The following is a 51,872-nucleotide window of genomic DNA, read 5'->3' on the forward strand; positions in this document are numbered from 1 at the left end:
ATGGAGGAAGGCATGGTGTGAGCGGCCCTGGGAGTCACGGCGGCGCGGCGGGCTTCCGGCCCGCCGCGCCGCCGTGATCAGCGTCGTCAGGCCGGATCACACGTCAGTTCACTTTCAGGCAGGGCGAGTTCGATGCCGAAGTCCTTCAGGCGGCCGAGGTTGTCACGGACGGCCGCTGCTCCCTGGTCCAGGTCGGTGTAGTCGAGCGGCGCCATGGCCATCCGCTCCAGGCACTTCTCCACGGCGATGTTGGTGGAGTGGTCGTGTCGGGGCATCAGCCAGTGCTGGTAGTCGTGCTGCCAGAGGCTGAGTACCGCCTTGTCGTTGGTGAGCCGTACCTTGTCGAGGGTCTCCTTTTGCAACTGGGCCGCCTGTGCGCTGTTCATGCCGATGTGGGACCAGGGCGAGGCCGGATCGGTGGGATCGTCCGCCTTGATCTCCAGCACCTCCCGGTCTTGCCAGAGCGGCATGGTCTCGTCGGTGATGGAGAACTTGGAGAGGGCGTAGTGCCCGGAGTACTGCTGCAGGAGGTAGTCCTGCGTGTCCTGGAACATCCCGGGGTCCTCGCCCGGGTACCCGACGATGAAGAGGCCGTAGTACGACAGCCCACTCGCGCTGAGCAGCTCGACGGCCCTTCGGTTCTGCTTCACGGAGACCCGCTTGCTCATCCGTTTCAGCGTGTCGTCGTTCATCGACTCGAAGCCGATGTGGAGCTGGAAGCAGTGGGCGGCCTTGAGTCCCGCCACCAGCTCCGCCGAATTGATCGTGTTGGCACGGCTGAACCCCTCCCACCTCGGGATACCCGAATCCGGGAGGATCTCCAGGAGCCGGCGCAGCCGGGTCGGCGGAATGGTGAAGGTCGAATCCATTGCCGAGATGACGTCCGCGCCGTTCTGCTCGGAATAAGCGATCCAGTCATCGCGTATCTTCTCGGCGGATTTGTATCGCCATTTGGGTGAAGCGGCCGGGAACGAACAGAATTTGCAGTCGAACGGACAGCCCCGCATGGACTCGTAGGGGACGACCGTCTGGTCGCCGAGGACGAGCGGCGAGGGGAAGTCGTCGATGTCGACGTACTCGGTCGGATTGATGCGGATGTTGTCCTCGTCGCGCCACACGAGATTCGGCACGGCGCTCAGCTCACCCCGTCCCGCCAGTGCGTCGAGGGTCTTGGGCAGGGCGATCTCCCCGTCGCCGCGGACCACCGCGACGATCTCCGGGAAATCGCGCATGGCGGACATGAACTTGAGGTTGGTGAACTGGCCGCCCGCCACGATCCGCGTGCCGGGGAGGTTCTCCCTCACCCACCGCACGGCCGAGGCGAGAATCGGACCGTTCCAGATGTACGTGGTCGACAGGAGCACCACGTCCACGTCACCGGCGGGCGCCTTTGCGCGACCCACCCAGACGTCTTCCAGGTCGAGGCGCTCGAAACTGTGACCGCTGTTCTCCAGGATCGACAGGAGGGTGACCGTCGTCAGGTGGGGAGTGGTGTCCGAGCGTGGCCTGAGCAGGGCGTACTGCCGCCCTTGCTGGGTGAAGGCGAGCCGCTCCAGGTCCAGGTCCGTGCTTCCGGCCCGCCGGAGCATCTCGCCGGCCGCGGCGGACGGATTTGCGGTGAAGAGGGAGCCTTCCAGATAGGGTGAATTCATGTTTGCGGGCCCGAGCCCGCTCAGTAGTAGAAAGCGCACGAGTCCGGCTCTCCTGTGGTGAGGTCATGGCCACCCGAATAGGGACTCAAGCGATCGTTTCAGGTCACTGCTGGGCATCGTCTGGACGGATTCTCCGCGTCGCGAATCCCTGGCCCGTGGGCGTGCCGCCGGGCACCCGGACGGCCCGGTGGGGTTTCTCGTGGGCGCTTGCGAGACGGGTTCTTATACGTGTAAAGTTATTGGCGTCTTCATGGAACTTGCCGTCCGGTCGCGGCAGTGCTGCGCGCTCCCGGGCCGGACGGTCGTGCCCGAAAGGTGGGGAATCCCATGGCCACGGCAGAGGGTCTGCACAGCCGTGCCGACGGCGGGGAGGTGGTCGACGGCGACGGCGGCCCCGAGCATGACCCGGGCGGTCCGGCCGAAACCTCCAGGCAGGTGCTCCTGCGTCTGCTCCGCCCCTACCGCATCAGCCTCGTCGCGGTCTTCGTCCTCCAGATCGTCAGCTCCCTCGCGGGCCTCGCACCGCTGATCGCGGTGGTTGAGCTCGGCCGCGTGCTGCTCGACCCGGGTCCGATGGACCGCGACGCCGCCTGGGCCGCCGTCTGGATCGCCGTCGCCGGTCTGATCTTCCGTGTCGTACTCGCCGCGGCATCAGGCGGGATCGCCCATCTCGTCGACGGCAAACTGCAGTTGTCGCTGCGGCGGCTGCTGGCCCAACGCCTCGGCAAGGTGCCGCTCGGCTGGTACTCCCGGCACAGCTCCGGCGAGATCAACGGCGTGGTGCAGGGTGACGTGGACCAACTGCACCATCTGATCGCCCACGCGCCGGTCGAGGCCACGTCAGCCGTCGTCGTCCCGCTCGCCTCGCTGGCGTATCTCGCCTGGGTGGACTGGCGGTTGACGCTCGTCGCACTCGTGCCGGTCCTCCTCGGCCTGCTGCTGCAGCGCGTGTTGCAGAGCGAGGAGCGGCAGCAGGAGGGGCGCAGGATGGGTGAGGCCATGGGGCGCATCGGTGCCGCCTCCGTCGAGTTCGTCGAGGGCATTTCGGTCGTCAAGACCTTCGGCGGCGGCGGGCGGGCCCATCAGCGCTACCGCAAAGCCGCTGACGAGTTCGCCGACTTCTTCCTCAGCTACGTGGCGGGGGCCGCAGGGCTCGCTTCGCTGGCAGCGCTGGTGCTCTCCCCTCCGTTCGTCCTGCTGCTGGTCCTGGCTGGCGGTGCGGCCCTGATCTCCGCCGACGCCATGCCGCCCGCCGACCTGCTGCCGTTCCCCCTGCTGGCCGTCGCGCTGACCGCGCCCATCGCCGCGCTGGGGCACGGCCTGGACAACGTGCACGCTGCCGAGCGGTCCGCGGAGCGGATCCGGGCGATGCTGAACGTGCCGCCGCTGCCCGAGCCGGTCAGGCCGGCCGAACCTCACGGCGACCGCGTGGAGTTCCGCGACGTCAGCTTCGCCTACGACTCCGGCCGTCCCGTGCTGCACGGGATCGACCTGGTCCTCGAACCGGGCACCACGACCGCGCTCGTCGGCCCCTCGGGTGCGGGCAAATCCACCCTGGCCCAGCTGGTCCCGCGGTTCTCCGATCCGACCAGCGGCTCGGTGTTCCTCGGCGGTGCCGACATGCGCGACATCCGGAGCGAGCAGCTGTACCGCCATGTCTCCTTCGTGCTCCAGGACGTCCGGCTGCTGCGCGCCGGTATCGCCGAGAACATCGCTCTCGCGGTGCCGGAGGCCGCCCGCGAGGCCGTCGAGCGCGCGGCAAGGGCAGCGGGTATCCACGAGCGGATCCAGTCGATGCCTCGCGGATACGACTCCGTGATCGGCGAGGACGTGGGTCTCTCCGGCGGCGAGGCGCAGCGCCTCTCCATCGCACGGGCCCTGCTCGTCGACGCGCCTGTACTGGTCCTCGACGAGGCGATGTCCTTCGCCGACGCGAAGACCGAGGCCGAGATCCGCGCCGCTCTCGAGACCCTCACCCGGGGCCGTACACAACTGGTGATCGCACACCGGCTTGAGACCGTCGCCAGGGCCGACCGGATCGTGGTCATGGAGGACGGCCGGATCGTGGAGAGCGGAACCTTCCGAGAGCTGCAGGCCATCAACGGGAAATTCGCCGCCATGTGGCGTGCCCAGCGCGCGCGTACCGACCGGAAGAGGGAGAACCACCGATGATCAGGCTGTTGCTGCGGGTCCTGGGTGAACGGCACTCGGGCCCCCTCCGCCGGACCGTCGCGCTGATGTCCGTCGGCGCCGTCGTGGAGGGACTGTCCTACGCGCTCCTCATCCCGCTGCTGCGGGCCCTGCTCAAGGACGACGCGCAGGATGCCTGGCCGTGGCTGGCCGCCTTCACCGCGGCCGTCCTGGTGACCTCCGTGCTCGGCTACTTCAGCGACAAGTCCGGGTTCCGCATCGGAGGTGAGCTCTCCAGAGGCCTGCACCAGAGGCTCGGTGATCACCTCTCCGGGCTGCCGCTGGGCTGGTTCACGCCAGGCCGGGTCGGGGACGTCTCCGGGCTCACCAGCCGGAGCGTGATGGAGGTCATGTCGGTACCGGCCCACCGGCTGCGGCCCCTGATCAACGCCACCCTGATCCCGCTCTCCGTGGTCGTGGTGCTCTTCTTCTTCGACTGGCGCCTCGCCCTCGCCGGCGTCGTCGCCGTCCCGCTGATCACCGGTGTGCAGCGCTGGACGTCGAAGGCGACCGCCCGCGAGGACGCCGACCGGGCCCGCAGCAGTGACGAAGCCTCGGGCCGCGTCGTCGAGTTCGTCCGTGCCCAGCCGGTGTTGCGCGCCGGAGGCCGCACGGGCGAGCGGTTCGGCCTGCTGGACGATGCGCTGCACCGGCAGTGGCGCAGCAGCCGGCGTGCGGCCCTCAGCGGCGTGCCCGGCATGCTCGGGCTCACGTTCTCCGCACAGGCCGTCTTCACCGCCGTGCTCGCCCTCGGTGTGTACTGGACGCTGGACGGCAGCCTCGGGGCCCCTGAGCTGCTGGCGATCCTGGTCTTGGCGGCCCGCTGCATCGAACCCCTGCTGTCCCTCGCCGACCTGGGCGGCATCATGCGGGTCTCCCGCGGTGAGCTGGAACGCATCGACGCGGTCCTGGCCGAGCCCCCGCTGCCGCATGCCGAGCAGCCGGCGGTCCCGGCCCACGACGGCGTCGAACTGGAGCGGGTCGGCTTCCGGCGCGGTGAGCGCCGCGTGCTCGACGGGCTGTCCCTGGAGGTCGGGCGGGGACGACGCGTGGCCGTCGTCGGGTCCTCGGGTGCGGGCAAGAGCACGCTGCTCCAGCTCGTCGCCAGGTTCCACGACGTCGACTCGGGTGTGGTGCGCCTCGGCGGGGTGGACGTACGCGATATCGACAGTGAGGAGCTGATGTCCCGGCTGTCCGTGGTCTTCCAGGACGTCTACCTCTTCGAGGGCTCCATCGAGGACAACATCCGGATCGGCCGGCCCGGCGCCACACCCGAGGACGTGCGGGCCGCAGGCGCCGCCGCCTTCCTGGACGAGGTGGTGGACCGGCTGCCCGACGGCTGGGACACCCAGGTCGGCGAGGGCGGTGCCGCGCTGTCGGGAGGCGAGCGGCAGCGGGTCTCGATCGCCCGCGCCCTGCTGAAGGACGCCCCCGTGCTGCTGCTCGACGAGGCCACCTCGGCCCTCGACCCGGAGAGCGAGGCAGCCGTCCAGGACGGCCTCGACCGCCTCATGGCGGGCCGTACGGTCATCATGGTCGCGCACCGCCTCAGCACGGTCGAGCACGCCGATCTGATCGCCTTCATAGAGGACGGCCGGATCGTCGAACAGGGCACGCACGAGGAACTCGTCCGCAGCGGCGGCCGGTACGCCGACTTCTGGAGCATCGCCGCACACGGCGTGGGGTGAGGGCGCGGCGGCGACCGCTCGCCCGGCGCACACCGTCCGAAACACAGGGGGTAGGGATGTCACGCAGCACGCCAAGGCCGCCGGTCGATCTCCGTAGGGAGGTCTCCGCGCTGCTGGAGGGCGAACCGGAACTCGACGACGACGCGAACCTCATCGAACTGGGCATGCAGTCAATCCAGTTGATGACGCTAGTCAACCGGCTGAACCGGTCGGGAGCCGGCGTCGACTTCACCGAGATGGCCAAGGACCCACGCCTGCGAGCCTGGGACGCGCTGCTGGCCTCGCGCCGGGCGACGCCCGCGGCGGAGACGGAGGCCGCCGCAGGCACGGCCGCCGTCGACGAGCATGCGCCCTTTTCGCTGACAGCGGTCCAGCAGGCCTACTGGATCGGCCGGAGCACCGACCGCCCTCTCGGCGGTGTCGGATGCCACGCCTATCTGGAGATCGACACCCGAGGCGTGGCGGCGGAGCGCCTTGAGCGGGCCGTGACAGCGCTCGTGCGCCGACACCCCATGCTCCGCGCCTCGTTCGCGGATGACGGGACACAGCGGGCCGGCGAGAGCGTCACCTGGCCCGGGCTGACGGTCCACGACCTCACGGAACTCCCGGCTGACGCCACCGAGGGCGCCCTCCTGGATCTGCGGGAACGTCTCTCGCACCGTGTGCTCGACGTCGCCCGCGGCCAGGTGATCGACGTCCGGCTCAGCCTCCACCCCGGCGGTGCGCAGCGCATCCACATCAACGCCGACCTGCTGGTCGCCGATGTGCACAGCATCCGGCTGCTCCTCTCCGACCTGGCGGCTCTCTACACCGATCCGGCGAGCGTCGCCGAGCTGCGGTACACCTTCCCTCAGTACCTCGCGGACACCGCCGTTCCGAGGGCAGCCGGGCGCGAGCGGGCACGGGCGTACTGGCAGCGCCGGCTGCCGGAACTCCCCGGCGGTCCCGGCCTCCCCCTGGCGGTGGACCCCGGCGAGATCGGGGTACCGCGTTTCGTTCGGCGCGGGCACACTCTGACTCCCGAGGAGTGGACGGAGCTCCAGCGCCGGGCAGCCGATCACGGTCTCACCCCGGCCGTGCTGCTGGTCACCGCCTTCGCCGAGATCCTTGCGCGTTGGAGCGGACGGGACCGGTTCCTGCTCAACATCCCGCTGTTCGACCGCGATCGGGGCCTCCACCCCGACATCGAGCGCATCGTCGCCGACTTCACCAGCCTGTTGCTCCTTGAGGTCGACCTGTCAGGCGACGGCGGCTTCGCCGACCGGGCCCGCGCAATCCAGCGGCGACTGCACGAGGACGTCGGCCACGCCGCGTACTCCGGGGTCGACGTGTTGCGCGACTTCGTCCGCTCGGACGCCGGAACCCCGCGTACGGCGCCCGTGGTCTTCGCCTGCAACCTCGACGCCCCCCTGGTGCCGGACGACTTCGCCGCCCACTTCGGCGAGCTGTCCTGGATGGTCTCCCAGACGCCCCAGGTCTGGCTCGACCATCAGGTGTACGGCACCCGGGAGGGCGGTCTGTTGCTGGCCTGGGACGCCGTCGAGGCGCTCTTCCCGGAGGGCGTGATCGACACCATGTTCGCGGCGTACACCGGTCTGGTGCGGCGTCTGGCAGCTGCGGACTGGGCCCTCCCGCAGGACATACCCCTGCCCGCATATCAGTTCCGATGTCGGGCCGAAGCGAACTCGGCGACCCGGCGGGAGAGCGGTCGCCTCCTGCACCAGGCGTTCTTCGAGCGGGCCGACGGCAGGGCCGGGGCGCCCGCGCTGCTCTGGGGGGACGAGGGCCGGCTCAGCCACGGTGAACTGGCTGACCGGGCGCTGCGTGTGGCCGGCGCACTGGTCGATCGGGGAGTCGGGCCGGGCAGCCCGGTAGTCGTCACCGCCCCCAAGGGCCCGGACCAGATCGCCGCGGTGCTCGGCATCCTCGCGGCGGGCGGCACATACATACCCGTCGGTGTCGATCAGCCCGCCGAGCGCAGGGCGCGCATCCATGCACTCAGCCGCTGCGTACTCGTCCTGGACGGCACCGGCGCGACGCCACCACCGGGCTCCGGGACGCCCCGTCTGTCCCTCACCGAGGCCCTCCGGGCGGTCCCGCTGGCCGCCCCGGTGCCGATATCCGTCGACGAGACCGCGTACGTGATCTTCACCTCCGGTTCCACCGGCACGCCCAAGGGCGTCGAGGTCAGCCACCGTGCCGCGGTCAACACCGTGGAGGACATCGACGAGCGGTACGGGCTGGGGCCCCGGGACCGCGTGCTGGCCGTCTCCGCCCTGGACTTCGACCTCTCGGTGTGGGACGTGTTCGGTCCCCTCGCCGAGGGCGGCGCCCTGGTACTGGTCGACGAGATCGATCGACGCGATGCCCACCAATGGCTCGCGCTGTGTGCGCGCCACGCCGTCACCGTGTGGAACTCCGTGCCCGCGCTGATGGACATGCTTCTCACCGCGACCGGAGAAGCGCCTCTTCCCGGGACCCTGCGCCTGGCGCTGCTCTCGGGTGACTGGATCGGTCTCGACCTCCCCGGGCGGCTGAGCCGCGCGACGGCCGGCCGGTGCGGGCTGGTCAGCCTCGGGGGTGCCACCGAGGCGGCGATCTGGTCCAACGCCCACGAGGTCACCACCGTGCCTGCGCACTGGCGGTCCATTCCGTACGGCAGGCCACTGGCCAACCAGCGGTTCCGTGTCGTCGACCCGCGCGGCCGGGACTGCCCGGACTGGGTGCCCGGAGAGCTGTGGATCGGCGGCACGGGCGTGGCACAGGGCTACCGAGGTGACCTCGAACTGACAAGGGAACGCTTTCCCCATACCGCGGGCGAACGATGGTACCGCACCGGTGACCAGGGTCGCTACTGGCCGGACGGCACGCTCGAGTTCCTGGGCCGCATCGACCACCAGGTCAAGATCAACGGATTCCGGGTCGAGCTGGGTGAGATCGAGTCCGTGTTCCAGGCGCACCCCGCGGTCTCGCAGGTCCTCGCCGTCGTCGTCGGTGACCGGACGCGGGAGATCACGGCGGCCTTCCTTCCTGCCCCGGCCTCCGCTCCCGGCCAGGCTGCGGCGTCAAGGCCGCGAGACGCCGCCGGCCTGGGACGGGAAGCCTGCGAGCAGGAAGCGGAGTTGACGGAGATCCTGCTCGCCGCCCTGCTGGACCCCCTGCTCGCCGCCGACGGTGCGAAGGCCGCCAGGGGCACCCTGCCCGTGGCGGTGACGAGCTGCCAGCCAGTGGCCTCCTGGCTGGAGTTCCTTCAGAAGCGGGAGGTCCTGCGCTGCTCGGCCGGGAACGTGGTCCGCGGCCCCCGCTGGCCCGCGGCCCGCGACCGGGAGCGGGCCGCCGCGCTGCGCGACCGGATCTCCGGAACCTACCTCCAGCCGGTCGTGGACAGCTGGGCCGGTGCGATGCCCCTGCTCGCGGCAGTGCTCGCCGGGACGGCCGACATCGACGCCCTGGCCGACGATCCCGTCCTGTCTCCCGACGGGCTCACGCTCCAACTGCCCGGCGTCGCGGCCTGCCTGGACAGCATCGCCCAGGAGGTGGAGGCACTGCATGCGGACGGTGCCCGGACGCTCGACGTCGCCGAGTGGTCGGGCGGGGCCGGCCGGGGCGCCACCGCACTGCTGGAACGGATCAAGCCGAGTACGGTCGACTACGTGCTGCTCGATCCGCGGGAGACCCGGATCGAAGCTGCCGAGGCCAGGATCGCCGGCTCCGGGCGGCAGGCCCGGGCGGTCCGGCAGGACGCCCGCGCCGTACCCGAGTCACGACTCGCCGCCTTCGACGTGCTCGTGGTGAACGACGCCTTGGGCCGGGAGCCGGAGCCGGACGCCGCAGCGCGGGCGCTGGCCCTGCTGGGCAGGCCCGGCAGCCGGCTGTTCGTCGTCGCCAGGGAGGAGGAGTCCCCTCTCGCGGTCCCGACGGTGTCCACCCGGTCTCCGGCCGCCGGCACGGCGCAGTGGCTGCGGGCCCTGGAACAGGCAGGGTTCTGCCGTGTCGAGGTGTCCGGGCGCGAGCTCGACGGCGTCGTTCTGATCACCGCCCGGCGCCCCGAACGGGACCGGGCCGGCCGCGTCACCGACCCTGCGGCGCTCCGGTCCTGGCTCGCCGACCGGCTCCCCGCCCATATGATCCCCGGCTTCCTCGTCGGCCTCGCCGAGATGCCGCTGAGCGCCAACGGCAAGGTGGACCGGCGGTGGGTCCAGCAGGCCGTCATGGGGGCCGCCGCCCCGGCCGGGGGCGCCGAGGATCCCCCGCAGGGCCCCGTGGAGGACGCCGTGGCGGAGCTCTGGGCGGGTGTCCTGGGTGCGCCCGTGACCGCCCGGGGCGCGAGCTTCTTCGCCCTGGGCGGGGACAGCCTGGCGGCGACCCGTCTGGTGGCCGCCATCCGCGGTCGACTGGGCGTGGAGCTACCGATGCGCGAGGTCCTGCGCGTTCCTACGGTGGCGGGAATGGGGGCGCTGGTGGGCGAGTTGCGGGACGTACGCGACCTGGACCCGGGTCAGGACGGTGACGGTCCGCCGGGAGCGGTCGGCGAACCGCCCGTGGAGTTCGAGGAGGGCGAGCTGTGATCCCGGCGGACACCGGTGCGTCCTGTGCGCTGCGTATCTTCTCCCGGCGTCCGCACGCGCGGTCACGGTTGATCTGCTTCCCCCACGCGGGCGGGGCCGCCGGCGGCTCTCGCAGCTGGTCCCTGGACGCACCCTGGGACGTCGAGGTGTGCGCGGTGCAGTACCCCGGCCGTGGAGACCGCTTCCAGGAGCCCGCCGCCACGGACATGGAGAGCCTCCTGGACGACCTTGTCCCGGCACTGACCGAGGGGCGGACCGACGGCGAGCTCGCCTCCGCCGTGTTCTTCGGGCACAGCATGGGCGCGGCCGTGGCCTACGAGGCCGCTCGAAGGCTCGCCGTGACCGGACATGCGCCGGCGGCACTCGTCGTCTCCGGCCAGCCGGCACCCGCGCGGACCCGGGGCGGTGCGCTCAGCCTCGCCACCGACGCCGAACTTCTCGCGGACCTGAGGAGGCTCGGCGGCACAGCCGGGGACGTCTTGGACAACAAGGCCCTCCTGGAAGCCCTGTTGCCCGCCATCCGGAGCGACTACCGGCTCATCGAGACCTACCGGCCGCTGCCGGGCGGGCCGTTGGGTATCCCGGTGACCGTGCTGTACGCGGAGGACGACCCGGAGGTCACCGCGGACGAGGCCGCCGCCTGGGCCGGGGTCACCACCGGTCCGCACGCGCTGGAGGCCTTCACGGGAGGCCACTTCTATCTGGAGACCGGGCGTGCCACCGTACTCCCGCGCGTGTTCGCGGCGGTACGCGCGGCACTCCCCGAGACCGCCTTCGCCTGGCCGTCCACACCGTGACGCGCCGTCGGGCGACGTCGGCCGCACCACTGCCTACCGAATCTGCAGGAAGGATCCCCATGCTGGAGGGCTGTGTGCCTTGGCCTGAACCGCTGGCTCAGACGTACAGGGAGGAGGGGTACTGGAACGCGGAGGTCCTCGGGGCCCGGCTCGCACGCACACCCGAACAGCGTGCCCGGACCGCCCTGGTGACGGCAGCCGACGAGGTCACCCACGAGGAGCTCGACCGCGCGGCCGACCGCAGGGCCGCCGGCCTGCTGCGCGCGGGCCTCCTGGCCGGCGACCGGGTGGTCGTCCAACTCGTCAACGACGTGGACCTCGTGGTGCTGAGCCTGGCGCTCTTCAGGGCCGCTGTCCTGCCGGTGTACGCCCTGCCCGCGCACCGCACCACGGAGATCGCCCACCTCGTCGCCACGTCCGGGGCCGTCGCCTACGTCTGCCAGGAACGGGCGCCAGACTGCGACTTCCGGCTCGTCGCCCGGGAGGTGTCCGACCGGACGGAGAGCCTGCGGCACGTCTTCGTGGCGGGTGACCCGGGCCCGTACACCGCCCTGTCCCACGTCGACGCCGACCCTGTCGCCCTGCCCGAGCCGGATCCCGAGGACGTCGCGCTGTTCCTCCTGTCCGGTGGAACCTCGGGACCGCCGAAGCTGATCCCGCGTACGCACGCGGACTATGCGTACCAACTGCGGGAGACGGCGCGCCTGTGCGAGGTCGGGCCGGGCAGCGTCTATCTCGCGGCGCTGCCCGTGGAGCACAACTTCGCCCTCGGCTGCCCCGGCGTCCTGGGTACGCTGCGCGCCGGAGGAACGGCTGTGCTCGCCCCGGCGCCCACCGCGGACGTGTGCTTCCCGCTCATCGAACGGGCCGGAGTGACGCTCACCTCGCTGGTGCCCCCGCTGGTGCCGCTGTGGCTCGACGCGGCCGAATGGACGGACCACGACCTGTCGTCCCTGCGGGTCGTCCAGGTGGGCGGCTCCCGCCTGGCCCCGGAGACGGCCCGTGAGGTGCCGAAGGCTCTCGGCTGCACGCTTCAGCAGGTGTACGGGATGGCCGAGGGACTGCTCAACTACACCCGGCTCGACGATCCGGAGGACGTGATCGTCCACACGCAGGGGCGACCGCTGTCACCGGCGGACGAGGTGCGGGTGATCAGGGAGGACGGGGCCGAGGCAGGACCGGGGGAGACAGGGGAGCTGTTCACCCGCGGGCCGTACACCCTGCGCGGCTACTACCGCGCGGGGGAGCGCAACCGGACCCGGTTCACCGAGGACGGCTTCTACCGCACGGGTGACCTGGTGCGCCGGACCCCGGAGGGCAACTTCGAGGTGGTCGGCAGGACCAACGACGTGGTCAACCGAGGTGGGGAGAAGGTCCCGACGCTGGAGGTGGAGGAGCATCTGCTCGCCGCCTTCGCGCTCCGCGGAGCAGCTGTGATCGCTCTGCCCGACCCCATGATGGGCGAGCGGACCTGCGCCTGCGTGGTGCCCAAGGACAGCGCGCACCCGCCGACCCTGAGGGACGTACAGGCGGCGTTCCGGGGCCAGGGGGTGGCCGGCTACAAGGTGCCCGACCGGTTGGTGATCCTGGAGCGGCTGCCGATGACCGGCGTCGGAAAGGTCGACAAGCGAGCCCTGCTCGCGAGTCTGAAGAGCTGAACGGAGACGGGCCGTGGGGCCCGGATCACCGCCGGCCACAGCGGGCGGTGATCCGGGCCCCACGGTCATGTCGCCTTCCGCGCCGGACCGGTCCGCGAGAGCAGCCCGTCGATGATGGCCACCAGACCGTCGCGGTGGGTGTCCCGTGAGGTGATCTCGTCCCACTGGCCGGCGAGCGAGGCGAGCCGCGGGAACATTTCGGGCGTCAGAGCGGCGAAGGCCTTGTCGCGGTGCGGAGGCCGTTCGAGCCCGGCGTGGCGTCGGTCGCGGTTCACCCGGATGGTGAGCTCGCCCGCGGTGTAGTACCAGATGACGCGGTAGGTGTAGACGGCCTCCTCCGGGCTGAGTCCGCACGCGATCCCCGCGTCGATCATGTTCTCCACGATCCACAGTGCGGACACGGCCATGAGGTCGTCGGAGGCGAGGACCTCCACGATCCACGGACACTCGGCAAGGATGTCGTGCAGCGCCTGGCTCGACGTGATCAGGCGTTCACGCGGCTCGTCCGGCAGTTCGGGGCGCGGAAACTGCTGGGCGTGACGTTCGAGCAGCAGGAGCAGCAGGTCGTCCTTGTCGCGCACGTGGTGGTAGAGCGCCATCGCGGTGCTCGACAGCTCCTGCGCCAGCCGGCGCATCGACAGGTGCTCCGGTCCTTCCTCGTCCAGGAGGTGCTGGGCTGCCGTGAGGATGGCCTCCTGGGATAGGCGAGGCGGACGGCCGGTTCTGCCTGTGCGTCTGGTCTGAGGCGTCATTCCTTCGTCTTCCTGTTGCTCGTGCCGGGTGTGAGGTGCGGCTTCGGTCGCGTGGCGGTGACCGCCCGGCGGGAGTACGGGGTCGCCGCCCCGCTGTGGACCGGCGGCCTCATGCCGGGGGCTGGCCGGGCGGCCGGTTACGTCATCATGCCCGGTTCGCCGGCCGGGACCTCCGTCAGCCGTGCCGTCGTCAGCGGAAGGTGACGCACGATCCATTCGGCGGTGTCCTGCGGCGGCAGCGTAGCGGCCATGACGTGGACACCGGACGGGACACGGCCCCTCGTCACCTCGTGGGCGGTGATCGAGGCGATCACCGCCACCAGACCGGTCACGTCCGTACAGTGCAGGAGCGCGTTCCGCCGCACCGGGTTGCCGTCGGGCGTCAGCCCGTCAAGCGTGCCATACATCACCTGGTACGGGGAACTTCCGACCGCGTCCAGCAGGCTGGCTCTGGCCAGTTCCCGGGCCGCGGCCATGAGCGCTCCGCCGTCGCCCGCGGCGGGATGGTGGAGGGCGAATCTGTCGAGGAAGGCGGGGACGCCTGGCCCCTTGAGCACCTCGTGCCAGTGGGTCTCCTGCAGCCCCAGGAGGTAGGCCTGTTGCCGCAGTTCCTCAGGGAGGACGTGGCGGACGGCGACGGCATGGGGAGACAGCGGCGGGGGCGCCGCCGGCTCCTGGGGAACGGGACAGGCTTCCGCGGCCGGCCGGTCGTCGACGTGCTCACGTCCGGCACGAGGGCGTTCGTCGCCCGGGAGCTCGACCGCATGACGCCTTCCGAGCAGACAGGAGACCGCCGTATGCGGCGGGATGGCGCCGAGACCGCCCCACCAGCCGCTGAAGCGGGTCGCGGAATCGAGCCCTCCGGCCAGCCAGCGCGGCGCCCAGCCGGCCAGGGTGCCCGCAAGGCCCGTGAAGAGCACGGCCGAACACGCGCCCGCCGGGGAACGGGAGCTGCCGTCGTCCGTCATGCCCACGTAGTGGACGCCGCCCGCGAGGACCGCCGCGCGGACCCGGCCGCTGAGCGAGAACGCCGTCCCGGAGCAGTCGAGCACGGTGGCGCAGCCACGGGTGAAGTGCGTCAAGCTCTGGCTGCTGGCGGCGTCGACCACCATGGCCTCCGCGCAGTCGCCCAGTTGCCGGGCGAACTGCCAGGCCTTTTCGGCGGAGCGTCCGCCGATCCGCAGACGGTAGCCGTGCTCGGCGGCGAGGAAGCGGGCCGCGGCCGCGCCCACGTCCCCGTACCCACCGAGGATTCCGATCATGGGTGCGGTGGCGATGCTCATGCGTGCTCTCCCGGGTGTGCCGCGTGCCCGCCGAGCAGGCCCTCGACGATGTCCGAGAGCGCCTCCCTGTGGGTGTCGCGCGCGATGAGCGTGGACCAGCGGTCGGCCAGCGAGGTCACACGGGGGAAGTCTTCGGGCGACAGGGTCGCGAACACCTGCTCGCGCTCGGTGGGCCGGGTCAGTTCGGCATGGTGCCGGCGGCTGGTCGTGCGGATCAGCAGGCGGCCGACCGTGAAGTGCCAGATGGCCTGATGCGCCTGGGCCGCCTCTTCGGGGGTGAGACCGCACTCGACCGCCGCGTCGAGCAGAGCCTCCATGACCCACAGCGAGGACACGGCCAGAAGATCGGGGGAGGCGAGGATCTCGTTGAGGAAGGGGTACTGGGCGAGGACGTCGTGGAGCAGCTGGGCGGCCGCCACCAGCCTCTCGCGTGGTTCCTCCGGCAGATCCGGCCAGGTGCGGTCCCGGGATCGCGCGGCGACCAGCAGGAGCAGCAACTCGTGCCGGTCGCGCACGTGGTGGTAGAGGGCCATCGGTGTGATGGCGAGCTCTCTGGCGAGCCGGCGCATGGACAGGTGCCGCGGTCCCTCACTGTCGAGGATGTGCAGCGCGGCCGTGACGATGGTGTCCTGCGAGAGGGGTGCGGACCGACGTCCACCGTCCCCGCGCCCGTTCCGGGGCTTCATCCCTGCGTCTCCCATCAGTGGTGGAGCTGTCTGGTCCGTACTCCGGCCGCGGTCCGGATCACTTCTCCGCGCCGGGTTCTTCGGGACGGGGGTGACATCGCCAGGAGCTCGGGCTACAGTTATTGTACGCGTACGTCTTACAAGTATAAAAACCCGGGGGTCAACGTGGAAGTCGGCTTCGGGGCCAGGGCCGGAGCGGTCTGTGGCCGCCGCTCTTGGGTGAGGGGGGCGACTCCCCGATAGGCGGGTCCTGTCGCGCATCGCCGTGCGGTGCGACGAACAGGGCCGGGCGGCCCGGCACTCCCCCGTGCAAAAGCGCCGGGCCGCCTCAATATTCTCCGTCGCTGCCGCCTTGGTTTCGGCCGGGACCCAGCGGCGGGCAATTGCGGTCGGCTTGAATTCAGTCATGACTTCGTCAAGTCCGGCTGTGGGGAGAATAGTTGTTGAATTGAGTCGAGTGGTTGGGTAGAGTCCCTCTCGTTTCGGCCGCTCCTGGAGATTCCGGGAGAGTTTTGCGGGGGGGTGCGCCCATCCAGGGTGTCGGCTTTTTCTGGTGTCAGTGACGCCCTGCTGCGTATTGCGATGAAGTGCTTCGAGTGTCCCTGCTTGCCAAAACGTTCCTCTGATTTTTTTTACTGGCAAGCAGTTGATGTCTGTGGCATCATGCTGCGGCGACTTCCTTGTTGCGCATCGTTAATATTCCCTAAATTCTCTCCTGCGAGGATCGTGTCGAATATTTTCCGCCCTTGTAGTGGTCAATTTCGGTCGTCAGCTGCAGGAGGAAGAACCGTGGATTTCTCGTATCAATCGGCTACCGTGCGCACAACTGTCGAGCCGCTGGTCGCGGCAACGGGTCTCGCCGCGTCGGGCTTGTTCGCCACCTATGTCGTGTACGAAGCGCCGGACGCCTGGTCGGTGGCCGGCGGAGTCGCGGCCGAGGTCATACTGAAACCGGACACCGTGCGATGCACGAAGGGCGGTGAAACCGTCGAACGCCCATGGCACGGGGACCCGTTGGCACCGGTGCGTGAGTTCCTGGACAGCCTTGAACTGGCCGACTGGCGAGCGTACGGGTGGAGTGCCTTCGAGCTCGCCTACGCCGTCGCTGGCCGGCCGGTCCGCCACGACGTCCTGCTCCATCTCGTTGTTCCCCGGACAGAGGTACGCCTCTCAGGGCACCAGGCCCTCCTGCGCGGTCTTGACCCGCAGGAGATCGCTCTCGTCGCAAAGGTCCTGGCCGGCCTGGAGCGGGTACCGGACACCAGGGGCCGACCGGTCGACGTAAACATCGAGGACGGCGCGGACACCTACCGTGCCTCCGTCGGCTCCGTCGTGGACCGCATACGCGCCGGACATCTGCAGAAGGCCGTGGTGTCCCGGATCGTCCCCGTCACCGCTGACATCGACCTTCCGGCGAGCTATCTCGCCGGACGCCGTGCCAACACCCCCGCCCGCTCCTATCTGTTGAACATGGGAGGTCTCCAGGCCCTGGGGTTCAGCCCGGAGACCGTCGTGGAGGTCGGGGCCGACGGCACCGTCGCCAGCCAGCCGCTGGCCGGCACCCGGGCCCTGACCGGCGATGCCGACGAGGACAGGCGGCTGCGCGAGCATCTCCTCGCGGATCCCAAGGAACTCCACGAGCACGCCATCTCGGTCAAGGTCGCCGTCGACGAACTCGCCGGGCCCTGCGAGCCGGAGACGGTGGTCGTGCAGGAGTACATGGTGATCAAGGAGCGGGGCTCTGTGCAGCACCTCGCCTCCAAGGTCGTGGGCCGGATGGCGGGGGACGTCGGCCCCTGGGACGCCTTCGCCGCCGTCTTCCCCGCCGTCACCGCCTCGGGCGTGCCCAAGCACGCCGCGTACGACGTCATCTCGGCCTTCGAGCCACGGGAGAGAGGCCCCTACGCGGGCACGGTGATGACGGTGGGGCAGGACGGCTCCATGGATGCCGCGCTCGCCCTGCGCAGCGTCTTCCGCCGGGACGGCGAGTGCTGGCTCCAGGCCGGTGCCGGCATCGTCGGACAGTCCGTACCCGAGCGGGAGCTGGAGGAGACCAGGGAGAAGCTGAGGTGTGTGGCCGACTCCCTGGTGGCGTGTGCGACCGAGTACGGAGCCGTGACGCAGGTCGCTGCGTCCGAGAAGCGTCGGTGACTCCGACCGCTGTCAGAAGCGGTCCGGTGACCGCGACCACGACCTTAGGAGGCGACAGGGCCATGCCGACAGCGGGGGAGCCCTTAGAGGTGCAGCTGTTGGGTCCGGTACGTGCTTGGCGCAGTGGCAGAGAAATCATCCTCGGACCGCCCAAACAGCGAGCCGTCTTCGCACTGCTGGCCGGCCGTGCGAACGACGTCGTGAGCGTGGACCACATCATCGACGCGGTGTGGGGCGGAGACATCCCGCAGACCGCGGCGAACGGTGTCCACACCTATGTGGCCGGTCTGCGCCGGGTCCTCGAACCGGAGCGCAGCAGGCGGGAGAGCGGTGAACTGCTGATCTCGACCGCCGGCGGATACGCGCTGCAGACCGATCCCGGGACGGTTGATGCCACGGTCTTCGCCCGCTGCCACGCTCAGGCGAGGCGCGCACGGGCGGAGGGGAGACTCCAGGAGGCGCTGGACACCGCGGAGTCCGCGCTGTCCCTGTGGCGCGGGGAGGCGCACTCCGGCGTTCCCGGCCCTTTCGCGGCGATGGAGCGGACGAGGCTCCAGGATCTCCGGCTCACGGCGGTCGAGGAGTGGGCCGCCGACATGCTGGAGGCGGACCGGCCCGTCGAGGCGGTCACCGTGCTGCTCGGGGCCGTGGCCGAGGAGCCGCTGCGCGAGAAGCTGCGCTGGCTGCTGATGACGGCGCTGTACCGCTGCGGGCGCCAGGCGCACGCGCTGGAGGTCTACGCCGAGACCCGGCGGATGCTGCGGCATGAGCTCGGCATAGATCCCAGTACCGAACTGCGCACGCTGCACCAGCAGATCCTGACCGGGAGCCCGCTCACGCCGACCGGGTCCGCCGGTGCACCGGCCGTCACCGGGGCGGGCGCCCCTGTGTCCGCCCCGGAGCCCCCCGCGACCCGCCTGATGCTCGCGGAGACACCCAGGCCCGCCCAACTTCCGCCCTTGGCACGGGGTTTCGTGGGGCGTTCCCGGGAACTGGAACACCTGGCACGGCTGCTCACCCAGAACGACCCGCCGGGACCCTCCACCCCCGTCGTCGTCGTCGACGGACCGGCCGGAGTGGGCAAGAGCGCCTTCACACTCGAACTGGCCCACAGGCTGTCCGAGCGCTTTCCGGACGGGCAGCTCTACATCGACCTGTACGGCACGAGTATGGAGGGGCGTTCGCTCAGCGCCTCGGAAGCCCTGCTCCAGGTACTGCGGAGCCTCGGGGTCGCCGACGCCCGTATCCCAGCGGATCCAGCGGGCCGGGCCACGCTCTACCGGAGTCTCCTGCACGGCAAGCGCGTCCTCGTGATGCTCGACGACGTGCTCAGCGCCGACCAGCTGCGGCCGCTGATACCGGGCAGTTCGTCCTGCGTGATCAGCACCGGCCGGCAGCGCCTGGGCGGCCTCGCCGTCCGGGACGGGGCGCATCTGCTCCGGCTCGACCCGCTCGGCACCCAGGACGCCCTAGCGCTGCTCCGGTGTCTCAGCGGAGACCGGTTGCGGCATCAGGAGGCCGTGGCAAGGCGCCTTGTGGGGCTGTCCGCAGGACTGCCGCTGGCGCTGCGCATCATGGCCGAGACGCTGGCCGCCAACCCGGATGTGCCCCTGGCGGCCCTGGTCGAGCATGTCGCCGAGGAACACGGCCGACTCGACCGGCTGGCGGCGGGAGGTGATTCGACGAGCCTGCATGCCCTGTTCGAGACGTGCTACCAGGCACTGCCCGCCGAGGCGGCGAGGATGTTCCGGCTCCTCGGGCTCCTCAGTAACGGGCCGGTCACCCTGTCGGCCGCCGCCGACCTGACCGGCACCCCGGAGCCGGAGGCGGCGGTCACGCTGGAGACACTCACCCGCCGCCATCTGCTCGTCGAGACCGGAAACGGCCTGTACCGGTTCAACGAGCTAGTGCGGCTCTACGCCGCCGAGTGCGCCGAACGCGAGCCGCTGACCCATCGAAGCGCCGCCGTCGCGCGTCTGCAGGCAACCCCTTCGGTCGCGTAAGCGGCCGGCTCCCTGTGCCCCGTGGTGCCTTCTGGTGCCGCGGGGCACCCGCATGCCCGTGCTGCCCATCGCGACACCGGGGCGGCCCGGCGAGGGGCGGGCGACGGAGCGCCGCCGCCCATCAGAGACCGTTCAGACCATCTGTAGGCGGCTGAAGGAGAGTGGTGGGCATGAGCAGTGATCAGGTGTCCCTACTCCTCTTCGACATCGCGTTCATCCTTGTCCTCGCCCACGGACTGGGGCACCTCGCCACGCGGATCGGCCAGCCGCCCGTGGTGGGCGAGATCCTCGCCGGCGTGCTCCTCGGGCCGACCGTTCTCGACGGAGCCGTCTCAGAGGCCCTGTTCCCTCCCGTCATACGGCCGCTGCTGAGCGCCATGGCGGATGTCGGCGTCACGCTCTTCATGTTCGGGGTGGGACTGGAGATCGAGCGCCGGGCACTGCGCGGCCGCATGCGGATGGCCGCGGCCGTGAGCCTCGGATCGACGGCGGTGCCGTTCGTCGTCGGCATCGGCCTCGGCTACTTCCTGCTGCGGAACCACGAGACCGACCAGAAAGCCGCCTTCATCGTCTTCATCGGCCTGGCCGTGTCGGTGACGGCGTTCCCCGTACTGGCCAGAATCCTTTCCGACCGAGGGCTCGCGGCCACCACGCTCGGCGGCATCGCCCTGGCGGCGGCGGCCCTGGTGGACCTCGTCGCCTGGACCGCCCTGGCCGGGGTGCAGGGCGCGATCGGCAGCGTGGGCGCGCACTGGCGGGTGGCCCTCATGATCCCGTTCGTGCTGGTGCTGGTGCTGGTCGTACGCCGGTGGCTGCGCCGCCTGGTGAACCGGGGCGACGGCGGCCGGCCGGCGACGTCCTGGTGGTATGCGCAGGTGCTGATCGGTGCCCTGCTCTGCGGTGCGGCGACCGAGGCCATGGGCATGCACTACATCTTCGGTGCCTTCCTCTTCGGCCTGATCATGCCGAGCGAAGGCGCCGAGCGGCTGCGTGCGGACCTCATGCAGCGCACCCGCTCCGTGACCTCCGTGCTGCTTCCCGTCTACTTCGTCGTGGCCGGACTCAAGGTGGACCTCAGGGGGTTCGGCTGGGCGGAGTCCGTCGAGCTGGCCGCCGTCCTGCTCGTCGCCGTGGTCGGAAAGCTGGGCGGGACGTATGCGGGAGCCCGGAGCACGGGGCTGCCGCCCAGGCCCGCCGCCGCGCTCGCCGCTCTCATGAACACCCGTGGCCTGACCGAGCTGGTCATCCTCGGTGTCGGACTTCAGGCCGGGCTGCTCGACGGAGGGCTGTACTCGCTCCTGGTCGTCGTGGCGCTGGTGACCACGGCGATGACCGGCCCCCTGCTGACATGGACGTACGCGAAGCCGGTGATCGTCCCGGAGATCACGTCCGGGCAGTCCGACCGCGAGCCCGAGCGCTCCGCATCCGTCGGGCCCGCCGCGTAGCCGCCCGCGGGGCGGCGGCAAGGCCTGAACCGGGCCGCAAGCCGCAGGATCAGGACAAGGACCAGAAGGAGACGCAGACATGCTCTCGGCTGAACTCCGGGATCCCGTCCGCCCCGGCACCCGCAGGCGGGACACCTCCGCCGAGCCGGCCCGGACGCTGGACGGGCTTTTCACCCGCGCCGCCCGGCGCCACCCGCGGGCCGTCGTGGTGCGGGAGGGGCCGTACACCCTCGCGTACGGCAAGGCCGGCGCCCTCTCCGCCCAGCTCGCCACCGCGCTGCTGAGCGCCGACGTACAGCTGGGGGACCCGGTCGTCGTGCACTGTGCGGACCACCGGCAGGCGCTCGTGGCCCAGCTGGCGGTGATGAAGGCGGGTGGTGTGTGCGTCCCGGTGCCCCGCGACCTGCCTGTCGGCGGGGTCCGCCGCATCGCCGCTGCCAGCGGCGCCGACACGGTGCTGTGCAGCCGCGCGACCTCGGAGGCGTGGGACCACGACGGCTGCCGGCGGCGGCTCCTGCTGGACGACCCCGAGTTGTGGAAGCGGATCGGAGCGCGCTCCGTCGACGGTGCTCTGCCGCGTTCCGCGCCCGAGGAGCCCGCCTACCTGCTGACGGCGGGGGAAGGCGGGGGACGGAACTTCGGCCACCTCGTGGACCACAGGGCCTGGCACATGGCCATGGCCGCCAGGTCCGATCAGACCGGACCCCCCGGGCCGACGGTCTCGGTCAACGAACACCCCACGGGGCCCGCCACCCTGTCTGCGATGTGGTGGGCCTTCGGGTCGGGCAGCACGCTGCACGTGCAGCCGGGAGGAATCGCCGGTCTCGGCGGTGTCGTCGCTGTGTGCGAGCCGGGGCAGTTTGCGCAGGCGCTCGAAGCCCTGGCGCGGGAGCCCCGCCGCCCGCGGCCCCGGATGGTCGTCCTCGTGGGCGCCCCGTGCACCCCCGAACTGGTGTCCCGGCACGTCGAGCTCCTGCCCGGCACGGTCCTGCGCGCCGAGTTCGCGCCGGACGGGAGCGTGCTGCCGTGGGCGGTGAGCGTGTATCCCGCCGGTGAGGACACGTCCTCGACCGGGAACCCGGTGATCGCGGATGCCCCCGGCGTGCGGCTGAGCGTACGCGGTGCGCTGGGGGAGTCCCTCCGTGCCGGGCAGACGGGCGAGGTGTGCGCGCGGGGGAGGGCCCTGCCCTTCGACGTCATCGGCGACCGCTCCGCGTCCGGCCCCGGAGCGGTCCTCCTCCGCTCAGGCTTCGTGGGTCGGCGGAACCCGGGCGGGGGTGTCGAACTGACGGGCCCCCGCCCGCGACAGGCCACGTGAACCATCGGGCGTCATTGCCGGGGCCGGGGCCCTGGTCGCGCACCGCGCCAGGATGTGGGGCGAAGTCGGTGCGCGTGGTAACCGGAGGGCCCCGACCCGGTACACGAGGCCGTCAGGCGGCCCCGTCGCCCCTGATCGTGATCCACTGCCACTGGGTGTAGGAGTCCCAGGCGAACTGCGCCCCGTGCCGGGAGCCGTTGCCCGAGGCACCGAAGCCGCCGAAGGGCACCACCGCCTGGTGGTTGACGGTCTGGTCGTTCACGTGGATCATGCCCGTCCGCAGCCGGTCGGCGAGGCGCAGCCCCCGTTCCACGGAGCCCGTCCGCACCGCCGACACGAGGCCGTACCCGGTGTCGTTGGCGACGGCCACCGCCTCGTCGTCGTCCTGGACGACGACGACAGGCGCTACCGGGCCGAAGATCTCCTCGGTGAACGCCGGCATCTCCCGGCCGATCCCGGTGAGGACCGTGGGCGGGTAGAACGGCCCGTCCGGCACGCCGCCGCACCGCAGTTCGGCGCCGGCCGCGACACTGTCGCGAACGATCTTGTGGGTGCGCCGCAGCTGTCGGCCGTCGATCACCGGCCCCAGGTCGACCTGGTCCGTCCACGGATCGCCGACGGTGAGCTGCCCTGCCTCCTCGACGAGCCGGTGAACGTAGGCCTCGGCGACCGACGCGTGCACGATGTGCCGCCCCGCCGCCATGCAGATCTGGCCCTGGTGGAAGAAGGACGCGAAGGCCCCTGCCGCCGCGGACGCCTCCAGGCCGGCGTCGTCAAGCACGATCAGCGCGTTGTTGCCGCCGAGCTCGAGCGAGGCCCGTTTGAGGGTGCGCCCCGCCACGGCTCCCACCTCCCGGCCGACCGCGGTCGAGCCGGTGAACGACACCATGGCCACGGTCGGGTCGGCCGTCAGAGCGGCACCGGCGACCGCGTCGCCCGGCAGTACGTGCAGGACGCCCTCCGGGAGCCCCGCCTCCTCGAAGAGACGCGCCACGACGAGCCCGCCCGAGACCGGTGTACGGATGTCGGGCTTGAGGATTACGGCGTTGCCCAGGGCGAGCGCGGGGGCCACCGAGCGCAGGGCAAGCAGCAGCGGTACGTTCCACGGGCTGATCACCCCGACCACGCCCAGCGGCACCCGGCGGGCCTGGCTCGACCGGCCGGGGGCGGCGGGCAGGACCTGCCCGTGCGGCTGGGTGGGCAGCGCCGCCGCCTGGAGGAGTTCCTCCACCGAGTCGGCGATCTCGGTCTCCGCCTTCGCCCGTACGGCACCGCCCTCGCGGATCAGCCACTGGGCGACCTCCGCGCGGTTTTCCTCCAGCACGGCCGCCGCACGCCGCAACACCGCCGCACGCGAGCCGGGGGGCAGCGTGCCCCAGGCCCGCTGGGCCCGCTCGGCCCCGGCTGCGGCGCGCGCGACGTCCGTCGCGTCGGCGACATCGACCTGGGCGAGCGTCTTGCCGGTCGCCGGTTCGACCACATCGACGACCGAGCCGTCGGACGTGGCCGGCCGGCCACCGCTGAACACCGTTGCGGCCGGACCGCTCACATCGACCAGGGTTGTCATGGCTTCCTCCTGACGCTCTGATGTTGTCCTCGGGCCCACAGCTCGCAGGTCAGGCGCTGTCGGCGTAACTCGTGAGCGGAACGTCGATGAGGACGGGCTCAGCCCCGGCGGCGGCCCACGCCACGGTCTCCGCGAGATGGTCCGTCGAGCGGGCCCGTATTGCGGTGATGCCGAAGAACTCGGCGACGCGGGTGAAGTCGAGTTCCGGTGGTGTGAGGTCCAGGCCGTCGGGACCGCCCGGCGGTCCGTCCGTGAGACCCAGGAAATCCTTGGCGGGCGCCAGATCGAGCCGCGGCGGGGTCAGCGCCGGTCCGTCAGTGCGGGCGGCCGGGCCTCGTTTCCGCCGGGCAGCCGTCTCCTTGAGGGTGCGGTACTCGCCGTTGTTCATCACCACGAAGGTGACTGGGACGCGGTAGTGCGAGGCACTCCACAGCCCCTGGAGCCCGAACAGGGTGCAGCCGTCACCGAGGACGGCGACCACCGGGCGGGTGGGGTCCCCCATCCTGGAGCCGATGGCGGCTCCTATGCCGGAGCCGAGACCACCGCCCACCGTGTGGACATACGAACCGGGGCGCTCCAACGGCAGGACTCCGCGCAGCAGCAGCCCGCTGGTGATCGCCTCCTCCACCACGACGGAGTCCGCCGGGAGCCCCGAGACAACGGCGTGCACGGCGGCCAGCGGGTCCATCGGCGCGTCGCCGTACCCCGCCAGCGCGCGCTTCCGCACCCGGGCGCGGGTGGCCTCGTGCGCCGGGGCGATCGCCCGGACGCGTGACGGCGCCCGGGGCACCTTTCCGGCGAGTTGCGCGGCGAGTGCCCCCAGCGTGGCCCGCACACCGCCTACCAGACCGAGCGCCACGGGGAAGGTCCGCCCCGGTTCGCCCGGGTCGTCGTCGAGCTGGATGACGGTGGTGCCGGCGGGGATCGGCGAACCGGGCTCGTAGTGGTGCGCCATGAACGCGCGCGTGCCGGCGATGAGCACCACGTCGTGTCCGTCGAGAGCGGAGCGGATGGCGGAGTAGCGGGCGTCGAGCATGCCCGCATAGAGGGGGTGCACGGTGGGGAAGTCCACGCCGTCGTGCATCGGCTGGTGGAAGACCGTCGCGCCGGTCGCCTCGGCGAGCGCCACCAGCTCGGCCACTGCGCCGTCGCGCCCCACCCCGTCGCCGGCGACGATGGCCGGCCTGGCGGCGGTTGCGAGCCGCTCCGCCGCCTCCGGCCATCCGCCGGCGGGGCCGAGCCCGCCCCGCCTCGACTTCGGCGCGGGCGGGGCGACGGATGTCTCCTCCTCCAGGAGATCCATCGGGATCGAGAGGAAGACCGGGCCCGCGGGGGGCTGGACGGCCAGGGCGAAGGCACGGCGCAGCATGTCCGGGAGGTCGTGGGCGTGCTGGACGTCGAAGGTGTGCTTGACCACGGCCCGGGTGATGCCCACCAGGTCGCCGGAGAGCATGGGGTCCTGTGCCAGATGACGGCGGTCCTGCTGTCCGGCTGTCACCACCAGCGGCGTGCGCGACCGGCTTGCGTTGAGAAGTCCGACCATGCCGTTGGCCAGCCCGGCGGCGATGTGCAGACTGACGAAGGCGGGGCGGCCTGTGGCACGTGCGTACCCGTCGGCCATCGCGACCACGGACGCCTCCTGGACCCCCAGGACGTACTGGAGGTCAGGGGCCTCCGTGACCGCCTCGACGAAGGGCAGTTCCGTCGTGCCCGGGTTGCCGAAGACGCGCGTCACGCCTTCGTCGCGCAGGACCTCCAGCATTGCGTCGACGGGCCTCACGAGCCGGTCCCCGTCTGCCGCTGCGCAGACGTGCCGGCGCTGAACCGGTCGACCTTGTCGATGACGTCGCCGCTGTACAGCCGCAGCGACTGCTCGAGCGCGAACGCGGCGGCGTAGGCACGGAAGTGGTCCATCGGCTCCTCGGCGAGATTGATCATGTGCCGGTTCGGGACCACGGCCGGGCTGGCCAGCCGCGCGACCGCCGCATCGACGCCGGCGTCCATCAGCTTGGGGTCGACCACTTCGTCGCAGACCACCCGTGCGTCGGGCTCGCTGGCCCAGAGCTTGCGGCCGGACAGGATGACCTGCCGCGACAGCCGCCCGCCCGCGAGCGCGGTCAGCCGGAGGTTGGCCATGCCCGGCACGATGCCCTCCTGGGCCGCCGGGAGACTGAAGTAGGAGTCGGCGGCGGCGATGACGTGATCGACGGCGAACAGCATCTGCATGCCGCCGCCGATCGCGAAGGTGTCGACGGCTGCCACCCACGGCTTCTCCACCTGGGGCCGGGGCCAGGCATCGTCGACGCGGATTCCACGGATCAGCTTGTGGAGGTAGCCGAGTTCGCGGCGGAGCAGGAAGTCCACGAACGAGATCCTGCCCTGGTGCAGGTCGACGAGGTTGATTCCGGCGCAGAAGACCCGGCGGCCCTGGTAGCGCGGGTGGCTCATCTTCCCGCCGCGCAGCACTCCCACTTTCACGCGGTCGTCGAGCAGGGCGAGGTCGACGGCCGTCTCCAGGTCGTCGACGAGCCGGTTGTCCTCGGCGTTGAGGAACCGGCCGTTGCCCAGGGTGATGTGGGCGGCCCGGTCGACCCGCTCCAGCCGGACGGTCCCCAGGTCGAGGCTGCCCGTACGGTCGAACTCGCCCTTCAGCGACCGGGCGCGAGGGGTGGGCCGCAGCATGGCGTGCAGCAGGTGGGGACCGGCCTGCGGTGACCGCAGCACCCAGTGGAAGAAGAGGCCCTGGTCGATCTCCCGCCCGTCCTTGTCGGCCTGGCCGCAGGTGTGCTCCGCCGCCATCTGCGCCTCGGTCGGGGTGAGGCCGGGGAAGGCCTCGGAAGCGGCGAGCACCAGTTCGGACAGCGAGCGCTGCTCGTGCAGGCCCCCGGTCAGCTCGTGGTAGACCCGCTCGGCGTGCAATTCCAGGAACGCGCTCCGTACGCGCCTCTGATCGTTGATCATCTCGCTGGCGAGCTGCTGCTGGTCGGGATTGCGCCCCGGCTTGGGCGGGAGTTCCGCGAGCAGCTTCTCGGCCTCGGCCGTGTACGCCATCAAGGCGTTGGCGTCGGCCAGCAGAGAGCCGCTGAGTACCGGTGCCTGCGCGGGTCGGTGCTCTGTACCGGCCACGAGACGTACCGTCATGTTCGCCGCTCCTTCGGTGGTGGTGGTCATCATGCGTTGCCGTGTGCGCCCGCGAAATCGCCCCTGGTCCGGCGCAGCGTCCGGTCGCAGGCGGCGAGATGCTTGCCCAGGGCCTCCTCGAAGGCGGTCACACCGGCCTCGATGACGAGCTGCCGCCGTATCGCGAGCTCGGCGGCATTCAGCCGGGCGAAGCGCGCGGCCAGCCGCGCGGCTACGGCGGCCGGGTCCTTGGCCGTCTGGTCGATGAGCCCGATGGCCAGAGCCCGCTGCTCCGAGAGCTCGGCGCCGAACAGCACGAGCCGGCGGGCGTGGAGGCCGCCCAACTGGTTGGTGAGCCGGTGCACGGCCATGCCCGCCCAGACGCCGTCGTTGTTCACCGGCATGGCGATACGCAGTCCGGGCGCGCCGATCCGGTGGTCGGCGGTGAGGAGCACGTCCAGGGCGGGACCGCTGCAGACGCCCTCGACGGTCACGATCTTGGCGAACCGGCCCTGCTCCAGCCGCCGCAGGGCTTTCTCCCAGCGGCTCACCACGTCGATGGCGACGTCGCCGGGCCAGTTTTCCGCCGGGCCCATGCCGTGCAACCGGATCACGGCGCCCGTCGGGCCTTGCGCGCTCTCCAGGCGGTCGCAGAGTCCGTTGACGTCCGCGACCAGCAGGGGGCACAGCGGACGCGTGCTGTCGATGTCGAGGGTGGTGTCAGGGGACGGGGCAGGTGCGAGGTCCGAGGAAGACATGTCTGAGTCCTGATCGTCTGGGGCGGCAGGGGAGTTCGGTGCATTCGGTACAGAGGGTGCTCAGTAGCGGACGAGCGCCGCTTCCAGGGTCGAACCGGGGCCCATCGTCATCAGGACGCCGTAGTCGCCGGCGCGGGTCACGCCTTCCCGCAGCAGCCGTTCGTACGAGAACAGGAACGACCCGCTGGAGAGGTTGCCGTAGTCGCGCAGCACCTCGGTGGTGTGCCGCACGTCGTGCCCGGTGAGGCCGAGGTTGACCGACACGGAGTCGATGACCTTCTTGCCGCCGGAGTGCACCAGCCAGTGCGCGATCTGACTGCGTCGCAGGCCGGTTCCGCTCAGGAGGTCCGCGATGACGCCCTCGGCGTGCGCGCCCACCACGTAGGGCACGTCCCGGTCGAGGTAGAAGCTGAACTTGCCCTGCTCGTCGTCCCAGTCGTACCGCATGGCGTCGGCGGCGTCGGGGACGATGCAGCTGGCGTACTTCAGTACCCGCGGACCGGGCTTCTCCGGCGCGTACGAGACGGCGATCGCCGCGGACCCGTCGCCGAACAGGCTGTTGACGACGGAGGTACGCATCGTGCCGTCAAAGACGTACGCTGCCGAGCACACCTCGATGCAAACCATCATGGCGATCTTTCCCGGGTTGGCCGACGCCCAGCCGGTGGTCGCGTTGAGGGCGTTGAGGCCCGCGTTGCAGCCCATGCCGACGATGTCGAGGCGGCTGCAGTCGGTGGGAATGCCCAGTTCCCGGATGAGGAGTGCGCTGAAACCGGGGGTCAGCAGACCGGTCGAGGTCACGCAGACCAGATAGCCGATGTCGCTGACCGCCGCGCCGATCCGCTTGAGGCAGGACTGCAGGGCGAGGGCGCCCATCTCGGTGCCCCGGGCCTTGTGCTTGGCGAGCAGTTCGCCCTGCGTCTCCATCCGGGGCCGGCCGTCGTCGCCGTCCGGCGGAACGTTCAGAAAACGTCGCTCTATGGCACTGTTGAGGAAGACGGAACGGATGCGGCTGTCCTGGATATCGTACATGTCCAGGAGGTCCTGCTGGGAATATGAGGAATCCGGTGTCGCCGTTCCCACACCCAGTATGGCGGGTCCGTTTCGCGTATCGGCCCAAGTGGACCTGGTTTCACTGAGAATCACTATGACTGTCCCTCGCTGAAGTCGATGGAAAGGCTCTCGATGCTCTGTGAAAGAGTCGCGGATTCAGGCTAGTCGAGGGAATCGGGGTCGCGAATACCCCTTCCTCTGTGAACGCAGTCACCGGGCTCTCTAGGGGGGATAGGGGGCGGAATTCGAAAAGGCGTCGGCGAGTAAGGGGGTGACCCCGGATTCGTTCTCCTCCGTCTCCAGGAACACCGGAAGGTCGGTCCGGTTTCTCACGTTGAGCTTTCGGTAGACCTGCGTCAGATGCTGTTCGACGGTGCTCACGGTGATGCACAGCCGCTGCGCTATCTGCCGGTTGCTGTGGCCCCGCGCGGCCAGGCTTCCGACCCGGCGCTCCGCTGCGCTGAGCTCGACCGCGCGGTCACCGCCGATATGCGGTCCTCCGGCGGCCCCGGCCGCCGGCGTACCCGTGGGACCGGGCTGCAGGGACCGGGCGAGGCGCTCGGCGTGACAGTCCCTGGCCACCCGCCAGGCCCGGCGAAGGGTCGGCCTGGCCCGCCGCGAGTCACCGAGCACGGCATGGGCGTTGCCGAGGTCGGCGAGGGTGTGGGCGAGCTCCACCCGGTCACCGGCCGCCTGCAACGCCTCCACGGCGTCGTTGAGCAGGGGTGGCCGCTCGCGCGGCTCCAGTGTCGCGGCCAGATGCCGCAACGCCCGGCCGAGGACGTGCCCGTCGTGGTCGGGGAGGCCGTCGAGCTGCTCCTCCAGGAGCGTGCGCGCCTCGTCCCGGCGGTCGAGTTGCACCAGGGCCTGGGCGGCGTCGATCCGCCACGGCAATTGCCGGGCACCGTCGGCCTCCCAGTCCCTCAGGAGCCGGCCGCAGGTCCTGAAATCGTTCAGCGCCGCATAGGGCCTGCCGACCGCCATGTGGTACTGCCCGCGCGCCCGCAGGTACCGGAGTCCGAACGGCGTCTCGAGCAGCGCGCCCGGCGTGGGCATGCTCAGATACGCGGCGGCGTCCTGGTCACGTCCGGTCTCCACGGCGGTGGTGAGCAGGCAGGCGAGCGGCGCGCCGACCAGCACGCCCCAACCGGTACCGGATGTCTCGTCCAGGGCCGTCGACGACAACTCGCCCGCGGCCTGCAGGTCGCCCCGGAGCAGCGCCGCGTCGGCGCGCGCCGCTGTGAGGAGGCCTTGCCAGCCCGGGCGGTCGTGACCCGCGGCGTCCGAGAGCATCGGCAGGCACCACGGGGCCAGGGCCGCCAGCCGCTCGGGCCTGGCCAGCGCCAGCAGGCCCAGGGAGATCCGGGAGAGCGGCTCGTCGGTGGGCAGGCCCTGCCAGAGGTGGTCGCCCGACACCGGCACGTCGCCCAGCACGGCCGTGAGTACGGTGGTGACCAGCGAGGGGGCGCCGGCACTCGGATCCACCGGCGCGGGGGCAGGTATGCCGTTGCCCGCGCGGCGTCGCTGGGCCGGGTAGCAGAGCTCCAGGCAGGCGCGGACGGCGGCGAGCTCCGCCGCCTCCGGTCCGGTCGCAGCGGCGGTGAGGCGGTCGAGCGTCGCGGCCGCCTCGTCCACCCGGCCGTGCCACAGGAGGTACTCGAACACGGCCAGGGACTGAGGTCCCGTCAGCATGCCCCGGTTCACCGCGACTGAGAGCTGACCGAGATGACGCACGGCGCGTGCGGGCTCGATGTGCCACTCGGCCTCGGCGAGAGCCGCACGGCTCGCGGCGCGCTGCTGCTCGTCGGCGGCGAGGGAGTGGGCCAGTTCGAGGCAGTCGAAGGCGAAATCGAGCTCGCCGCTGGCGGTCGCGCTGGTCGCGGACTCCCGGAGCACGGCAGCCGCCCAGGGTTCGTCGGACTCCCCGGCAGCGATGAGCTGGTGGGCGATCGAGATGGAACGGCCGCCATCGGCATGGAGCATCGCGGCGGCGCGCCGGTGCCACGCGATGCGTCCGGGGGCCCCGAAGTCCCTGAGAACGGCGTCCTGAGCGGCTCGGTGCCGGTAGCGGCCCTGGTGCAACAGGCCCGATTCGTCGAGCAGTTCGACGAGCGCGCGGGCCTCGATCGCGTCGACTCCGCTGAGCTGGGCGACGAGTTCCGTGCGGGGTGCGTCACCGGCCACGGCCACGGCCCGGGCCACGGCGAGCGCGTCCGGTTCGAGCCGGTGGAGACAGCTCACGACCCGTTCGGCGAAGAGGTCCCCCACCACCAGATCGGTGGGTGGCTCCGTCCGGGCCGACCGGGCCGATGCCTCCCAGTCCTCGGCCAGCGCCCGTACGAGGAGCGGATTGCCGCCCGTGATGGCGAACGCGCCCGCGGCGAGACTGTGCGCCACATGCGCGTCGAGGTCGTGGGCGAGCAGCGCAGCGACGCCGTCGCTGGTGAGCGGGGCGAGGCGGATCTGTGTGCAGTACGGATGGCGCGACAGCTCGGCGCGGAGATCCGCGTGCCGGGAACCGGAGCGGTCCTGGTCGCCCAGGACGAGCAGGATGCGCGACCGGCGCAGCCGGCGGGCGAGGAAGAACAGGCACTGCAGCGAATCGGGGTCCGCGTGGTAGACGTCGTCGACCCCGATGAGCAGTGGTTCCTCGGCGCTCATGTCCAGGAAGATCCGTGAGACTCCCTCCAGGACCTGGGGGCCGACCGAACCGTCCTCACCGGCTCCGTCACCGATGAGGGCGTCGGCCCGCTGCGCGTACGAGGGATCGGCTCCGTGCAGGAGCTGGCTGAGCAGGCCGAAGGGCAGGTGCTGCTCAGCCGGCGACGCGGCGGCGGCGAGGACGCGAACCCGGGCACTCGCCACCCGGTCCGCGAAGGTGTGCAGCAGTTCTGTCTTGCCGACCGCCACCGGGCCCCGCAGGACGACGACGCTGCCGGCTCCGTGCAGACAGCCCTCCAGCAGGCCGGACAGCTGTGCGAGTTGGCGTTCCCGTTCGACCAGCACCATCAGTGTGCACCTCCTCGCGCCGTGACGGCTTCAGTCTGCGCGGAGTCGTCTGAAGGAGTGCTGGACGTTCTCTCCCCGAGGCCGGTGCGGTGCCCGGGGGGTGCGCACATGAAGGACCGGCCGCGCGGGGGATCCCGTTCACGGCCGGTCGGTTGGTGGGTGCGGGTGGTTGCGTCAGCCCCTTTCCGCCGGACTGGCTTGCTCCGCACCGAGGTGGGGGCCGGGTGCCTGTCCGGTGTGCTGGCGGGGACCCGGGCCCGGCGCGGGGCTGTGGCGGGGGAGGAGGAACACGGCGGCGAGCACGGCGAAGAGCAGCAGCCCGCTGTTGGCCGCGAACACCATGCCGTACCCGGAGGTGAGCCGCTCGCCCGCCGAGTCCGACGCGGCGGCGTTGGACGTGGCGGTGGCCGCGACCGTGCTCATCGCGGCGAGTCCGATGCTGCCGCCGAGCTGGCGCGCGCTGTTGAGAAGGCCCGAGGCCATGCCGGCCTCCGTCGGGGCGACCCCCGCAGTCGCCGCGTTGGCGATCGGGACGAGGAGCGGCCCGATACCGAAGCTGGTCACCAGCGACGGCCCCAAGACGTCGACCGCGAAGGTGCCGGTCGGCCGGATCTGGCTAAACCAGAACATTCCGGCGGCGCCGATGATCCCGCCCACGATGAGCAGTTGCCGGGCGTCGAACCGGGCGAGCAGTTTCACCGCGTACAGCGACCCCACGACGAGGCCCAGGCAGAACGGCAGGAACGCGAGGCCGGCGCTCAGCGCACCCATCCCGAGGACCTGCTGGAGATAGAGGGAGACGAAATAGAAGGAGGTGAAGATCGTGATGGAGACCATCATCATGTAGAGGTTCGAGCCGGACACCGCCCGGTTGGTGAGCAGGCGCAGCCGCAGGAGCGGCTCCTTGGCAAAGGTCCCCTCGTAGACGAAGAATCCGGCCAACAGGACCGCCGCGACGACCAGTCCGCCGATCGTGCTCGCGGAACCCCACGACTCGGACTCGGTCCTGACCAGGGCGAAGACCAGCAGTGACGTACCCAGGGTGGCCAGGATCGCACCGATCACGTCGAGTCGTCGTGCCGTGTCGCCCGCGGTGGCTGCCGCTACGTGGCGACGCGTGAGCCATACGCCGATGAGCGCCATGGGGACGTTAACCAGCATGACCCAGCGCCAGTTGATGTATTCCGTGAGCAGACCACCCACCACGACGCCGACGGCGGCGCCACCTGCGGTGACGGCGCTGTACACGCCCAGGGCCCTGCCGCGCTGGGGCCCTGCCGGGAAGGACGTCGACAGGACGGCGAGCGCGGCGGGGGCGATCAGTGCCGCGCCCACGCCCTGCAACGCGCGCGCGGCGATCAGCTGCCCGGGATCCTGTGCGAGACCGCCCAGGAGCGAGGTGATGCCGAAGAGCGCGAGGCCGATCAGGAGCAGCGGCCTGCGCCCGAACCGGTCGGCCGCCCGGCCGCCCAGGAGCAGGAGTCCGCCGAAGGTGAGTGTGTACGCATTGACCACCCAGGAGAGCCCGGATTCGTCGAAGCCGAGCGCCGTCCGCATCGACGGCAGAGCGACGTTCACCACCGAGACGTCGAGCGAGACCATCAGCTGGGCGATGGAGACGGTCCACAGGACCCCTCCTGGGCTTTCGGCCCGTACCTCTCGTTCCGAGTTTTTGTACATGTAAAAATAATAGCCTCGCGCGATGCTCGTGTCGAGCGGGAACGGCGGGGTCACACCTTGTCCGGGAGGCGTCGCGCGGCGGCCCGGAGCGTCATCCCCGGGCGGTGCCGAGCAGTTCCGCCGTGAGCGCTGCGGTGGGCTTCACGGCCCCGCAGCAGCTCGCCGCCCAGGCGAGCGCGGCCCGGTGCTCGTGGGCGCTGAAGTCCGCGACCGCGTCGGCTGCGAGGAAGACCTCGAGGTTGTGGCCGAACGCGTCCACCGCGGTGGTGACGCAGCTCAGGTGTGCGTATACTCCGCAGATCACGATCTGGTCCCGGCCCATGGCGCGTACCTGCTGCTCCAGCCCTGAGCCGAAGAAGGCGCTGTAGCGCCAGGCGGAGAGGACGGTCCCGCTCGCGTCCGGGGCGAGTTCGTCCACGATGGCCGCGTCCTCCAGGGCGTCGTCGAGGCCCTTCCCCCAGAAGTCCGTGAGCAGGCCGCGCTCACCCGGGGCCTGGGTGCCCGGCTGCACGGTGTGGATGACCGGCACGTGCAGTCGGCGGCACGTCTCCAGCAGGGCCGAGCAATTGGCCAGCAGGGCGTCGAGGGGTGACGTGCCGCGGGCGTACGGCCGGAGGAAGAACCCCTGCATGTTCAGCACCAGCAGGGCGGACCGCGCGGGGTCCGCGGTCCAGTCCACCAGGTTCTCGACGGGGAAGCCCTGGCCGGGCATCGGATACGGGGTGATCACGGGGACGTCCATGGGCTTCCGTTCCTCCGCCTTCGCCGTCAGGAGATGAAGTCGTACGACAGGAAGCTGTTCTCCGTGTCCTCCGCCCAGGACCCGTACCGGCGCATGCCGTACAGCAGGGGCATCGGCCGGCGGAGCGAGGTGACGACGCTGACGCGGGCCATGACCACCACGTGGTCGCCGACGGCCTGATCGGCGACGACCGTGCAGTCGGCGATCGTGTGCGCCGCCTCGAGCAGATGCGGGCCGCCGTTCTGCGCCGGCGCCCACGGCACCCGGTCGAACCGGTCCGCAGTCCCCGAGCCGAACAGCTCGGCTGTGGAACGGGAGTGCTGGTGCAGCAGGTTCACTGAGAGCGACCTGCTGTCCAGAACCGCGCCGAGGGTGGGGCTGCCGGCGCGCAGACAGACAAGCAACGTGGGTGGGTCGAGGGCGACGCTGCACAGCGATGTGCACGTCATACCCCAGGGGGTACCGTCCGGGTCCAGTGCGGTCACGACCGAGACACCCGTGGGGAATCCGGCCATCAGGCGACGTAGATCGGCTTCGTAGCGCTGGTGCGACATGGGTCCTCACTTGCCTCGATCACGGGGATGCGCACAGGGAAGGGACGGGAAACGAACCCGGCGTGCGGGACGGCCTCGTGGCAGCAGAGCCGCGTTGACGAGGCCGTCCTGCAGGGGCGCGGGGTCCGGTAGCCCGCTCAGGCGGGCCGGCGGGTCGGGATCAGTAGTCCCCGGAACTGCTCCCGCCCTCCGCCTCCTTGGCGAGCGCCATGCCCCGCGCGGCGTTGGCCATGCGCTTGCCGATCTCCGGCGGGGCCTGGGTCCGCGACCATTCCTCCGCGGCGTCCATCCGCTCCCGCGTCATGTTGAAGCAGCGGTTTGCGGGCAGGCCGAACTTGTCGGCGTGCGCGATGAAGTCCACTTCCTTCTGGATGTACTCGTGGATGCGCGCGGCTGCGTCGGACGGCTCCACGGTCCCGGCCTCGACGGCTTCGCACAGCTCACGGGTCAGCGTGCCCATCCGGACGAAGGTCTCGCTGATCGGGAGCGGGGAACCCGGGTGCCCGGACCTCTCGTTCTCCAGGAAGACGTCGGGGTCGCCGGTCTCGCTGAACCGGTAGTAGGCGTCCTCGACCATCATGTTGCCGCTCATCGTCCCGAGCATCCACGTCCGGTTGACGGCGTTCCAGAGGTCGTAGTGACCGAAGCCGACGAACGAGCTGTAGACCAGGTCGTCGTGGAAGTCGAACAGTCCTTGCTGGAGGTCCTCCACGTAGGCGAACCGCTCCTTGGACCAGTCGCCGTCGCGGGAGGCGGCGATGAGCCGCCAGCCCATCGCGTTGACCAGCTCCAGGGTGTTGGCCAGGCCGCGCGAGTACAGCGCGTCGATGAACCCGGCGGCGTGGGAGGTCAGGCAGTAGCGGTCCCCGACGACCGTACCGGCCGAGTACTGGAGCCGGCCGGTGGAGACCCACGGGCGGACCGCCTTGGCCCCCTCGAACTGCCATGCGATCTCGGGGAACCGCTTGAGGAAGTCTTCGAACTCCTGCTCAGGGGTCTTGTCGCCCTTGGGGTACTTCCGCGGGTCCAGGGTGAGGCCGACGCTGCACAGCGGGTTGCGGGCCGCGTCGTGGTTGTCGAACGGGATCACCCAGAGCCAGCCGCCGTCGAAGACGTGGTGCAGCGTGCCGTGGTGCCACGGGCTCGGCTGGTCGTGGTTCTGCGCGGTGGGCGATTCGTCGAACGGCTTCACGTCGATCATGTGCGTGAACAGGCAGCGTGAGTGGGTCCGGGCCCGCGTGGGCGCCTCACGCAGGTCGAACTTCTCTGCGAGCGGCGAGCGGAAGCCGCTGCCGTCGACCACGTAGGAGGCCCGGAACTCCTCGCCGTGCTCCGTACGCAGGACCGCGCCCTCGTCGGGATCGACGTCGATCTCGGTGACCCGGGTCGCGAGGCGCGCGTCGGCGCCGTACCTGACCGCGACGTGGAACAGGTGCGCGTCGACGTCCTGGCGGAACAGATGGGTCTCGGTGCGCAGATCCAGGGGAACCACCAGCTGGTTGATCTCCTCCGGGTTCTGCGGTTGGCCCTCGCGGTGGTAGACGAAGCCGAAGTTCTGCTTCTGGCCGCAGTTGGGGGAGATCTCCTCGATGGTCCCCTTGTAGTTCGACAGGGCCTTCAGCTCGGGCACGTCGTAACGCTTGGCGATGAGCCGTGCCATGCCCGAGGTGTACGGGATGGTCGACTCGCCCACTGCGAAGCGCGGGTGGGTGCCCGCGTCCAGGATGAGGGTCTTCACTCCGTTGCGGGCGAGTACCGCTCCGAGCATGCCCCCGGCCATACCACTGCCGAGAATCGCCACGTCGTACTGTTCTGCCGCCGCGGGGGCGGAGTTCTTGCCTGGCACCAGGGTTTCCTTCCTGTTGACGTTCGGCCGGCCGGCTCAGTTCCCGGCGGTGGCGGAGGGCGCGGTCTCCGGGACGAGGTCGTCGACGGTGATGTCCAACGCGAGGTGCTTGCCGCGCAGACCGGCGAGGAGCGTGACGAAGTCGTTCGCCGGTGTGTTCTTCTCGTCCGGGTCGATGATCGACTGCGCCAGCTTGTGGTAGTCGTCCTTGTTCAGCGACCTGTCGTAGAAGCGCTCCACGAAGGAGCGGACCTCGTTGAAGAAGCTCAGGTAGGCGGTGGCGTAGCGCTTGAGCGCCACCTCCTCGATCTCCGGGTGGAGGAGGACCTTGTCGATGACCCGGGCCAGGATGCTGCCCGCGGTCGTCGCAAGAGCGACGCCGGTCGAGATGAGCGGGTCGACGAAGGCGGCCGAGTCGCCGACTGCGGCCCAGCCCTTTCCGTATACGGTCTGGTTCGTGTACGACCAGTCCCTGGCGCTGCGGAAACCGGCCGACTGGCGTGCGTTGTGCAGCATGTGCTTGAGTTTCGTGGTCTTCTCGACCTCGTCGCGGAAGAGCTGCTCCAGATTCTGGTCACTCTCGCCGGCGACCGTGCTCGGCGTCACGAAGCCGACGCTGACCGTCCCCTTGTCGAGCGGAATCCCCCAGAACCAGCCGTTCTCGATGCCCTCGATGAGGATGTTCGAGTACTGGTCGCCGGGGAGACGCTCGCAGTTGTCGAAGTACGTCCAGACCGCGACGTTGCGGAGCTTGTCGTGCCACTGGATCTCCGAGAACCTGCGCGTGAGGACGCGCCCCTGGCCCGATGCGTCCACCACCATCGCGGCCTTGACGACGTAGGGCTTCTTGTCGCCGCGCACGGTGAAACTGACGCCCGTGACCCGGTCGTCCTCCTGGACGGGTTCCTTCACCGTGGCGTCCTCGATGACGTATGCCCCCAGCTCCCGCGCCCGGTCCAGGATCACCGAGTCCAGGTCGGCGCGCCGCGTGTGGTAGGCGAACGGATAGTCGCCGCCGTCGACGAAGGAGAAGTCCCAGGCGGCCTGTTCGTTGCCCCAGACGAACGTTCCGCCGTACTTGCGCTCGAATCCGCGCTCCTCGAAACGCTTGGTCAGCCCCATTTCCTCCATGGGTGCCATCACGACCGGAATAAGTGATTCGCCGACGTGGTATCGCGGGAAACGCTCGCGGTCGAGAATCAATACCTTGTGTCCGCGCTTGGCGAGAAGTCCGCCGGTGGTGGCACCGGCCGGCCCACCGCCGATAATGACGACATCGAATTCAGTGGGTATGCCAGTGAGAGTGGACGGCATGCTCGACCTTCCCGATCCGAAACGTGCCACTTCCCGTTGAGCGGGCATTCGCAGCACTGCGTTGGCTGGACCCAGTCAGGTTCGGGGAGGTGGGCTGAATGCCTTCTGCACAGCCTCTGGACAACTCCTGCCGAAATCCGGAACGGGCACTGGATCAGGGGAATAGATAGGGGTTGTATTCGCCGCCCCAAGTTTTCTAGCTTTACGTCAGGTGTGCTCGCCGGGCACGGCAGGGGTACGAGGAAGTTCAAGCAGGCAGGAGCGTACGAGTGACGCAAGCCGAAGACATCCGGCCACTTTCCGAAGTGCTGCGTGGTCATGCACTCGACCGCCCGGACAAGGTCGCGTTCGCTGATGAGGAGCGTGAGGTCACCTACGCGCGGCTCGCCGGGCGCACGGGGCGGCTGGCCGGCCACCTGGCCGGCCAGGGGGTGGAGCGCGGCGACCGGGTCGCGATCCTTCTCGGCAACAGCGTCACGACCGTCGAGAGCTATCTCGCCGTCACCCGCGCCGCGGCCGTCGGCGTACCCGTCAACCCCCAGTCGTCGGACGCTGAACTGAGGCATCAGCTGGAAGACAGCGGGGCGCGGTTCGTCATCACCGACGGCGTCCACCTGGAGCAGGTCGAGCGGATGAGGGCGACCCGGGAGGGAATGCTCGTCGTCCTTGCGCACGGCGGCGCCCCCGGCGCCGGAACCCTCGCCTTCGAGGACCTCGCCGGGAGCGAGCCGCCGCAGGCCCCCCGGGACGACCTCGGCCTCGACGAGCCGGCGTGGATCCTCTACACCTCCGGCACCACCGGGGAGGCCAAGGGCGTGGTCTCCCACCAGCGGGCCTGCCTGTGGTCGGTCCGGTCCTCCTACCAGGGAGTCCTCGGACTCGGCCCCCACGACCGGCTGTTGTGGCCGCTGCCGTTGTTCCACAGCCTCGCGCACATTCTCTGCGTCCTGGGCGTGACCGTCACCGGAGCCACCGCGCGCATCCTCCCCGGCTTCGGCGCCCGGGACGTGCTGGAGGCGTTGCGCGCCGAGCCGTTCACCATGCTGTGCGGTGTCCCGTCCATGTACTTCCACCTGATGGAGGCGTTGGAGGAGCTGGGGGAAGACGGCCGGACCGTCCCGAAGCCGCGGGTCTGCCTGGTCACCGGTGCGGCGACCGGCGCGGCGCTCGCCTCGGCCGTCGAGCGGGTGCTCGGCGCGCCGCTCGTGAACAGCTACGGCTCGACCGAGACCTGCGGTGCGATCACCATCAGCCGCCCCGACTCCCCACGCCCGCCCGGCACCTGCGGGACCCCGGTGCCCGGCAGCCGGCTGCGCCTCGTCGACCCCGGAACCGGCCTCGACGTACGGACCGGCGACGAGGGCGAGGTCCTCGTCAGGAGCCCGGGCCTGCTGCTGGGCTACCACGGCCGGCCGGAGGAGACCGCGGCGGCGCTGCGCGACGGCTGGTACCGCACCGGAGACCTGGCCCGGTGCGACGCCGAAGAACGCCTGACGGTCACCGGCCGCGTCAAGGAGCTCATCATCCGGGCCGGCGAGAACATCCAGCCCGGCGAGATCGAGAACGTCCTGCGGAGCGTCCCGGGCGTCGAGGACGCGGCCGTGACCGGCCGCCCGGACGAGGAGCTCGGCGAAGTCCCCGTCGCTTACGTGCTACCCGCCGCCGGGGGGTGGTCGCCCGCCGAGGCGCTGGCGGCGTGCCGCGACCGGCTCAGCTACTTCAAGGTCCCGGCAGAGCTCTACGAGATCTCGGCCCTGCCGCTCACCGGCTCCGGCAAGGTCAGCCGCCGTAGGCTGTCCCGGCTCCCGGCGCGGTTACGGGGCGTCGGCACCGGCCACCACGACCACCTGCGGCACACACGGTGGGTTCCGTGGAAGCCGGAGCCGGCCGATTCCGGCGGTGCGCCGGAAGCCGGCGACGCTGCCCCCGCGTCGCGCTGGGCCGTGATCGGATCCGGCGATCCGGCGTTCACGGAGGCCGTGCGCCGGGCAGGCGGCATCGCGGAGACGTACCAGGACCCGGCGTCGGCGCGTGCCGCCGGTCCGTTCGACGGCTGCCTGCTCACGTCCGGCGCGCCGGACGCGCGCTCGCTGTCCGATGTACTCGCCGCCCCGCCTGCCCGGGAGACGGCCGGATCACCCGGTGGCCGGCTCATCGTCCTCGTCCGGGGAGCCGTGGCCTGTCGTCCCGAGGACCGGGGGGATCCGGTGGCCGCGGCCGCGTACGCCCTGACCCTGGCACAGGGCGACGCGCGGACGGTCCTGGTCGACCCCGGGCGGGGGGAGCACACCGAGGACGCGTACGTCACCGCCTGGCGCACGATCCTGGAGGCTCCCGCGAGCGAGACGGAGTTCGCCGTCCGCGATGGGAAGGTCCTCGTGCCGCGGCTTCTGCGTGCGAGAGCGACGACCGGGATCACCCCGGCCCCGCCGCGACCCGGCGGAGCCGCCCTGGTGACGGGCGCGGGCACCCTCCTTGCGCGCGTCCTCGCGGCCCATCTCGTCGTGGACCACGGGGTCCGCGACCTCGTCCTGTCCGGTGCCGATCCGGCCGCCGCCGAGTCCCTGGCCGCCGAACTGACGCGTCTCGGCGCCGGCGTGACGGTACGCGCCGAGACGGCGGACACACCCGAGGGCGCCGCCGCCCTGCTCGCGGCCCTCGGCCCGGACCGCCCGCTCGACACGATCGTCCACCCGGTGGCCACGCCCGCCGACGCGACGGCCGGGGACCAGTTGCTCACCCTGACCCGGGGCACCGGGAGCACGGCTCTCGTACTCTGCGGGACGCTGCCCCACCCGGACGCCCACTCCCACAGCCATTCGTCCGGCCCGGTCGCGGCGGCGGCCGCGGCCTACGCCGCCGCGCTCACCCACGACGCCCCCCACGCCACCTTTCTGGCCTTCGGCCCGGTCACCGCCGACGGGGACGCCCCGGACGCCGTACCCCCGGGCTTCGCGGCACTCACCGCACGGCAGGCGGCCGACGCCTTCGACGCCGGGCGGGTGACGGCGTTGGGGCCGGCGCTGGTGATGCGCACCGATCCGTGGACGCTGCGGTCCGCCGGGGCCGCCCGGCTCCGCCGGATGCTCCACGTTCCCGTGGGCGATGCCCCGGCCGCGGACGAGGGGCTGCGGGAACGGCTGGGCGCCCTGCCCCTCAGGGCGCGCGGGCGCGCGCTGACCGAGCTCGTACGGGACGAGGCGGCGCGGGTGCTAGGACTCGACGGGTCCGCGCGGATCGAGGCGGACCGTGCCTTCACCCACCTCGGGCTCACCTCGCTCACCGCCGTCGCCCTGCGCGAGCGGCTGGCCGTGCGGACCGGCCTGCGCCTGCCCGTGACGATCGCCTTCGACCATCCGACCGCGGCCGCGCTGGCCGTAGCCCTCGACCACCTGCTGTTCGGCCGTCTGCCGGACGACGCCATCGGGCAGCGCCCCCCGCGTGCCGATGACGACCCGGTCGTCGTCATCGGCATGAGCTGCCGCTACCCCGGCGGCGTCGCATCTCCCGAGGACCTGTGGAGGCTCGTCGCCGAAGGCCGCGACGCGGTCGGCGCGTTCCCCAGCGACCGCGGCTGGGACCTGGAGCGGCTGCTGCGCGGCGACGGCACCGAGCCCGGCACCTCGGCCACCGGCTCCGGCGGATTCCTCGATGCTCCGGGCGACTTCGACGCCGCGTTCTTCGGCATCAGCCCGCGCGAGGCCCTCGCCATGGACCCGCAGCAACGACTCCTCCTGGAGGTCGGCTGGGAGGCGATCGAACGCGCCGGCATCGACCCGACCACCCTGCGGCAGACCGACACCGGTGTGTACATCGGGCTGATGTTCCACGACTACGCCAAGAACCCCGGCGCCCTCCCCGAAGACCTGGAACGACTCCTCGGCACCGGCACCGCGGGCAGTGTCGCCTCCGGGCGGATCGCCTACACGCTGGGCCTCAACGGCCCCGCCCTCACGGTGGACACCGCCTGCTCGTCCTCGCTCGTCGCCATCCACCTGGCCTCGCAGGCCCTGCGCCGCGGCGAGTGCTCCCTCGCCCTGGCCGGTGGCGTCGCCGTGATGGCGACCCCGGGCACTTTCGTGGAGTTCAGCCGGCAGCACGGCCTCGCGCCCGACGGCCGGTGCAAGGCCTTCGCCGCGGGCGCCGACGGCACCGGCTGGTCCGAGGGCGTCGGTGTCATCGCCCTGGAACGGCTCTCCGACGCGCGCCGCAACGGCCACCCCGTACTCGCCGTGCTCCGGGGCAGCGCGGTCAACCAGGACGGCGCCAGCAACGGCCTGACCGCGCCCAACGGCCCGGCCCAGCAGCAGGTCATCCGCCGGGCCCTGGCCGATGCCGCCCTGAACCCCACCGACGTGGACGCCGTCGAAGCGCACGGCACGGGGACGGTGATCGGCGACCCGATCGAGGCCAACGCGCTCCTCGCGGCCTACGGCGAGGACCGTGACCCGGAACGTCCTTTGCTGCTCGGCTCGTTCAAGTCCAACATCGGCCACACGCAGTCGGCGGCCGGTGTCGGCGGCGTCATCAAGATGGTGCAGGCGATCCGGCACGGTGAACTGCCCCGCACCCTGCACGCGGACCGGCCGACCGAAGCGGTGGACTGGGCCGCCGGTGCGGTTCGTCTCCTCCAGGAGCACACCGCCTGGCCGGAGACCGCCGGCCCCCGCCGTGCCGCCGTGTCCTCGTTCGGCGTCAGCGGCACGAACGCCCACCTCATCCTGGAACAGGCCCCCGACACCCCGCCGACGACCTCGCCGTCCGGACTCCCCGACGCCGTGCCGGTCGTGCTGTCGGCCCGGACCGGACCGGCGCTGCGACGCCGGGCCGGGCTCCTGCTGGACGTGGTCCGGGCGGACCCGGCGCTCCATGTCCCCGACCTCGCGGCCGCTCTGGCCACGACCCGTACCACGTTCCCGCGACGTACCGCGTTCGTCGTGGACGGTGCCGCAGAGCTGGAGCGCAGGCTGGCGGCTGTCGCCTCCGGCAAGGACACGGGCGTCGAGCCGACCGGGCCGGGGGAGGCGTCGCTGGCCATCGGATTCACCGGTCAGGGAAGCCAGCACCCGGAGATGGCGCAGGAGTTGCACGCCGCCTACCCGGTCTTCGCCGCCGCGCTCGACGCGGCCTGTGCCGCACTCGACCCGCATCTCGACCAGCCGTTGCGTGAGGTCATGTGGGCCCCCGCGGGCACGCCCCGGGCCGCACTCCTGGACCGCACCGACTTCACACAGGCCGCGCTGTTCGCTCTGGAGAGCGCCCTCTTCCGGCTCGTCGAGTCCTGGGGCATCGTCCCCGACGTCGTCATGGGGCACTCGATCGGCGCGCTGACGGCCGCACACGCGGCGGGCGTCCTGTCCCTCCAAGACGCGGCCCCGCTCGTCGCGGCCCGCGGCCGACTGATGGCCGCGCTGCCGTCCGGCGGCGCCATGGCCGCCTTGGAGGCGACCGAGGACGAGGCCCGTACCGCGATCGCGACCGCCCCCGGAACTGTGGCAGTCGCCGCGGTGAACGGCCCGCGCTCGGTCGTGGTTTCCGGTGACGAGGATGCCGTGCGGGCCGTCGGCGAGGTGTTCCGCGCGCGGGCGCGCCGGGTGACCGGACTCCGGGTCAGCCACGCCTTCCACTCGCCGCTCATGGATCCCATGATGGAGGAGTTCAGGGCGGCGGCGCGGAAGGCGGTCTACCGGCCACCCCTCGTCCCCCTGGTCTCCGACGTGACCGGGCAGCTCGCCGAAACGGCCCAGCTCTGCTCGCCCGACTACTGGGTCCGCCACGTCCGGGAGACGGTCCGATTCGCGGACGCCGTGCGCGCCCTGCCGGGCGAGGGGGTCACCTCCTTCCTCGAACTCGGACCCGACACACAACTCACCACGATGGCGCGGGCCTGCGTGGCCGGAAGCGAACTGGCCCTGTGCGGAGGGCTGCGCCGCGGCAGGTCCGAGGTGCGCTCGCTGCTCGACGCGGTGAGTGCGGTACATGAGCACGGCGTTCCAGTCGACTGGCCGGAGTTCTTCGCCGGGCGCCCCGGACACCCGGTCGACCTGCCCGTCTACCCCTTCGAGCACCGGCGGTACTGGCTCGCTTCCGTGCCCGTGGGAGCCGGCCCGGCGGTGTCCGCGCAGAAACCGGCGCCTGCGGCCCCGCCGGGCGAGCCCTCGGCCGTGGAGCGGCTCCGCGCCGGCCTGGCCCGCCTCCCCGAGGCCCTGAGGGAACGGACGCTGACCGATCTCGTACGAGAAGAGGTCGCCGAGGTCGCGGGCTTCGACGGCCCGCACGAGGTCGAGGCCCGTCGCAGCATGACCGACATCGGGCTTGACTCCGTCTCCGTCGTGGACCTGAGCAATCGCGTCGGCGCACGGACCGGGCTCGAGCTGCCCGCCTCGCTGGCCTTCGACCACCCGACGTCGGCGGCCATCGCGCGCCACCTGCTGAACGCCATCCCCGCCCCGGATCCCGCCGGGAACGGCGGTCAGGCCCGGGCGTCGGAGGGCACGGTCTTCGGCGAACTGGGCCGGCTCGAAGCATCCGTCGGCCGGGACCGCCCCGATGCCGCCGCGCGCGACCGGCTCGTCGAGCGTCTTCGTACCTTGACCGCCCAGCTCGTCGACGGCCCGTCGACATACGCCGGGAGCCAGGAGGAGGTCTCGTTCGGGGACCGGGCCCTCGAGGCCGCGACGGTCGACCAGCTCTTCGATCTCATTGACAACGAACTGAAGGGATCGTGACGTGACGGATACCGAGGAGAAGCTGGTCGGCTACCTCAAGAAGGTCACCGCAGAGTTACACGAGACCCGTCGGCAGCTGCGCGGAGCCACGTCGGCCAGCCGTGAGCCGATCGCCGTCGTGGGCATGGCCTGCCGCTATCCCGGAGGTGTGCGTTCACCCGAGGACCTGTGGCGGCTGGTCCTGGAGGAGCGGGACGCCATCTCCGGATTCCCGACGAACCGGGGCTGGGACGTCGAGGGCATCTACGACCCCGATCCCGACCGGCCCGGGACGTGCAACACCCGTGAGGGAGGCTTCCTGCACGACGCCGCCCTGTTCGACGCGGAGTTCTTCGGGATATCCCCCCGCGAGGCAGAGGCGATGGACCCGCAGCAGCGGCTGCTCCTGGAGACTGCCTGGGAGGCGCTGGAACGCGCCGGCATCGACCCGGCGTCGCTGCACGGCAGCGACACCGGAGTGTTCACCGGTGTCGTCCACCACGACTACGCGACCGCGCGGGTACCGGACTCACTGGAGCCCTACCTCGTCACCGGTCTATCCGGCGGCGTGGCCTCGGGCCGTATCTCGTACACGTTCGGCTTCGAGGGGCCGGCGGTGACGCTGGACACGGCGTGCTCGTCGTCGCTGGTCGCCCTGCACCAGGCGGCGCACGCGCTGCGCTCCGGGGAGTGCGGGCTGGCGCTGGTCGGCGGCGTGACGGTCATGGCCACACCACGCGCCTTTCTGTCCTTCAGCCGACAGCGGGGCCTGTCGCCCAGCGGACGGTGCCGGGCCTACGGTGCCGGGGCCGACGGCACGGGCTGGGCCGAGGGCGCGGGCATGCTGCTCGTCGAACGGCTGTCGGACGCCCGGAGCAAGGGCCACCCGGTGCTCGCTGTCCTGCGGGGGTCGGCGGTGAACCAGGACGGCGCGTCCAACGGGCTCTCGGCTCCCAACGGACCGTCCCAGCAGCGGGTGATTCACAAGGCCCTGGCGCACGCCGGCCTGGAGGCCCGGGACGTCGACGCCGTCGAGGGACACGGCACCGGGACGAAGCTCGGGGACCCGATCGAGGCCCAGGCGCTCCTCGCCACGTACGGCCGGGACCGCGACCCGGGCCACCCCCTGTACCTGGGGTCGATGAAGTCGAACCTGGGCCATACGCAGGCTGCGGCCGGGGTCGGCGGAGTGATCAAGATGATCGAGGCGATGCGGCACGGAATCCTGCCCAGGACCCTGCACGCGGACGAGGCGACGCCGCACGTCGACTGGTCGGAAGGAGACGTCGAGCTGCTGACGAGCCGGCGCGCATGGCCGGAGACGGGCCGGCCGCGGCGGGCGGCGGTGTCCTCGTTCGGGATCAGCGGCACCAACGCCCATGTGATCCTCGAGGCCCCGCCCGAGGCCCCCGAACAGGCCACCGCCGCCGGCCCCTTCGGCTCGCCGGACGCCGTACGGCCGCTGGTGCCGTGGCCGCTCTCCGGGCGGGGGGCCGAGGTGCTGCGGGAACAGATCACACGGCTACGGGCGCGCCTCGATGAGGCGCCGGCCGACCCCGAGGACGTGAGCCACACGCTCGCCGGGCGCGCGGTCTTTCCGCACCGGGCTGTACTCCTGCGGGGCGGTGTCACCACCCGGGAGATCAGCGGCGTCGCGCGGCCGGGCGGCACCGCGCTGCTGTTCTCCGGTCAGGGGAGTCAACGCCCTGGCGCGGGAAAGGAACTGTACGAGACCCACCCGGTCTTCGCGGAGTCGTTCGACGCGATCGCGGACGCCATCGGGCTGCCCCTGAAGGACGTGGTCCTCGGCGGGGCGCAGGACGGGCTCATCGACCGGACCCGCTACGCGCAGGCGGCCCTGTTCGCGGTGGAGGTGTCCCTGTACCGGCTGCTGCGCAGCCTGAACGTCGAGGTCGACGCCGTGGTGGGCCACTCGGTGGGGGAGGTCGCCGCAGCCCATGCGGCGGGCGTGATGTCCCTGGAGGACGCCTGCCGTCTCGTGGTGGCGCGGGGCCGCCTGATGGAGGCGCTGCCACCGGGCGGCGCCATGGTGGCGGTGGAGGTCTCCGAGGCCGAGGCGTCGGTGGCGCTGGCCGGCCTGAAGGACCGGGTGGCGCTGGCGGCGGTCAACGGACCCGAGTCCGTCGTACTGTCCGGCGAGCAGACCGCGGTCCGGGAACTGGCGGACGCGTGGCGCGAACGAGGCGTACGGACCCATCGGCTGAAGGTCAGCCACGCCTTTCACTCGCCGTTGATGGACCCGATGCTGGAGGAGTTCCGTGAGGTCGTGGCGGGACTGGAACTGCACGAACCGGAGCTGGCCGGGCTGCCCGCCGAGGTCGTGGACCCCGAGTACTGGGTACAGCACGTGCGCAGCCCGGTACGGTTCGCCGAGGCCGTGGCACAGGCCCGTGAGGCGGGCGCCGTGCGCTGGCTGGAGGTGGGGCCGGGCGGGGTCCTGACCGCCCTGGCGCAGAAGGCCTTGCCCGACGCCGAGGACCAGGTCTTCGCCGCGTCGTTGCGTGCCGACCGCCCGGAGACCGAATCGTTCCTCGTGGCCCTCGCCCAGGTGCACGTCGACGGGGGCACGGTCGACTGGAGCCGACTGTCGGACGGGCGCGGCACTCTGGTGAATCTCCCTGTGTACCCCTTCCAGTACCGGCACTACTGGATCGAGGACGGACCCGCTCCCGCGACTGCGTCCACGCCCGCCTCAGCGCTCGCGGACCCGCCGCCCGACCACCGGGCCGACGGGGCCGCCAGGGGCGGAGCGGACGGAGCGAACGGTGCGGAGGGGTCCATTGCCGGTCTGACCGGGGCCGAGCGGCTGGCTGCTGTGACGGAGCTTGTACGGGCCGAGGCCGCGGAGGCCCTCGGCCACACCGGCGCGTCGATCACCATGGACCGCACCCGCCGGGAGCTGGGATTCGACTCGCTGACCGCGATCGAGCTGCGTAACCGGCTGAGCCGCACGCTCGGTCTCCGGCTGCCCGCCACACTCGTCCTGGAGCACGAGAGCCTGGCCGCGATCGCGGCCTTCATCGACAGCCGCCTGGAAGACCTCTCCGCCGGTCAGGACGTGGGCCACGGCCAGCCGGTCAGGGAAGGATCCGGCCTGCTCACCGAGTTGTTCCGGGAGGCAGCCGGGACCGGGCGCATCGATGACGCCGTCGCCCTGACCGAAGCTGCCGCGGGGATGCGGAGGACCTTCACCGATCCCGTGGATCCGGCCGTCTGCCGCGTACCGGTCTGGTTCGGCCGTGGCGGGGAACGCCCGACGGTCGTGTGTCTGCCCTCCTTCAGCGCGATCGCCGGTGTGCACGTGTACGCCCGATTCGCGGACGGGTTCAGCGACGGGTGGAGGGTGGCGGCGCTGGCCCATCCTGGGTTCTTCCCGGGCGAACCGCTGCCGGGCTCGGTGGAGGTCCTGGCGGAGCTGCACGCAAGGACGATCCTCGAGTCGGCGGGGGACGCCCCGCTGCTGCTGGTCGGCCGCTCCTCGGGCGGCTGGGTGGCCCACGAGGTGGCGGCCGCCCTGGAACGGATGGACCGGGCGCCCCTAGGTGTTGCTCTTCTCGACACCCCGGCGAGCGGGAGCGACCCGCGCGGGCGCGGGGTGATGGTCGGCGGCATGCTGGATCACGACCGCATGCTCGTCACGGTCGACGACTACCGACTGACCGCGATGGGGGCGTACGCCCGTCTCTTCAGGCAGTGGACGCCCGAATCGATCGCGGCTCGCACCTTGCTGGTGCACGCCGCCACACCGTACGGGGCCGAAGGCGAGCGGATCGGATCCTGGCATCTCCCGCACGACGCCGCCGAGGTGACGGGGGATCACTTCACGATGCTGGACGAACACGCCACGACCACGGCCGAAGCAGTGGAGAGGTGGACGCGGTCGTGGGTGTGCTGACTGACGGCCCCCGCTCACCCGGGCAAGACCGGGTGAGCGGCCAGGGGCCGGCACGGCACCAAGGCCGGGCTCCCGCGGTCCGCACCGATGGGATTGGATCCGCACGACGCCCGGCCGGCCCCGGGTTCAACTCGTGGAATGAGGACTGATGCTCGACGCTCTGCAATGCGTCCGCTACGAGAAGCGTGGTCGTGTCGCGTGCATCACCCTGGACCGTCCGCAGGTGCTCAATGCGATGAACCTGCGGATGCATGCCGAACTGTTGGACGTCTGGAATGACTTCGAGGCCGACGACGACATCTGGGTGGGCGTTCTCACCGGAGCCGGCGAAAGGTCCTTCTCTGTCGGCCAGGACCTCAAGGAACTGGTCCGCCGGGTTGACGAGTCCACCGCCACCACCTCCACGTTCGGCAGCCGCGACAAACCGGGCTGGCCGCGCTTGACCGAGCGGTTCTCGATGTTCAAACCGCTGATCGCTCGGGTGAACGGGTACGCCTTGGGCGGCGGATTCGAGCTGGCTCTGGCCTGCGACATCGTGATCGCCGCGGAGCACGCCGAGTTCGCGCTGACCGAGGCGAAGCTCGGCCTTGTCGCGGGTGCCGGAGGGGTGTTCCGGCTGGCCCGGCAGGCGCCCTTCCGCGTCGCGATGGGACACCTCCTGACCGGTCGCCGCATGACCGCGTCCCGCGCGTACGAACTGGGCCTGGTCAACGAGGTCGTGCCGGGTGACGGGCTGGACGCGTGCCTTGCCGGCTGGCTGGAGGACGTACTGAGCTGCGCGCCGTTGTCCCTGCGCGCCGTCAAGGAGGCCGCGACCGTCTCTGCCGTCATGCCGCTGGAGCGGGCGTTTACCACTCGCTACACGTGGGAGGAGCGGCGCATGCTCAGCCGGGACGCGGTGGAAGGCCCCCGCGCGTTCGTCGAGAAGCGCTCCCCGAAGTGGACCGGAACCTGACCGGACCGAATGACGTGATCCCGAAGCGCCGTCCCGTTCACCGACCAGCGAAAGGTTCTTTGATGTCTCTCGAATCCCTGCCGGGCCCCGCACGGGCACCTTCACCGCCAGTGACCGTGCAGGAGTTCATCGACTCGGGCCCGATGGGACCGAGGCAGCGGCTCGTCGCATTGATAGGCCTGGCGGTCATGGTCGCCGAGGGCCTCGACATCACCATCGCGAGTTTCGTGTACCCGCACATCATGCGCGACTGGGGCACAGCGATGAGCTCGGTGACCACCACGGTGACAGCTGGAGTGCTGAGCATGGCGGTCGGCGGTGTGGTGGCGGGGCCGCTGGCCGACCGGTACGGGCGCAAGGGCGTGACGACAGCCGGAATCCTGGTCTTCGGGGTGGCTACGGCGGCGATGGCACTCGCCACGGCCGTCGAGTTCTTCGCGGTCCTACGAGTCGTGGCATGCCTCGGGCTCGGTGCCGTGGCTCCAGGCGTCATGGCGATCGTGGCCGACTCGACGCCGGCCGCCCGCCGCGCATCGGTGGTGGCACTCGCCTTCTCGGGCATCGCGGCGGGGACTGTGGCGGGGGGCGCTCTCGCATCTGCCGTCATTCCGGGATTCGGCTGGCGGCCAGTGCTCGCACTCTGCGGTCTCGTCCCCCTTCTGCTCGTTCCTCTCGTCGTCGTCTACGTCCCGGAATCGGTGCGCGTACTTCTCGCACGCGGACGACCGGCCGAGCAGATCCGAGCGAGCCTCACTCAGCTGGCACCCGGCAGGGAGACCTCTCGTGTCGACCTGACCGACGCCCGGGGGGACAAGCGGCAACCGATGCAGAAGCTCAGCGCCATCGTGCTGACCCGCTCCTACGTGAAGACAACGCTGCTGATCTGGCTCTGCTACTTCGTCCTCCTAGGTGTGGTCTACCTCTTCCTCAACTACCTGCCGCTCATGGCGTCGCGCGCCGGGCTGACGGCGTCGCGCACAGGCGTCATGGTTCAGGTGTTCGGCAGCGGAACTTTATGCGGACAGCTCCTGGTGTCGTTCGGCCTCAGGAGATACGACCGCTTCCGCCTTCTCGCGCTCGCGTCGGCGCTCAGCGCCGTCACCGTCTGTGTCACCGCGGCCGTGGACGTGGGGAGTGCCGGTATATTCTCCGCAGTCTGCATACTCGGAGTGTGCCTGGGTAGTTCCATGGGCTCGCTCCAGGCGGTCGGAGCACTGGCTTACCCGGCGACATTGCGTGCCACTGGCATGGGATGGATGAGCGGAGTTGGCCGCATCGGGACGCTCGCCAGCGGCCTGCTCGGCGGCATCATGATTGGTGCCGGCTGGAGTATCTCGCGGATTCTCTTCGTCTTGTGCGTCCCCTTAGCTGTCACCAGCACGTCAGCGCTGCTGCTGCGTAAGAAGGTCGGCCCGCCCGCACTCCGCGAGCCTTCGCCAGGATCAGCCGAGGTGGAACCCCAGGCGGTCTGAGCGAGGTTTGTGGCAGACCAAGGTGCCCTCTCCCCGAGAGGCACCCAAACGTGCATGACTTTCTGGGTAGTGCAAATCCGTGCCGGGAGCGAACGATGGTTGAGGCCACATCGGTGACCTTACGAGCCGAGGGCCAGCGACCTTCCAACCCTCGTCGGACCTCATCAGGAGAGAAACGAAGGTGTTCTCCCGCTCGAAACGCTGGTACCACAGCCTTAACCTCGATCTTTCCTACGCCCCGCAGAACTTGGAGGTGGGCCACAGCACTTCGAGGGCAAGTCCGCCGTACCCCGAGCAGGGCGAGCCGATCAGCGGAGGCCGCGCGATGGTGGTCTGCATGTCACCGGCTCCGTACGATCCAGCCTGTGGAGCTGCTCCTGCCTGGGCGGCAAGAGGAGGCGGAACCGGAGAGGGCGCTGCGGTCGTGGACCGGCGGCTGCGGGCGGTCCGGAGCCGAACGGACGGAGGCGACACGGGCGCCGACTCGGCATGAGGGCAGCCGGCTGCTTCGCGCAGGGCTGTATACGCCGTGCCGAGCGCGTCGTCCATCACCCGCACCGCGGCCTTTCGGGCGTCGGACTGGTCGCGGAGATGCTCGGTCTGGTCCAGGGGAGCTGGTGGGCGAACGCTCCGAGGCGGATGCCTACCACACGCGGTCGACGTGACGCGACCGACATCGGACGTTGCGAGGTCGCTTCGGTGACAACTCTGCGTGAAGGCTGATGGCTGCTCAGGTTGATCTGACGCATCGTCGACTATTTAAGATCATCTTGCACATGCGTTGCACAAGGCACTGAAAAACAACAGTGATCAGTGAAGGTCCATGAAGGTGAGTATTCGCAGGTCAGATGGCATGTTGCGGTGGGGGGGGGCCGGGGGGGCCCCGGGCCGCCCCCCCCCCCCCCGGCGGGGGCGGGGGGGGGGGGGGGGGGGCCCCCCCCCCCCCAACCCGCCCCCCCCCCCCCGCCCCCCCCCGCGTTGTACATAA

At 71.0% G+C, this 51,872-nt stretch carries 28 protein-coding genes and 1 pseudogene (1 of these 29 only partly in view); 14 read left to right on the forward strand and 15 right to left on the reverse strand.

Annotation, left to right across the window (positions count from 1 at the left end; all coding sequences use genetic code 11):
- Positions 1 to 21, forward strand: partial view of a saccharopine dehydrogenase NADP-binding domain-containing protein gene (locus tag ACFYSH_RS28760; RefSeq protein ID WP_359468783.1) — the end only. The gene continues 1,122 nt to the left of window position 1, outside the view; the window shows 21 of its 1,143 coding nt (coding positions 1,123–1,143); its start codon lies off the left edge, out of view; its stop codon occupies positions 19 to 21.
- A 65-nt stretch (positions 22 to 86) separates the two neighbouring features.
- Here the strand turns inward: ACFYSH_RS28760 and ACFYSH_RS28765 are convergent, their stop codons facing one another.
- Positions 87 to 1,652 carry a radical SAM protein gene (locus ACFYSH_RS28765; RefSeq protein ID WP_359468780.1) on the reverse strand — a complete coding sequence of 522 codons (1,566 nt, stop codon included), beginning with the start codon at positions 1,650 to 1,652 and terminating at the stop codon, positions 87 to 89.
- A gap of 327 nt (positions 1,653 to 1,979) precedes the next feature.
- Between ACFYSH_RS28765 and ACFYSH_RS28770 the strand changes: the two genes are divergently transcribed.
- The 5 genes from ACFYSH_RS28770 to ACFYSH_RS28790 are packed head-to-tail and all read left to right on the forward strand — an operon-like array spanning position 1,980 to position 12,553.
- Positions 1,980 to 3,824 (forward strand): ABC transporter ATP-binding protein, encoded by a 1,845-nt coding sequence (locus ACFYSH_RS28770; protein ID WP_359468777.1) that lies wholly within the window; start codon positions 1,980 to 1,982, stop codon positions 3,822 to 3,824.
- On the forward strand, positions 3,821 to 5,530 hold the full coding sequence (locus ACFYSH_RS28775) for an ABC transporter ATP-binding protein (protein ID WP_359468774.1): 1,710 nt from the start codon (positions 3,821 to 3,823) through the stop codon (positions 5,528 to 5,530). Before ACFYSH_RS28770 ends, ACFYSH_RS28775 begins: the two co-directional genes overlap by 4 nt.
- Positions 5,531 to 5,586: 56 nt before the next feature.
- Positions 5,587 to 10,098 carry an amino acid adenylation domain-containing protein gene (locus ACFYSH_RS28780; protein WP_359468771.1) on the forward strand — a complete coding sequence of 1,504 codons (4,512 nt, stop codon included), beginning with the start codon at positions 5,587 to 5,589 and terminating at the stop codon, positions 10,096 to 10,098.
- Complete coding sequence (locus ACFYSH_RS28785) at positions 10,095 to 10,895, forward strand: alpha/beta fold hydrolase (protein WP_359468768.1); 801 nt, start codon at positions 10,095 to 10,097, stop codon at positions 10,893 to 10,895. Before ACFYSH_RS28780 ends, ACFYSH_RS28785 begins: the two co-directional genes overlap by 4 nt.
- Positions 10,896 to 10,954: 59 nt before the next feature.
- Positions 10,955 to 12,553: a (2,3-dihydroxybenzoyl)adenylate synthase gene (locus ACFYSH_RS28790; RefSeq protein ID WP_388756292.1), complete on the forward strand. Its 1,599-nt coding sequence runs from the start codon at positions 10,955 to 10,957 to the stop codon at positions 12,551 to 12,553.
- 65 nt (positions 12,554 to 12,618) lie between these two features.
- Here the strand turns inward: ACFYSH_RS28790 and ACFYSH_RS28795 are convergent, their stop codons facing one another.
- From ACFYSH_RS28795 to ACFYSH_RS28805, 3 genes are all read right to left on the reverse strand, one after another.
- The gene (locus ACFYSH_RS28795) at positions 12,619 to 13,305 is read right to left on the reverse strand and encodes a TetR/AcrR family transcriptional regulator (RefSeq protein ID WP_359468762.1); all 687 of its coding nucleotides are present in this window, start codon (positions 13,303 to 13,305) and stop codon (positions 12,619 to 12,621) included.
- A 137-nt stretch (positions 13,306 to 13,442) separates the two neighbouring features.
- Positions 13,443 to 14,588, reverse strand: a complete 1,146-nt coding sequence (locus ACFYSH_RS28800; RefSeq protein WP_359468759.1) for a saccharopine dehydrogenase NADP-binding domain-containing protein — start codon at positions 14,586 to 14,588, stop codon at positions 13,443 to 13,445.
- Positions 14,585 to 15,274 (reverse strand): TetR/AcrR family transcriptional regulator C-terminal domain-containing protein, encoded by a 690-nt coding sequence (locus ACFYSH_RS28805; protein WP_359468756.1) that lies wholly within the window; start codon positions 15,272 to 15,274, stop codon positions 14,585 to 14,587. The genes ACFYSH_RS28800 and ACFYSH_RS28805 overlap by 4 nt, the downstream gene beginning before the upstream one ends.
- A gap of 816 nt (positions 15,275 to 16,090) precedes the next feature.
- Here ACFYSH_RS28805 and ACFYSH_RS28810 point away from each other — a divergent pair.
- The 4 genes from ACFYSH_RS28810 to ACFYSH_RS28825 all read left to right on the forward strand — a co-directional run bounded on the left by ACFYSH_RS28810 (position 16,091) and on the right by ACFYSH_RS28825 (position 22,191).
- Positions 16,091 to 17,425 (forward strand): salicylate synthase, encoded by a 1,335-nt coding sequence (locus tag ACFYSH_RS28810; RefSeq protein WP_359468754.1) that lies wholly within the window; start codon positions 16,091 to 16,093, stop codon positions 17,423 to 17,425.
- A gap of 89 nt (positions 17,426 to 17,514) precedes the next feature.
- Positions 17,515 to 19,428: a BTAD domain-containing putative transcriptional regulator gene (locus ACFYSH_RS28815; protein ID WP_359468752.1), complete on the forward strand. Its 1,914-nt coding sequence runs from the start codon at positions 17,515 to 17,517 to the stop codon at positions 19,426 to 19,428.
- Positions 19,429 to 19,598: 170 nt separating this feature from the next.
- Entirely contained in the window at positions 19,599 to 20,873 is a 1,275-nt protein-coding gene (locus tag ACFYSH_RS28820; RefSeq protein ID WP_359468749.1) for a cation:proton antiporter, read from the forward strand.
- A 79-nt stretch (positions 20,874 to 20,952) separates the two neighbouring features.
- Positions 20,953 to 22,191 carry an AMP-binding protein gene (locus tag ACFYSH_RS28825; RefSeq protein WP_359468746.1) on the forward strand — a complete coding sequence of 413 codons (1,239 nt, stop codon included), beginning with the start codon at positions 20,953 to 20,955 and terminating at the stop codon, positions 22,189 to 22,191.
- Positions 22,192 to 22,303: 112 nt separating this feature from the next.
- Here the strand turns inward: ACFYSH_RS28825 and ACFYSH_RS28830 are convergent, their stop codons facing one another.
- From ACFYSH_RS28830 to ACFYSH_RS28880, 11 genes are all read right to left on the reverse strand, one after another.
- The gene (locus ACFYSH_RS28830) at positions 22,304 to 23,758 is read right to left on the reverse strand and encodes an aldehyde dehydrogenase family protein (protein ID WP_359468742.1); all 1,455 of its coding nucleotides are present in this window, start codon (positions 23,756 to 23,758) and stop codon (positions 22,304 to 22,306) included.
- A gap of 49 nt (positions 23,759 to 23,807) precedes the next feature.
- Complete coding sequence (locus ACFYSH_RS28835) at positions 23,808 to 25,538, reverse strand: thiamine pyrophosphate-binding protein (RefSeq protein ID WP_359468739.1); 1,731 nt, start codon at positions 25,536 to 25,538, stop codon at positions 23,808 to 23,810.
- The gene (gene dpgC, locus ACFYSH_RS28840; protein ID WP_359468736.1) at positions 25,535 to 26,899 is read right to left on the reverse strand and encodes a (3,5-dihydroxyphenyl)acetyl-CoA 1,2-dioxygenase DpgC; all 1,365 of its coding nucleotides are present in this window, start codon (positions 26,897 to 26,899) and stop codon (positions 25,535 to 25,537) included. The genes ACFYSH_RS28835 and dpgC overlap by 4 nt, the downstream gene beginning before the upstream one ends.
- Before the next feature lie 29 nt (positions 26,900 to 26,928).
- Entirely contained in the window at positions 26,929 to 27,636 is a 708-nt protein-coding gene (dpgB, locus tag ACFYSH_RS28845; RefSeq protein ID WP_359468733.1) for an enoyl-CoA-hydratase DpgB, read from the reverse strand.
- A gap of 60 nt (positions 27,637 to 27,696) precedes the next feature.
- Positions 27,697 to 28,782, reverse strand: a complete 1,086-nt coding sequence (gene dpgA, locus ACFYSH_RS28850; protein WP_359468730.1) for a 3,5-dihydroxyphenylacetyl-CoA synthase DpgA — start codon at positions 28,780 to 28,782, stop codon at positions 27,697 to 27,699.
- A gap of 129 nt (positions 28,783 to 28,911) precedes the next feature.
- Entirely contained in the window at positions 28,912 to 31,698 is a 2,787-nt protein-coding gene (locus ACFYSH_RS28855) for an AAA family ATPase (RefSeq protein WP_359468727.1), read from the reverse strand.
- A 174-nt stretch (positions 31,699 to 31,872) separates the two neighbouring features.
- A complete protein-coding gene (locus tag ACFYSH_RS28860; RefSeq protein ID WP_359468724.1) occupies positions 31,873 to 33,378 on the reverse strand; it encodes an MFS transporter in 1,506 nt (501 codons plus the stop codon).
- Between the two features lie 91 nt (positions 33,379 to 33,469).
- The gene (locus tag ACFYSH_RS28865; protein ID WP_359468721.1) at positions 33,470 to 34,120 is read right to left on the reverse strand and encodes an isochorismatase family protein; all 651 of its coding nucleotides are present in this window, start codon (positions 34,118 to 34,120) and stop codon (positions 33,470 to 33,472) included.
- A gap of 26 nt (positions 34,121 to 34,146) precedes the next feature.
- The gene (locus tag ACFYSH_RS28870; RefSeq protein WP_359468718.1) at positions 34,147 to 34,674 is read right to left on the reverse strand and encodes a flavin reductase family protein; all 528 of its coding nucleotides are present in this window, start codon (positions 34,672 to 34,674) and stop codon (positions 34,147 to 34,149) included.
- 160 nt (positions 34,675 to 34,834) lie between these two features.
- Positions 34,835 to 36,520, reverse strand: coding sequence for a tryptophan 7-halogenase (locus ACFYSH_RS28875; protein ID WP_359468715.1), 1,686 nt, complete (start codon positions 36,518 to 36,520; stop codon positions 34,835 to 34,837).
- Positions 36,521 to 36,556: 36 nt separating this feature from the next.
- Positions 36,557 to 37,834 (reverse strand): NAD(P)/FAD-dependent oxidoreductase, encoded by a 1,278-nt coding sequence (locus tag ACFYSH_RS28880; protein ID WP_359468712.1) that lies wholly within the window; start codon positions 37,832 to 37,834, stop codon positions 36,557 to 36,559.
- A gap of 269 nt (positions 37,835 to 38,103) precedes the next feature.
- Between ACFYSH_RS28880 and ACFYSH_RS28885 the strand changes: the two genes are divergently transcribed.
- The 4 genes and pseudogenes from ACFYSH_RS28885 to ACFYSH_RS28900 all read left to right on the forward strand — a co-directional run bounded on the left by ACFYSH_RS28885 (position 38,104) and on the right by ACFYSH_RS28900 (position 50,884).
- A complete protein-coding gene (locus ACFYSH_RS28885) occupies positions 38,104 to 44,562 on the forward strand; it encodes a beta-ketoacyl synthase N-terminal-like domain-containing protein (RefSeq protein WP_359468709.1) in 6,459 nt (2,152 codons plus the stop codon).
- Positions 44,563 to 44,575: 13 nt separating this feature from the next.
- Positions 44,576 to 48,457: pseudogene (locus ACFYSH_RS28890) on the forward strand (type I polyketide synthase); the annotation flags it as partial.
- A 148-nt stretch (positions 48,458 to 48,605) separates the two neighbouring features.
- Complete coding sequence (gene dpgD, locus ACFYSH_RS28895; RefSeq protein WP_359468706.1) at positions 48,606 to 49,412, forward strand: enoyl-CoA-hydratase DpgD; 807 nt, start codon at positions 48,606 to 48,608, stop codon at positions 49,410 to 49,412.
- Positions 49,413 to 49,474: 62 nt separating this feature from the next.
- Positions 49,475 to 50,884 carry an MFS transporter gene (locus ACFYSH_RS28900; RefSeq protein ID WP_359468703.1) on the forward strand — a complete coding sequence of 470 codons (1,410 nt, stop codon included), beginning with the start codon at positions 49,475 to 49,477 and terminating at the stop codon, positions 50,882 to 50,884.
- The last annotated feature ends 988 nt before the right edge of the window (positions 50,885 to 51,872 follow it).

The sequence above is a fragment of the Streptomyces sp. NPDC005791 genome (assembly GCF_042871485.1).
Classification (GTDB): Bacteria; Actinomycetota; Actinomycetes; order Streptomycetales; family Streptomycetaceae; genus Streptomyces.

Excerpts from the sequence above, each read along its gene's own strand:
- ACFYSH_RS28790 (WP_388756292.1), top strand. The coding sequence starts at position 10,955 with ATGCTGGAGGGCTGTGTGCCTTGGCCTGAACCGCTGGCTCAGACGTAC.
- ACFYSH_RS28870 (WP_359468718.1), bottom strand. The coding sequence starts at position 34,674 with ATGTCGCACCAGCGCTACGAAGCCGATCTACGTCGCCTGATGGCCGGA.
- ACFYSH_RS28830 (WP_359468742.1), bottom strand. The coding sequence starts at position 23,758 with ATGACAACCCTGGTCGATGTGAGCGGTCCGGCCGCAACGGTGTTCAGC.
- ACFYSH_RS28880 (WP_359468712.1), bottom strand. The coding sequence starts at position 37,834 with ATGCCGTCCACTCTCACTGGCATACCCACTGAATTCGATGTCGTCATT.
- dpgB (WP_359468733.1), bottom strand. The coding sequence starts at position 27,636 with ATGTCTTCCTCGGACCTCGCACCTGCCCCGTCCCCTGACACCACCCTC.
- dpgC (WP_359468736.1), bottom strand. The coding sequence starts at position 26,899 with ATGACGGTACGTCTCGTGGCCGGTACAGAGCACCGACCCGCGCAGGCA.
- ACFYSH_RS28825 (WP_359468746.1), top strand. The coding sequence starts at position 20,953 with ATGCTCTCGGCTGAACTCCGGGATCCCGTCCGCCCCGGCACCCGCAGG.
- ACFYSH_RS28855 (WP_359468727.1), bottom strand. The coding sequence starts at position 31,698 with ATGGTGCTGGTCGAACGGGAACGCCAACTCGCACAGCTGTCCGGCCTG.
- ACFYSH_RS28775 (WP_359468774.1), top strand. The coding sequence starts at position 3,821 with ATGATCAGGCTGTTGCTGCGGGTCCTGGGTGAACGGCACTCGGGCCCC.
- ACFYSH_RS28860 (WP_359468724.1), bottom strand. The coding sequence starts at position 33,378 with ATGTACAAAAACTCGGAACGAGAGGTACGGGCCGAAAGCCCAGGAGGG.
- ACFYSH_RS28865 (WP_359468721.1), bottom strand. The coding sequence starts at position 34,120 with ATGGACGTCCCCGTGATCACCCCGTATCCGATGCCCGGCCAGGGCTTC.
- ACFYSH_RS28780 (WP_359468771.1), top strand. The coding sequence starts at position 5,587 with ATGTCACGCAGCACGCCAAGGCCGCCGGTCGATCTCCGTAGGGAGGTC.
- ACFYSH_RS28795 (WP_359468762.1), bottom strand. The coding sequence starts at position 13,305 with ATGACGCCTCAGACCAGACGCACAGGCAGAACCGGCCGTCCGCCTCGC.
- dpgD (WP_359468706.1), top strand. The coding sequence starts at position 48,606 with ATGCTCGACGCTCTGCAATGCGTCCGCTACGAGAAGCGTGGTCGTGTC.
- ACFYSH_RS28900 (WP_359468703.1), top strand. The coding sequence starts at position 49,475 with ATGTCTCTCGAATCCCTGCCGGGCCCCGCACGGGCACCTTCACCGCCA.
- ACFYSH_RS28770 (WP_359468777.1), top strand. The coding sequence starts at position 1,980 with ATGGCCACGGCAGAGGGTCTGCACAGCCGTGCCGACGGCGGGGAGGTG.
- ACFYSH_RS28765 (WP_359468780.1), bottom strand. The coding sequence starts at position 1,652 with ATGAATTCACCCTATCTGGAAGGCTCCCTCTTCACCGCAAATCCGTCC.
- ACFYSH_RS28800 (WP_359468759.1), bottom strand. The coding sequence starts at position 14,588 with ATGAGCATCGCCACCGCACCCATGATCGGAATCCTCGGTGGGTACGGG.
- ACFYSH_RS28805 (WP_359468756.1), bottom strand. The coding sequence starts at position 15,274 with ATGAAGCCCCGGAACGGGCGCGGGGACGGTGGACGTCGGTCCGCACCC.
- ACFYSH_RS28820 (WP_359468749.1), top strand. The coding sequence starts at position 19,599 with ATGAGCAGTGATCAGGTGTCCCTACTCCTCTTCGACATCGCGTTCATC.